This window comes from Pantoea sp. SGAir0180 (assembly GCF_043546245.1).
In genome coordinates, this window is the sequence record NZ_CP028071.1 from 1,551,363 (window position 1) to 1,609,033 (window position 57,671).

Below are 57,671 nucleotides of genomic sequence, written 5' to 3' on the forward strand. Positions count from 1 at the left end.
CGGTAAAATGTTATCCCGAAGCCTGGCCGTTGCATACGCCGTTTGTCATCGCGCGCGGCAGCCGCACTGAAGCCAAAGTCGTGGTGGTGGAAATTGAAGAAAACGGAGTAAAAGGCACGGGAGAAGCCACGCCCTATACGCGCTATGGCGAAAGCGAAGCGCTGGTGCTGGAGCACATCGCGACGGTGATGCCCCAGCTTCAGCAGGGCCTGACCCGCGAGGCACTGCAAACGCTGTTGCCCGCAGGGGCCGCCCGAAATGCCATTGACTGCGCGCTGTGGGATCTGGCCGCCCGGCAGCAGCACCGCACGCTGGAACAGGTCGTCGGCATTGCACCGATCGCGTCAGTGGTCACCGCACAAACGGTCAGCATTGATACACCAGAGGCGATGGCCAGCAGTGCCCAGGCACTGTGGCAGCATGGCGCAACGCTGCTCAAAATTAAAATGGACAACAACTTTATCACCGAGCGCCTGATGGCGATCCGTGCGGCGGTGCCCGACGCCACGTTAATCGTGGATGCGAATGAGTCATGGCACGCCGAAGGGCTGGCGGCACGCTGCCAGCTGTTAGCCGATCTGGAAATCGCTATGCTGGAACAGCCGTTACCGGCTGGAGAAGACGAGGCGCTGGCAAATTTTATTCACCCTTTACCCATCTGTGCCGATGAGAGTTGCCACACGCGGGAAAGCCTGCCCGCGCTGCATGGGCGCTACGACATGGTGAATATCAAGCTTGATAAAGCCGGTGGACTGACGGAAGCGCTGGCGCTGGCACAGGCTGCGCGCGATCAGGGCTTTACGATGATGTTGGGCTGCATGATCTGTACGTCCCGGGCGATTCGCGCCGCCTTGCCGCTGGTACCTATGGTGCGCTTTGCCGATTTGGATGGTGCCACCTGGCTGGCTGTCGATGTCGAGCCCGCCCTGAAGGTACAGAACGGAGCATTAATCACGGCTGCCAGCGCAGCAGATTAACCATCACCTCCAGCCACGTTTCCGTCGCCTCATCTACCGCAATGACGGGCATCTCTGCGGTCACGCACGGCAGACTCAGGTCGTGACACCAACTGCCAAAGGAGCCGGGCGTGGCATAGCCCACGCTGCTGACGCGCGGCAAACCCGTCTGCGCGGCCAGCCAGGCACCGACCTCGGCGTGATGCGGATCGTCGATACAGGCCAGCGGCTCATGCCAGGAAACCACCCAGGCCGGTTTTAGCTGATGAATCAGGCTGCATAATGCCTGGGTTTCCGGCTCTGAGGCGGGATGTGCCCCTGTCGAAAGCGTCACATCCCGCGCGTCTGCCGCGCTGTTCCAGCGGTACACCGTTTCACCTGACTGCCAGTTAGCCGCCGGGAAGTTACGGTTCAGGTCAACGCCATTAGCATTCGCCCGCAGCCCCAGCTGGCAGCCGTCGGGATTGACCGCCAGAACAACGTGATGACGGCGCAGGCCGTCAGGCAGGGTGCGCAGCGCCGCAGAAAGGGCCGCAATCGCGGCGTTTTCATCACCGTGCGTGCCAGCCAGAATCAGTCCACTGTTGCTGTCAGTCTGATTGGCGGGAAACCAGAGCAGCGGGGCACCCAGAACGGAACGCCCGTATTGCTGCCAGGAAATAGCCAGTTTTCCGCGCTGTGAGCGGGGATGCATTGACGGCATAGTGACATTCTCCAGAGGGTTTCCTTAAAAGTAGCGGAAAAGCCGCCGGGGGAAAATAGCTATTTATCAATCAGCAATTTGCGATAAAGTGGCCGGTAACAGGCTGACTCAGTGAGACGCTGATGCAGCACTTCTTTATCGTAAAGGGGTGAACATGATTATTCGCTTTTCTCCAACGCTAACCGCCCTGAGTCTGCTTAGCGCCACCTTACCCGTTTTTGCCGCAGAGGTGCCCGCAGGCGCGCAGCTCGCCGCAAAACAAGAGATTGTCCGTCACATCAAAGATGAGCCTGCGTCACTTGACCCGGCTAAAGCCGTGGGACTGCCCGAAATCCAGGTGATGCGCGATCTCTACGAAGGGCTCACCAGCCAGGATGCTCACGGGAAAATTGTGCCGGGCGTGGCACAAAGCTGGAGCAGCAGTGATAACAAAGTCTGGATTTTCACCCTACGCAATAATGCACGCTGGTCTGATGGCGAGCCCGTCACTGCACAGGATTTTGTCTACAGCTGGCAGCGCGTAGTGGATCCTAAAACCAGTTCGTCTCAGGCCTCTTTTGTCGCGCTCAGTGGTTTAAGTGAGGCGGACGCTATCACTAAAGGGACGACAACACCGGACAAACTGGGCGTCACCGCGCTGGATAAACACCGCCTGAAAGTGACGCTCTCGCGCCCGGTGCCCTGGTTTCCGGCCATGGTGTCTAATGTGGCTTTCTATCCCGTCCCGCAACGTGTGATTGAGAAAGAGGGCGATCAGTGGACACAGCCCGGCAAGCTGGTCGGAAACGGCGCTTACCAACTTGACAGCCGAGTGGTTAACGAAAAAATCGTACTGGTGCGTAATCCCCGCTACTGGGATAACGCGCACGCCGTGTTAACTAAAGTGACCTTTTTGCCCATCAACGAAGAATCCAGCGCCACCAAGCGCTACCGCGCGGGCGATGTGGACATTACCGAATCGTTTCCTAAAAACATGTATGCCCTGCTGAAAAAGACGCTGCCGGGGCAGGTTTATACGCCGGATCAACTCGGAACCTACTATTACGCGTTTAATACGCAGCAGGGCCCTACGGCCGATGCGCGCGTACGCAAAGCGCTGTCATGGAGTATCGATCGCCAGGTTATCGCGGACAACGTCTTGGGCACGGGTGAAAAACCGGCCTGGCACTTTACACCAGATGTGACCGCCGGATTTAAACCGCTGCCTGCCTTGCAGCAACAGCATAATCAACAAGAGATGGACGCGCAGGCCAGAGCGTTGCTGGCGGCGGCAGGATACGGGCCGGCGAAACCCCTGAAGCTGACGCTGCTGTATAATACGTCTGAAAGCCACCAGAAGATTGCCATTGCGGTTGCATCCATGTGGAAGAAGAATCTTGGCGTGGACGTGAAGCTGGAAAATCAGGAGTGGAAAACCTATATCGACAGCCGTAACTCTGGACGCTTTGACGTCATCCGCGCCTCCTGGGTGGGGGACTACAATGAGCCGTCGACCTTTTTAACTCTGCTGACATCCGGCAACAGCAGTAATATCCCGCGCTTCAAAAATGCCGAATATGATGCCGTGATCGCCAAGGCGAGCATGGAAACCAGTGACCAGGCCCGCAATGCAGATTACAACCGGGCCGAACAAATCATTGCGGAACAGGCCCCCATCGCGCCCATTTACCAGTACACCAATGGCCGCCTGATCAAGCCGTGGGTGAAAGGCTATCCAATCACCAACCCGGAAGACGTCGCCTACAGCCGTGAACTGTGGATTGAGAAACACTGATCTAAGGCGGCCTGCCTTGGGCCGCCTTCTGACATCTTTGTACACAGGCTCAGGATTGCAACTCAACACCGCCACGCTAGACTGTATCGTATTGATTTTGATAGCGGGGTAACGGTGTGGACGGTGTGAAAGGAAAATCGCTTCAGGTAACAGATGCCATCATTTCCTGCCAGTTGGATGGAAAGGGCGGCATGATACCGATTGATGAAACCCAGGTGCTGCACGATGAGCATCCCTGCTGGCTGCATCTCAATTATACCCATCCCCGCAGCGCTGAATGGCTGCAATCCACGCCTCAGATCCCGGATGCCGTGCGTGATGCGCTGGCCGGTGAAAGCATGCGGCCTCGCGTGTCCCGGTTGGGGGACGGTTTTATGATTGTCCTGCGCAGCGTGAACCATAACAGCGATGCGCGCCCTGACCAGTTAGTGGCAATGCGGGTGTTTATTAATGATCAGCTCATTGTGTCCACCCGGCGACGTAAAGTGTTTGCCGTGGATGAAGTGCTGACCGATCTCGAAAACGGTAACGGCCCGGTCAACTGTGGCAGCTGGCTGGTCGAGGTCTGCGATGCGTTAACCGGTCACACCAGCGAATTTATCGAAGACCTGCATGACAAAATCATTGAACTCGAAGATGCCTTACTGGACCAACGCATTCCCCCGCGGGGTGAACTGGGCCTGCTGCGCAAACAGCTGATTGTGATGCGCCGTTACATGGCTCCACAGCGTGATGTTTTTGCCCGGCTCGCCAGTGAAAAACTGCCCTGGATGGACGACAGTGAGCGCCGCCGCATGCAGGAGATTGCCGACCGGCTGGGGCGCGGCCTAGACGATCTGGACGCGGGCGTAGCCAGAACGGCCGTGCTGGCCGATGAAGTCGCCTCGGTAATGGCCGAATCCATGAATCGCCGCACCTATACGATGTCGCTGATGGCGATGATTTTTCTGCCCGCTACCTTTTTAACCGGGCTGTTTGGTGTCAACCTGGGCGGCATTCCCGGCGGCGGATGGCGCTACGGCTTCAGCGTGTTCTGTATTTTACTGGTCATACTGGCGTTAGGCGTGGCGGGGTATTTACGTAAGCGGCGTTGGCTTTGACAGACAAAGCCTGTGAATTGCCTTAGTGACAGAGGGCTTAACAGAAGTAAAGCTGATCGACATCAATACCTGCCGGAGGCAACTGACGCAAACTCTCTCCCGCAGGTGAATGCAACGTCAAGCGATGGGCGTTGCGCTCCATATTGTCTTACTTCCTTTTTTTGAATAACTGCATAGTACAGTTGATTCGACCTACGCCGGCCTTGTTGCCGGCTTTTTTTTTACCTGCTGGCTGAAAGGCCTAATCTTTCCTAAGCTTAATGTTCATTCGCTACAGAGGAGCACGGTATGAAGGCGATACATAACAGCGAGCCGATTCCAACCGATCCGCCCCCCATTCCTCAGCCGCAACCCGATCCGCCACCGGATCCGGAGTTTCCGCCGATAATGGACCCGCCGCCTCACCGCAACGTATAAAAAAAGGGCATGCGTTTACGCGCATGCCCTTTACCTTTAATGTATTCAGCAGTGTTATTTAATCTCTAAAACATCAAGGCGTTCACTGACATCGGGTGCATCGTCTTCATCGCTGCGCCAGCCAACCGGATTCACCGGCAGGGTTTCGCGATCGAAAGCGAGATCGCCGCCATCCACCACCGCATCCCCGTGCTGAATGCCTTTGAAATCAAACAGATTCACGTCGGCCATGTGTGACGGCACGACGTTCTGCATCGCGCTGAACATGGTTTCAATCCGGCCCGGATAGCGTTTATCCCAGTCGCGCAGCATATCTGCCACCACCTGACGCTGCAGGTTAGGCTGCGAACCACACAGGTTACACGGGATAATCGGGAACTGACGCGCTTCGGAGAAACGAATGATATCTTTCTCGCGGCAGTAGGCCAGTGGACGAATGACAATGTGTTTCCCGTCATCGCTCATCAGCTTCGGTGGCATGCCTTTCATCTTGCCGCCGTAGAACATATTTAAAAACAGCGTTTGCAGGATGTCATCGCGATGGTGGCCCAGCGCAATTTTGGTACAGCCCAGCTCTGTGGCTGTGCGGTACAAGATGCCACGACGCAGACGCGAGCACAGCGAGCAGGTGGTTTTGCCCTCTGGAATCTTCTCTTTAACGATAGAGTAGGTGTCTTCCTCGACAATTTTGTACTCAACACCTTGCGCCTCAAGATATTCCGGCAGGATGTGCCCCGGAAAGCCGGGTTGCTTCTGATCAAGATTGACTACCACCAGACTGAAACTTACTGGCGCGCTCTTCTGCAGGCTACGCAGGATCTCCAGCATGGTATAGCTGTCTTTACCACCAGACAGGCAAACCATGATGCGGTCGCCTTCTTCGATCATATTAAAATCGGCAATGGCCTCGCCTACGTGACGACGCAAACGCTTCTGGAGCTTGTTGAGGTTGTATTGTTCTTTCTTGTTAATTTCTTGATTTTGCAGCATTACGTCGCTTCTCAATAATCAAAGGGGCACATTTGAGCCTGTTGCCGTGCCCCCTGATTTGCTTTATGACAGGTTATCACCCGCCGAAGATTGTCAGCAGGCAAAGTATGCCGCGTATGGTACGGATTACGCGTGCAATTTCCAATATCAATTATCGTTAAGCATAAACCTGATGGTGACTGACCACGATATTTTGCCTTCCGTCTTATTTTTGCCAACTGCACTGGCAAGAGAGATAAGATGAAAAGCAGAGAATAAACACGGTCAGATAAAGGCGTTATTCACGCCGACAATAAGCCGCAATGAAAGCAGAAATGAAGATCTCATGGTGAGGGTAAGGATATGTCTACTGTCGGGTGGGATTTATCCCGCCCGACAAGAGCATCTACGCTTTTATCGTGCGGAAGCGGCACAACGCAGCATCCATGTCCTACATCATCTCCAGCGACTGCACGCCCTTTACTTCCATGATTTTGTCATACAGATGCGCATCGCTGGATTTCCGGGAGAGGGTAACCTGAACGCTTAATTCACATAAACCGCTTTCCTCGTCCCGGTTAATGACAGAAATATTGCCATAGCGGATGCCTTCGCGTTGCATGACCAACAGCACCAGCGGCACGCTTTTCGCCTTGAGATAAACAATTAACGTATGGTGTTTACCAATCAGTAAATGACTCAAACGGCGGAAAACCTCGAGCACCACCAGAGCCAGCACGGTGCCGTAAATGCCGATTTCATACATGCCGCTCCCGATGACCAGGCCGATTGCGGCGGTAACCCAAAGCCCGGCTGCCGTCGTCAGGCCTTTAACCACCTGTTTCTGGATCAGAATCGTTCCGGCACCCAGAAAACCCATGCCGCTGACAACCTGTGCCGCGACGCGGCTGGGATCGAGTGCAACGTGATCCTTCATCAACATGTCGGCAAAGCCATATTTAGACACCAGCATAAACATCGCACTGCCAATCCCCACCAGAATATGAGTGCGTAATCCGGCTTCTTTGGCACGCATCTGACGTTCCAGGCCAATCAGACCGCCCAGAATGCCCGCCAGCGCGATACGAATCAGCATATCCATTAACATTCTTTTTCTCCGTTCGACATCATGGTTAAACTATATTCCGCCACGTGACTATGTGATAACAGGATAATTCTGCTTGTAATAGGTCAGGATATTTTTTGTAAAAAGCTATTTCTTCTCTCGACCCCGTGTCAGGGCTGACATATTCTTGCTTAGCCTTTAACTCACCTTCCCGGAGTCTGATTGATGAAAGCCGCGACTTTTCTGCTGGCTGGTGCCGCGTTGTTATTGTCTGCCTGCAGCAGTAACAGCGATGACAACGAGCCGCCACAACAAGCTACCGCCGCCCACGTTCAGCCACGTGTGGTTATGTCTGCAATGGCGGAGGCCAGTTGTGCCAATGCAGGGGGAACGCTGGCGTTTTCAAATCAACTGGACGGCTCGCGCATCGGCATGTGTCAGTTAGTCAACGGACGCCGCTGCAGCGAGCAGGCATTGCTCGGCGGTAACTGCGCCCGCTAAACGCGGAGGCCGGCTGTGACCGGCCTGCGTTATCAGGCCGTCACCCGGTTCGGACAGTCTTCGCCACGATGAAGCTGGCTGAGGTTTTCCAGCGTGGTTTCTGAAATCGCCGTCAGAGCTTCAGCGGTCAAAAAAGCCTGATGGCCTGTGAACAGCACGTTGTGGCAGGCTGACAGGCGGCGGAAAATATCATCCTGAATGACATCATTCGATTTATCTTCAAAGAACAAATCCCGCTCATTCTCATAAACGTCCATGCCTAACGCGCCAATTTTTTGCTGCTTAAGTGCATCAATGGCGGCCTGAGAATCAATTAACCCACCCCGACTGGTATTAATAATCATGACGCCATCGCGCATCTGCGCAAACGCGTTAGCATTAAGCAGATGATGGTTTTCCGGCGTTAACGGGCAATGCAGTGTAATCACATGCGACTCGGCAAACAGGGTTTTCAGATCGACATATTCCGCGCCCAGCGATAACGCCTGTTCCGAAGGATAGGGATCGAAGGCCAGTAAACGCATGCCAAATCCTTTTAAGATGCGCAGGGTGGCTATGCCTATTTTGCCGGTGCCAATAATGCCGGCGGTTTTGTTATGCATATTAAAACCGGTCAGGCCGTCCAGCGAAAAATTCGCATCGCGGGTGCGTTGATAGGCGCGATGAATACGGCGATTCAATGTCATCATCAGGCCGACGGCATGTTCAGCGACGGCTTCCGGGGAATAGGCGGGCACGCGAACCACTTCCAGACCCAGTTCAGCCGCGGCTTTCAGATCGACATTATTAAATCCGGCGCAGCGCAGGGCGATAAATTTCACCCCCAATGCCGCCAGTTCCTCCAGCACCGGGCGGCTACCGTCGTCATTCACAAAAAGACAAACCGCATCACAGTCTACGGCAGTCTTGGCCGTGCTTTCGCTCAGCAAAAAATCATAAAAGACCAGATCGAAACCATACTGTTTATTGACCTGTTCAAAATATTTCTGGTCGTAGTGTTTAGTACTGTATACGGCGATTTTCATCGTGGTGCTCCTGGAAAAGGGATGCAACAAGGATAACGTTTTCTCTTACTTTTTGCTGACACCTCTTTAACCTTACCGGTCAAACCTTCACCTTCGGCGTGTTACGTGCCATCATTACGCCCAGGATATTGAAAAAAAAGGAGTCTTGTTTTCATGCCACGGAGTTTCCGTCGACGCCTGGCCGCGATTCTGGCGCTGATTTTATTGCTGCTGGGATTACTGCTAACCCTTACACAGTGGCTGCCGCGTCTGGTGGGCCTCTGGCTACCTGCAGGCACGCGCGTCGAACTGGAAAACAGCCCACGCTGGCATGACGGGCAACTCATTTTTCCGTCTCTTCATTATTTAGCCGGTGACTGTCGCCTGGCGAGCGTCAAAAACGCGGCGCTGGGCCGGCAACAGTCGCGCTGGACGCTCAACGCACAACAGGTCACGTTGCAAAGCGAATGCCTGCAACAGCTGCCCGAATCACAAACCGCCTCAACCGCACCGAAAACGCTGGCAGAGTGGCAGGCCATGCTGCCGGGCGCAGATATTCACATTGATAAGCTGACGATCTCGCCCTGGCAGGACTATGCCGGTGGCCTGGATTTGACCCTCAATAAAGCCAGCCAGCAACTGCATTACCGGGGCGATAATTTACAGCTTGAGGCCACGCTGGAAGGTCAGCAGCTGATGGTCAGACAATTGACGATCACCCATCCGGCGCTTCCCGAGCCGCTCAGCCTCAAAGGTCATTTTGAACTGCCGCAATACGCTAACGGCCTGCCGGTTAACGGCGAGATCGCGGGCGCGCTGGCCCTGGACGGGTTTCCGCAACCGCTAAAAGCGGCACTGAGCTGGCAGCATGAAAGCGGCCTGCTGAACATCACCACAGCGGATGCTGCCCGTCCCTTGCTGCGTCTTCCGTGGCAGGCCAGCCGTGACCGCATCACTATTGAGAAGGGTGAATATTACTGGCCACTCACGGCGCAGCCCTTGTCGGGCTTTGTGACGCTGACGCTGGATAACTGGCAGGCCGGGCTGGATGCCACAACGGTCACTGGTCGCCTTAACCTGCTGACGCAGGGGCGGGGCGGCAAAGGCAATGTCGTTCTGGGCATAGGTCCCGGTCATCTCAGCCTGACGCAAAGCCAGCTGCCGTTACAACTGACCGGCGACAGTAAATTTGCTGCCATGCAGCTGTTCGGCAGTATTCCTGGGCAACTGACCGGATCATTACTGAATCCCGAACTGATTGTTAAACCCAACGCACTGTTGCGTCTGCGCGGGCGTTTACTTTCAACGCTGAACGTGGATGAAGCGCGCTGGCCGCTGGCGGGGGTGCGCTTATCGTCCCGGGGCATTTCTGGACGCCTGCAGGCCATTCTGCGCGCGCACGATCCCAGCTTTGGCCGCTTCACCCTGCATCTGGACGGCGGGGCCCGTGACTTCTGGCCGGATACGGGTGAATGGCGCTGGCGCTACTGGGGAGAAGGCGAGATGCATCCGTTACAGGCGAAATGGGATGTCAGGGGAACCGGTGGCTGGCGCGGCACGCTTATCCATCTTGATACCTTGTCGACCGGTTTTAACCAGATGCAATACGGCAGCGTGCGGGTGGAAAAGCCGCGTTTAATCCTGACTGCCCCGGTGAACTGGCAGCGAGAGGCGGACAATCCTTCCTTTGACGGAAAATTTCAGATGCAGGCCGGTCAGACACACTTTAGCTACGGGGGCTGGCTGGCTCACTCAACGCTGGATTTTGCCGCCCGCGGGCGCGATCCCGGTCATTTTGTCTGGGGCGGCGAACTGAAAGCCGGCAAGGTCGGCCCGGTACGGGTTAACGGGCGCTGGGATGGCGAGCGCCTGCGCGGTCAGGCCTGGTGGCCCACGCAGTCGCTGACGGTTTTTCAGCCGTTGCTCAGCCCCGATCTGAAAATGAAAATTCGCGCGGGCGAACTGCGCGCTCAGGTGGCGTTTTCTGCCGCCGCTCAGCAGGGTTTTCACGCGGGCGGACACTGGACGGTGAAAAACGGCAGCGTCTGGACGCCAGACAGCCAGATTAACGGCATCGATTTCTCGCTGCCATTCCGTCTGCAAAACCAACAGTGGCATTTTGGCTTGCATGGGCCGGTTTCATTGCGCATCGCAGAAATCAAGAATCAGTTTGCCATGCAGAATATTCAGGCTGACTTACAAGGCGCCTGGCCATGGCGGGAAAACGATCCGCTCTGGTTGCAGGATGTCAGCATGGATCTGCTGGGCGGGAAAATTACGATGCCGTCTCTGCGGATGCCACAGCACAGCCCGGCGCGCGTGTCGCTTCGGGATATCAGCCTGAGTAAACTCGTCAGCGCGATTAAACCCAGGCAGTTCGCGATGTCGGGCAGGGTGAATGGCGAATTACCGCTGTGGATCACGAATGCGCGCTGGATCATCGAAAATGGCTGGATTGCCAACAGCGGGCCGCTGACCTTCCGGATGGATAAAGACATGGCCGATGCCATCACCGCAAATAATATTGCGGCAGGCGCCGCGATGGACTGGCTGCGCTATATGGAGATTTCGCGTTCCTGGGCCACGCTGAATCTGGATAATCTGGGCGAACTGACCATGGTCGCGCAGGTGCAGGGCACCAGCCGTTTCAGCAACCGCAACCAGACCGTAAATTTAAACTATCGTCATCAGGAAAACCTGTTCCAGTTGTGGCGCAGCCTGCGCTTTGGCGATAATTTGCAATCCTGGGTGGAGGAAAATGCCACTCTGCCGTCGAAAAAGGAACCCTCACCATGAGCCTCAGGGCCTTACTGCTGCTGATAGCCGGACTCCCGCTGACGGGCTGTGTACCGCGCATCGAAGTTGCCGCGCCAAAAGATCCGATTACCATCAACATGAATGTGAAAATCGAGCATGAGATCCACATTAAAGTGGACAAGGATGTGGAAGCGTTACTGAAAAATCAGAGCGACCTGTTTTGAGGAGAGTCCGCATGAAACGCATCGGCATCACATGCTTACTGGCCCTTACGATGAGCCTGCCCGCCTGGGCATTGACGCTGGATGAAGCCCGTCAGTCAGGCCGGGTGGGAGAAACACTGTCAGGATATATTGCGCCGCGCGCAGATGACAGCGACACGCTGGCACTGGTTAAACGCATTAATGACGGTCGTGCTGCACAGTATCAACGTCTGGCAGAGCAGAACAACCTGACAACGGATGAGGTGGCCAGAATCGCCGGACAGAAGCTGGTAAACCGTGCCGCAGCGGGGGAATATGTACGCGGCATCAACGGACAGTGGCTCAGGAAATAGCCGGGCGACAACGTTGTACGGCAGGCATAAAAAAACCGGGCTCAGCCCGGTTTTCCAGATAAGATCGGCGAATCAGGCCGCAACGATGTGTTTGATCGCGTCTTTTGCTTCGGCGGTGGCTTTTGTCGCGACTTCCGGGCCATAGGCAATGCCTTCGGCAAACACAAACTCAACATCAGTGATACCGATAAAGCCCAGGAACAGCTTGACGTAAGGAGTCAGCAGGTCAGAAGCGGTATCTTTATGAATGCCACCACGGCTGGACAGAATCACGGCGCGCTTGCCTTTGACAAGGCCTTCCGGGCCGGCTTCGGTATAACGGAAGGTCACGCCAGCACGGGCGATCAGGTCGAAATAGTTCTTCAACTGCGTAGGAATGTTGAAGTTGTACATTGGGGCAGCAATCACCACCACATCATGTGCCTGCAGCTCTGCAATCAGCGCATCAGACAGTGACAAGGCTTCCTGCTGACGCGGAGACAGCGGCGCATCGGAAGGACGCAGCGCGCCCACTAACTCACCATCCAGCACCGGTACCGGGTTTTCTGCCAGGTCACGCACGGTCACCTGATCGCCTTTGGCCTTTGCCTGCTCAGCATAGAAGTCAGCCAGCTGACCAGATTGTGAATAGCCTGCAAGAATGCTTGATTTCAGAACTAATACTTTGCTCATCGTAGTTTCCTGTCTGTTACGCGGAAGGCTTTCCGCTCAATGGCTTACACTTTACAAACATTGAACGGAGCGGGAAAGCGCAATATTTCGAGAGCTATATTCGAATTAATTGAACAACCCGTCATGCGCGAGGTCCGCGCGGCAAACGGGAATGTGCTATGATAGGCGCAATTATTATCGTTAATCAGCGGGTTATCTTAGCACTGTACGCTGAGTCCATACCGCCTGAGTAAGGTACGTCATTACTATGTCTTCTCCGGTTTCATCTCCCTTAACGCCGCTTTGGTCGCGGCTTGATGCCCTGATGCTGCGCGACCGGCAGCGGCTGCAACGCCGGTTGCACGGTGCCAGAAAAGTGAAAAATCCTGATGCCCAACACGGTATTGCCGCCGAACTGGAGCAGGATATTCTCGCGGCTGAGCAGCGCGTGGCCCAGCGTATTGCCGCCACACCGCGCATCACGTTCCCGGATAATCTTCCGGTCAGTCAGAAACAGCAGGATATCGCGGATGCGATTCGCGCTCATCAGGTCGTGATCGTGGCAGGTGAAACTGGCTCGGGAAAAACCACCCAGTTGCCCAAAATTTGCCTGGCGCTGGGACGCGGTATCACCGGTTTAATTGGCCATACGCAACCTCGTCGTCTTGCGGCGCGCACCGTCGCGAACCGCATTGCCGAAGAGCTGGAAACGTCGCTGGGCGGCTGCGTCGGCTACAAAGTGCGCTTTAATGATCAGGTCGGTGAAACCACGCAGATTAAGCTGATGACCGACGGGATTCTGCTGGCGGAGATCCAGCAGGATCGCCTGTTGATGCAGTATGACACCATCATCATTGATGAAGCGCACGAACGCAGTCTGAATATCGACTTCCTGCTGGGCTATTTGCGTGAGCTGCTGCCGCGCCGTCCCGATCTTAAAGTCATTATCACCTCGGCGACCATCGATCCGCAGCGCTTCTCCCGCCACTTTAACAACGCGCCGGTGATTGAAGTATCGGGCCGGACTTATCCGGTGGAAGTCCGTTATCGTCCGGTCGTCGAAGAGGCGGACGATGTGGAACGCGATCAGCTTCAGGCGATCTTTGATGCGGTTGATGAGCTGAGCCAGGAGGGCCGGGGCGATATTCTGATCTTCATGAGCGGCGAGCGGGAGATTCGCGATACCGCCGATGCGCTGATGAAGCGCGATTTGCCGCATACCGAAGTGCTGCCGCTGTATGCGCGTCTGTCGAACAGTGAGCAAAATCGGGTATTTCAGTCACACAGCGGGCGACGTATAGTGCTGGCGACGAACGTTGCCGAAACCTCGCTCACCGTGCCGGGCATCAAGTACGTCATCGATCCGGGCACGGCGCGCATCAGCCGCTACAGCTACCGCACCAAAGTTCAGCGTCTGCCGATAGAGCCCATTTCTCAGGCTTCCGCGAATCAGCGTAAAGGACGTTGCGGCCGCGTATCGGAAGGGATCTGTATCCGGTTATATTCTGAAGCGGATTTCCTGAGCCGTCCGGCCTTTACCGATCCCGAAATTCTGCGCACCAATCTGGCCTCAGTCATTCTGCAGATGACCGCGCTGGGACTGGGCGATATTGCGGCGTTCCCGTTTGTGGAAGCGCCGGATAAACGCCATATTCAGGACGGCGTAAGATTGCTGGAGGAGCTGGGCGCGCTGACCCTGAGCGAAGAAGGCCATTATAAGCTCACCGGCTCCGGCCGCCAGCTGGCGCAACTGCCGGTGGATCCGCGCCTGGCGCGCATGGTGCTGGCTGCACGGCAGTACGGCTGTGTGCGCGAAGTGATGATTATCGCGGCAGGTTTGTCGATACAGGATCCGCGCGAACGCCCGGCAGAGAAGAAGCAGGCATCCGATGAAAAACACCGGCGTTTTGCTGACAAAGAGTCTGATTTTATGGCCTTTGTTAACCTGTGGAACTACCTGGGCGAGCAGCAAAAAGCGCTGTCCGGCAATGTCTTCCGTCGCCAGTGTAAAGCCGATTTCCTTAACTACCTGCGCGTACGGGAATGGCAGGATATCTATACCCAACTGCGTCAGGTGGTCCGTGAGCTTGGTATTCCGGTGAACAGCGAACCGGCGGAGTATCGCGAGATCCACTGTGCGTTACTGACCGGTTTACTGTCGCATATCGGCCAGAAAGATGCGGAAAAGCAGGAGTTTACCGGTGCACGTAATGCGCGCTTTGCCATTTTTCCGGGCTCAGGTTTATTCAAAAAACCGCCCAAGTGGACAATGGTGGCGGAGCTGGTGGAAACCAGCCGACTCTGGGGCCGTATTGCCGCGCGTATCGATCCGGAATGGATAGAACCGCTGGCACAGCATCTGATCAAACGTAGCTACAGTGAACCGCACTGGGAGAAATCGCAGGGCGCCGTCATGGCCAGTGAGAAAGTCACCTTGTACGGCTTGCCGATTGTGGCCGCGCGCAAGGTCAACTATGGCGCGATCGATCCTACGCTGAGTCGCGAGTTGTTTATTCGCCACGCGCTGGTGGAAGGCGACTGGCAAACGCGCCACGCATTTTTCCGTGCTAATCAGAAGCTGCGCAGTGAAGTGGAAGACCTGGAACATAAATCGCGTCGCCGCGACATTCTGGTAGATGACGAAACCTTGTTTGCCTTTTACGACCAACGTGTAGGGAAAGAGGTGGTTTCCGCACGCCACTTTGACAGCTGGTGGAAACAGGTCAGCAAAACCACCCCGGAACTGCTCAATTTTGATAAGCAGATGCTGATCAAAGCGGGCGCCGATACGGTCAGCCAGCTCGACTATCCCAATGTCTGGCATCAGGGAAATCTCAAACTCAGGTTGAGTTATCAGTTTGAACCCGGTGCGGATGCCGATGGCGTGACGGTCCATATTCCGCTTCCGCTGCTGAACCAGGTCGATGAAGCCGGCTTTGAGTGGCAGATTCCCGGTGTACGGCGTGAACTGATTATTGCGCTGATTAAATCGTTACCGAAGCCGCTGCGTCGTCATCTGGTGCCCGCGCCAAACTATGCCGAGGCGTTTTTAGGCCGCGTGACCGCAATGGAAATGCCGCTGCTTGATGCCCTGTCGCGCGAGTTCCGCCGGATGACGGGCGTGACGCTGGAGCGGGACGACTGGCAATGGGAACAGGTGCCCGATCATCTGAAAATGACCTTCCGGGGGGTAGACGAACACAACCGTAAGCTGCAGGAAGGTAAAGATCTCGCGGCGCTGAAAGTGCTGCTTAAAGGCAAGGTGCAGGAAACGCTGTCCAACGTGGCGGATGATGGTCTGGAACAGCGCGGTTTACACCTCTGGAGCTTTGGCGATTTGCCTCGCAGCTACGAGCAAAAACGCGGCAACTACCAGGTAAAAGCCTGGCCCGCGCTGGTCGATGAGAAAGACAGTGTGGCCATCCGGTTATTCGATAGTGAGCATGAGCAGCAGAAAATGATGTGGCGCGGTCAGCGTCGGTTGCTGTTGCTGAATATTCCGTCGCCGGTGAAATATCTGCACGAAAAATTGCCGAATAAAGCCAAGCTGGGCCTCTATTTTAATCCCTATGGCAAAGTGATGGAGCTGATCGATGACTGTATTGCCTGCGGTATCGATAAGCTGATTGCCGAGGCGGGTGGACCGGCCTGGGAACAGGCGGCCTTCGATGCGCTGCGCGAGAAGGTCCGCGCCGAGCTGAATGATACCGTGGTGGAGATAGCAAAGCAGGTTGAGCAGATTCTGACGGCGGTCTTCAATATCAATAAGCGCCTTAAAGGTCGGGTTGATATGACACTGGCACTGGCGCTGGCCGATATTAAGGCGCAGATGAATGGGCTGGTGTACCGGGGATTTGTGACCCAAAATGGCTGGCGGCATCTGGCCGATACCTTACGTTACCTGCACGGTATTGAGCGTCGGCTGGAAAAATTGCCGGTTGATCCCCACAGCGACCGCGCCCGTATGCTCCGGGTTCAGGCCGTTGAACAGGCCTGGCAGGCCTGGCGCAACAAACTGCCGCCGCAGCGTCAGGATGATGAGGATGTGCTGCATATTCGCTGGATGCTGGAAGAACTCCGCATCAGTCTGTTCGCGCAGCAGCTTGGCACGCCTTATCCCATTTCAGATAAGCGCATCATGCAGGCGATGGAGCAGATCACCGCCTGACGGCGGCAAACAGGGTCTTGTAAGAATAAAAAAGCCCGCATTCTTAAATGCGGGCTTTTTTGTGTAACGGTGAGAGCTACTGCGCCAGCGCTTCCAGCCGGTCTTTAAATGACGTCACGGCAATCGCGCGGTTGTCAGCCAGATAACGGTCTTTCGCCGCCGGGGCAGAACTCTGCACCGCTATCAGTTGCCAGCCCTTATCGCCTTTCAGCAGAAGCGGAGAACCGCTGTCGCCAGGCAAGGTATCGCACTGATGCGATAAAACCGCCCGTTGCGCCCAGCCGGTAATCAGGCAGTCGCTGTGTGAATACAGGCTGTCGAGATGATCGGCGGGATAACCTGCCTGGGTCACCTTGCGGCCCGCCGCTTTCAGCGCCTCGGTTAAGTCACTACGCGAACCTTCAAACAGCGGAATTGGCGTAATGGCAGAAGGGGGATTGCGCAAAATAATCAAACCATAATCGAACGGCGCTGCATTGCTGGGGACGATCCAGCCTTCGCCATCCGCTTTCAGCTTATGCACCAGCGATGGTTCAACGCGCGCATCGATGTCATGAATTTCGTAGCGCCAGCCTTTTTTGGTAGACATAAAACGTAGCGCTACGGGTTTATCAAATTTACCTGGAGGTGTCAGTAAACAGTGGCCCGCCGTCAGGGCAAGATGGGGAGAAATTAACGTGGCGGTGCACAGATTACCGCTCTCGGTTTCCAGTTGTCCTATCGCATCCCAGGGGTCCGCGCTGACATCGGTAATAGCCTGGCGATGATCTTTGCCAAAAAACAACATTTTAATTTCGGCGGGTGTCGGTGAATCATCATTATCATCAGCATGAACAAACGCGGTGAAACTGAAAAGTCCAACGATTAACAGGGTAGCCAGGCGCATAGAACTCTCAATAGCGAGAAAAAGAAAACGTTTTTGTTATTACTAAAGTGACATAACTATAGTCAGTGAGGCGTGAAAAAGGGAGTTTTTTCAGTGAATCAGTACGCTACAGCGACTAAATAAAAAAACTGGCCGCGATAACGCCACATAAGATCATCACAATCAGAATAATTTCGAAGCGATAGCGACGGACCATATTAGCCACTCCAGTAAAGAAACACCCGGCAGAACCGGGTGTTTTTAATTATTAACGCTTACTCGGACCCTAAAGGGCGACCTTATTTTTTAGCGGCTTTTTTGTGGTGCTTTTTAGCTGCCTGGGCTTTCTGAGCTGGCTTTTTGGTGTGTTTTTTAGCGGCCTGAGCTTTCTGGGCTGCTTTTTTGTGGTGCTTTTTAGCAGCCTGAGCTTTCTGGGCAGCTTTTTTGTGGTGTTTTTTAGCAGCCTGGGCTTTCTGAGCTGGTTTTTTGGTGTGTTTCTTAGCAGCCTGCGCTTTCTGTGCAGTGTCTTTCTTCGCTACTTTCTTCTTAGCGGCCTGCGCTTTCTGGGCAGCTTTTTTGTGGTGTTTCTTAGCAGCCTGCGCTTTCTGTGCAGCTTTATGATGCTTCTTATGGACAGCAGCTTTGTGCTCAGCTTTAGCAGGTGCAGCGGTGGTGGTCGCAGCCGCTGGAGCAGCAGTTGCAGGAGCGGCAGTTGTCTCAGCAGCGAAAGCAACTGAAGACAGACCCATAGCAGCGGCGATTACCAGTGCAAATAATTTTTTCATTGCAAAATCCTCGGACTATTTTTTCATGTGTAGCCCACTGCGGGGCCGGTGAGAAGACTATATGAAAATAAAACTGGCGCGTCCGTGGGTGATTGGTATCGCTGTGTAACCGATTGTACAAAGGGGATGTACGGGAGGAAAAGGCGGCCCTCAGGCCGCCTGCTACCTTAACTGTTCAGGTAACGTTGCTCAAGATGTTTGCGGAAATAGTCTGGGTTGAGCGCTTCGCCAGTAGCATTGACAATCAACTGTTCGGTGGTGAAACGGCTGCCATGTTGCCAGATATTCTGCTGCAGCCAGTCAAATACCGGCTGCAGGTCGCCATGCTGTATCAGCTCGGCGGATTGCGGAATTGCGTTTTGTAACGCCTGGAACAACTGCGCAGCGTACATCGCCCCGAGTGTGTATGTCGGGAAATAGCCGAAGGCGCCATCGGTCCAGTGAATATCCTGCATGCAGCCATCGCGGTAGTTGCCGCGCGTATCCAGACCCAGGGATTGTTGCATCTTTTCATCCCACAGCGCCGGAATGTCTTCAACCTCAATCTCGCCTTCAATCAGCGCGCGTTCGATCTCGTAGCGCAGAATGACGTGCGCCGGATAGCTCAGTTCGTCCGCATCCACTCGAATCAGGCCCGGTTTAACCTGCTGCGTCAGCCGGACAAAGTTATCTGCCTGAAGGGCGGGCTGGTCACCGAGCTGACTGATGATTTGCGGCAGGATACGCTGCAGGAAAGGTGCGCTGCGTCCCAGTTGCATTTCCATAAACAGACTTTGTGACTCATGGATGGCCGTGGATCGCGCCAGCGCAACCGGCTGACCGCGCCATTGCTCAAGCAAATTCTGTTCGTAGCGCGCGTGGCCAGTCTCATGAATGACGCCCATCATGGCGCTCAGAAACTCATCCTGATTGTAGCGGGTGGTAATACGCACATCTTCGGGCACGCCGCCGCAGAAAGGGTGCGCGCTAATGTCCAGGCGGCCATGGTTAAAATCAAACCCCAGCTCGGCCATCACGCGTAAACCCAGTTCGCGCTGTGAGGCTATCGGGAACGGTCCCTGGGGCGTGATCACCGGCTGCTGAGCCTGTTTTTCGACGACCTGCTGCAACAAGTGTGGAAGCCAGGTTTTTAACTGCCCGAAGGTATGATCCAGCGTGGCGCTGGTCATGCCCGGTTCAAACACGTCAAGCAGCGCGTCATAGCGGGAGCAGCCGTTCGCTTGCGCACGCAGTTCAGCTTCCTGACGGCTTAAGCGTACGACCTCTTTCAAATTGGTCGCAAAACCCTGCCAGTCGTTTGTCGGACGCTGTGTACGCCAGGCATGCTCACAGCGCGATCCCGCAATGGATTTGGCTTCGACCAGTTCAGCAGGCAGTAATGTTGCCTGAACATAAGCGCGGCGCATTTCGCCCAGATTGGCGCGTTCAACATCATTCAGCGATTGCTGTTCTGCCTGATCCAGCCAGTCACCAATGCGTTTATCCGTCAGAATCTGATGTTGCAGCACACTCATTTCCGCCAGCGCTTCGCCCCGTGCGGCGCTGCCACCGGCGGGCATCATGGTTTGCATGTCCCATCCGGCGATGGCGCTGAGATGACTGAAACGCGACAGGCGCTGGAAGGTCTTACAAAGGTGTTGATAGGCTGAAGTCACACAAAGCTCCTGAATGCGTTAACGTCGTGGAAGTTCCCGAAAGGGGAGATCGAGCGGCCAGCTAAAACGCAGGCTGGCACCGCCAGGCGGGCTGGTTTCAACGGAAACCCGGCCGCTGAGCGCATGGGCGATGGAGTGAACGATGGCCAGGAAGTCCACAGCCGCCCGTTGCGCGGTCGCGACTCGGATCGAGCCGGACAAAGGGTTCAAATACACGTTCACGTTTTTCATGGGGGATCCCCGGACCGTCATCGTCGACCTGCAAATTACCGACTGCGCCGTCAAACCCTAAGCTGACCCGCAGGCGCTGGTTTGCATAGCGCAGCGCATTATTGACAAGGTTGTCCAGCACGCGCTCCATAAGCCGGGAATCTGAAATGCCCGCCAGCTACCTTAACCCCCAGCAAATTATCTGACAACAGCGGCGTATGCAGTAGGCGGGCGAAATAGTAGATGACGGTCAACAAAGCCACATCACGTAATGACTGTTTCATTTAATATTGGGGGAGATTCATAGAGGTTCGCAAGTAACGTTCACGATTTCTTGATTATTATCACCGCTGGTCCTTTTTCATTTAACCGCCTCCAATATATCCTGTGATACCTAAGGATAGTTCAGCATTATGACTGATGAGCCGTAAAAGGAACCCGTTTTACCCGGATTTGTTATTTTTGCTGTTAATTTTACTGAACGACGACTTTCTGAAGGTATATTATGCATCGATGATATTCCATCCAGAGCTTTTAAATCATCAGTAATGGTTACTGAGCCACCGTTGGAAAGCGCTATAATACCTCTGTTAGCTTCACTCAAGCTGACTTTTGTTGCATCAGTACAGTATATATAGATATCTTCAGTAATAGCGGTATTAGTCGATGCGGATTTAGTTACAATGCCAAAATCAAAATTTATCTCAGCCGTTTCGATATGACAACTCGCTGCAGCGGGTGGTATTTGAGAACAAACTGGTTGCACATTAAGGATTGCTCCGGCTGTTGCTGCTGACCAGGCATCCTGAACTGATGAACCCGTGGCAGTGTGTGTTGAAGCTCCGTTGGATAAGACAAACCCCTGACATTTGTCTACACCGGCGGAACTATGCCATGAGAGAACAAAACTTCCAGACATCAGCCCCGCATTATAAACACGCTCAACATAGTCTTTGAGCTTTTCCCCATCGTTCGCTAAGGGTAAAATAGAATATTGTTCTTTGTTGTTCGACGGCATAACTCCACGATAAGGCTTTTTCACTATATCAACATACCCTATTCGCAGGCCATCTTGCTTTGTCAATGGCTGATTAGCAAGACTGTCATCTACAGTCATCAGTTGAGGCGAATAAGTCGTTTTAGTACTGAGCGAAGTTGGCCATGTGAGCGATGTAATCACTGGTAGATGAATTACTTCTGCCATGCATTCAAATGGGCAGAATGAAAACAACAAGCTAATAAAATGACTAATTCGATTTTTTATTCTCATTTGATATACCTGGATATTGTTTAGCTCGACCTATTGAGCAATGCAGGTTCAATGGTATGCAAAAAAAATAACATGTCTAGACTCAAATCAATTAAATGCAGAGATATAATTAAAATATTATGCACACGATATTATTCACTGTGAGATTTTTTTTCGCGATAAAAATGCGGGTGATAAATACCTGAGCCTCAGCCTGAAGAAAGCGTAGATTTTTTTAGCTTATAGCTCTATCAGCCCAAAGGTATAGCCACTGGAAGCTAACTGGGCTGATGCTTTACTCTGTCTAAAAAAACAATCTGGTCAGTGGAACTGATAACTGAACGTACCCGTTCCTTTTACATATCCATCCCTTGAGGGTTCTGAAACCATTCCTGACGGGGCAGGCTGAAGTCACACAAAGCTCCTGAATGCGTTAACGTCGTGGAAGTTCCCGAAAGGGGAGATCGAGCGGCCAGCTAAAACGCAGGCTGGCACCGCCAAGCGGGCTGGTTTCAACGGAAACCCGGCCGCTGAGCGCATGGGCGATGGAGTGAACGATGGCCAGGCCAAGTCCACAGCCGCCCGTTGCGCGGTCGCGACTCGGATCGAGCCGGACAAAGGGTTCAAATACACGTTCACGTTCTTCATGGGGGATCCCCGGACCGTCATCGTCGACCTGCAAATTACCGACTGCGCCGTCAAACCATAAGCTGACCCGCAGGCGCTGGTTTGCATAGCGCAGCGCATTATTGACAAGGTTGTCCAGCACGCGCTCCATAAGCCGGGTGTCTGAAACGCCGTAATTTTCCCGCTGGGGTAAGTCCAGCTCAATCTGCGTATCCGGGTTGATGGCCTGGAAGTCTTCCATGCGTTCACGCAACCAGCTGGCCAGATCCAGCGACTGCAAATTAAGGTCGACGCGTGGACGATCCAGACGGGCATAGGTCAGCAGCTCTTCAATCAGGCTTTCCAGCTGACTCACATCACGATTCAGCGCCGCAGATTCGGCTTCGCTCAGGTTATCGCTCATCTCCAGACGATAGCGCAGCCGCACAAGCGGTGTACGCAACTCGTGAGCGATACCATCAATAAGCTGTTTCTTGCTGGCGACGAGCGTATTGATATTCTCAGCCATTTGGTTAAATGCGACGCCAACGCGAAACAGGCTGGAGGTGCTGTCGAAATGAGTACGCACGTCCAGTTGCCCCTGACCAAAACGCTGAGCGGCATGTTCCAGTCGCAGCATCTCTTTCCAGTGCGGACGCAGCCAGATAAATACCGGCAGCCCAAGCGACATGCCAATAAATACGACCAGTGCCATATCCAGCAGGCGCATTTGATGCAGATAAAAAAGGTAAGGTATAGGTCCGACGGTCAGGACATAATGACTACGCGGAATGTGTTGCAGGAAGGTGTATTTGTCGTCCAGCGCAACGATTTCGCCCGCACGCAGACGGCGTAACTCATTTTCATCCAGTTCGAACCGGCTCATGGGCTCAATATGCAGCTCAAATGACAAACCGAGATCCAGACTTTTGATCGTTTTATTCCAGTCGCGCGGCGGGATTTCACGCAGTTCACTGCGAATCAGGTAGAGCGAGCTGGCCATCAAGTCGTTCATGGACTGGCGGCCTGCGCGTTCGGCGGTAAATTTATAGACCAGCCCGACCATCAGCGACATCACCAGAAAACAGACAAACAGCAGCAGGTAGAACTGAATAAAAAGTTTTTTCATACCGAACGCGTGTCCCAGGCCTGCGGCGCAAACAAATAGCCTTTGTTGCGGATGGTTTTGATACGGAATGGCTCTGTTGCGCTGTCGTGCAGTTTTTTACGCAAACGCGAGATGGCGACATCAATACTGCGATCCATGCCATCGTAACTGACGCCGCGTAAGGTTTTCAGCAAGGCATCACGGTTAAGAATTTGCCCGGCATGGCTGGCCAGCACCCAAAGCAGATCAAAATCCGCCGTGGACAGGGCGATATTTTCTTCAAACAGCACGACCTGGCGATTCAGGGCATCGATGGTCAGTGAGCCAAAGCGCAACATGCGTGTATTTTTCGTCGGCGCAGGGGCTTCTTCACTTTGCACCTGTTGTGACTGACGCAGGTGCAGACGCAATCGCGCCAGCAGAACGGCTGGGGGGGCCGTTTTCAGAATATAGTCCTGCGCGCCCATCTCCAGCGCGAGGATATGGTTCATATCGCTGTCAAGGGAGGTCAGCAGCACGATCGGCCCCTGCCAGTTTGCCCGTAAGTCACGGCAGATTGACATGCCATCTTTGCCGGGCAGCATGATGTCGAGCATGACCAGGTCAGGTTGCTGTTCGGCAATGGTGGCTTCAGCCCGATCGCCGCGCGTCTCAACAATCACTTCAATATCATGGCGTCCCAGGTAGGCGGCAATGAGCGAACCGACCTCCGGTTCATCTTCTACGTAAACGATTTTATGCATAATTCACACTAACGTAAAAAGGAGGGATAAAGCATAACTTTTCCTGGCGCAGAGCTCTATCCAATCACACGAAATATCCTTGAGTAACTGGTATATAATCCGCAAAATATGCAATCATTAACCCTGCGTTTAATATGAGTTCCGGATTCATTGTGATCACCTTGAGGAGCCAAAGTGTTTGATAAAGAGCTGGCATCAGCGGTATACCGTGATCGCATCCGCTTTAACTACAGTGATTTCCTGTCGGCATCCTGCAAAAAACGTTGGAGCTTTGTGGATGCCATCTATGGCGTACTGCCCATATTCGGCATGGTGACACGCAAATCTGCGCACAGTTTACAGGCAAGTGAAGATCACCTGAAAGAATTAGCCTTGCAAATCATATCAACCCAGGTCAGCGACGAAATCAACATCGCCCGCCTGATTACGTTAGCCGAGCAGCAGCACATTGCCCGCGTGGATATCCAGCTTCCGTATCCGCTGTCAGAGAAACAGCTGGAGGCGATTCATGAAGAGTACCGTAAGCCCGTGACGCTGACACAGCAGGATGACCTGCTGTGCGTGGTTCTCGGTCAGTCTCACTAAGTCAGTAGGGCCCACATCGCAGGCAGGGTTGCCACCATAATACAGACCATGGCAACCCGCTCAACGGGCCGCAGCGCCACCGCATGTCCGCCCCGACGTGCGAACATAAACAGCAAAATGCCCGGCGCATAGAGCACGACAGACATAAACAGATGCAGTGGACCGGAGGCATACAGCAACCAGATGCCGTACACGCTGGCACCGATGCCTGTCACGAGCGCCCAGGGTTTATGTTGTCCTTTGACCACCTTGATCAAATACAATCCCACCAGCAAATAGGGCACCAGAATCATTTCTGAGGCAATGGTCAACAGCATGTTGTAATCCGCACCGGTCAGGGCGATCAGGATCAGGCAAACCTGCACACTACCGTTTGTCAGCCACAGTGAGGCGGCTGGCGCATTACGGACGTTCTGGCGGGCAATACTGCGGGGGAAGGCACCTTGCTGCGCGGCAATAAACGGCACTTCTGCCGCCATAATGGTCCAGCTCAGATAGGCACCGCAGACAGAAATAATCAAGCCCACGACAATGATTGCGTTACCCCAGCTTCCCGTCAGTTGCGTCATCAGGCCCGCCATTGAAGGGTTACGCATTTCGGCCAGCGCCGCGCGCGGCACGATCCCTAACGACAGCAGGGTGACCAGCAGATAAACCAGCAGGGCGGCCAGCACGGCCAGCAGCGTTGCCCGTCCGACATCCTTTTTATGGCGAGCTCGCGACGAGACCACTACAGCACCTTCCACGCCGATAAACACCCACAGCGTGATTAACATGGTCTGTTTGACCTGTTGCCATAACGGAACGCCGAGGCTCAGCCCGGAAAAATCAAAATGGAAGCGGTCATAATTGAAGGCCATGACGGCCAGCACCACAAACAGCAGCAGCGGCACCAGTTTGCCCAGTGTCGCCAGCAGGTTAATGCTGGCGGCGGTCTGAACGCCCCGCAATACCAGCCAGTGAACCAGCCACAGCACTACGGATGCGCCCAGCATCGCCTGCCAGGTATTCCCGTTACCAAAAATAACCCTGTCTGGCGTATCGGTGAAGAAACTCAGGGCAGAGAAAACAATAACCAGATAGGACACGTTGGCGATAACCGCACACAGCCAGTAACCCCAGGCGGAACAAAATCCCGTCAACTCACCGAATCCAGCGCGGGCGTAGGTAAAGATACCGCCATCCAGATCGGGTTTGAGTCGCGTCAGCAGCAGCATCGCCAGCGACAGGAAAATAATCCCTGCGCCGGTGATCAGCCAGCCAGTCAGCAACGCGGCCGGACCTGCGACCGCCGCCATATTTTGTGGCAAGCTGAAAACACCCGCACCCAGCATGGAGCTGAGTACCAGCGCGGTCAGGGCACTGAGGCCTAATTTTTTCTCCAAAACATTCTTCCTGCGAGCATAAGTGGCTGGGTGACCAGCATAAACACCCTATTATATCGGTGTTGTGTTGCGTAAATCGCGTGTAATACGCTGAAAAACAGGCGGAGGATTTTACGGAGTGCGGTGAAGGATGGCAATGCGTGACTATGCAAAATTGCGCAGGGATTATGCAAACAGTTGGGCGGCTTGCGCCGCCCTTAATTGCTTATTTGAACAGATCGGCGGTCACGGTGAGGTTACCCCCGCTCTGGTTCTGCCACTGGCGTGTGATGTGGTAGAACTTCGCACCTTTGCCAGCCGCACGTTTGGCGGCTTCCTGCGAAACTTCGGTTGGTGTGCCGAAATGGCCGCTGAAGGTGACCGTATCAAACGGCTGCATCTGTGCCGCGGTGACTGCGTTCAGCTCCTGGATTTCCCGACCGTCTGGCAGCGTCACAGAATAGCGTTTACCGGTTGAACTCTGCGTTTCAAAGAAGCGGCCCACGGCATTGCTTGGGGTTTCAGAGGAGGCTACGCCCGGAATCTCGACTTTTTTCGCCTCAGCACCGCCCGCGGCCAGCGCGGCTTTACCTGCCTGAGAATCAGCCGGAATGCTATCCGGGCTCTGCACGGCGCGCTGTTTTGCATCCGCCTTATAGATGTAAGCGGTAATGAACTGGTTGCCACCGGTATTAGCATCAACCTGACGCACAATAAAGAAGGACGCAGCGCCTTTTTCTTTCGCGGCTTTAGAAATTGCCTCGTTCACATCGGGCTGGCTGGGGAAAAAGCCGGTCACCGTCACGGTATCAAAGGGTTCAAGGCGATAGGCTTCCGCTTTCGGCAGCTCTTTCAGGCCGTTAAACATCCGGTAGTCGGTTTCCTGACTCGCTTTAGGCGCATTCGCCTTATACAAATCCGCGGTTACGCGCCAGTTACCACTGTTACCGTTGCTGTCGTTAATACCTTGAATGTAATACGAATCTGCATTCAGTTCATCAGCACGTTTGGAGACGGCATCCGCCGCATCGCCAATTGCATTAAAACGACCGGTGATATTAATACGTTCGAATGGCTTCAACGCGGCCGCTTGTTCTGGCGTCAGCTCTTTAGCGGCAAACGCATTTCCCGCCAGCAGAGATAACAATGTAGATGCCAGAATAGTGTTCTTCAGCTTCATAAAAATGATCCTTCGCCTTACGCAAAATGAGTACGAAAACGTGCTGGACTCTTGATGTATAACAGAATAGCTGCTGATTATTACATGTTATAAACACGCTGTCGCAGCCAATTTTTGCGATTTCTCTCTCGTGGTGATCCGGTTTTTTTTATCCCGGCGTCACGAATCAGTATTTTACCTTACGCTTAAGACAGGCAGATGAAATAAACGTTCGTAGCTTTATCAAAACCGTTAATGCGTTGTTAAATTTAGGTTTTTCCGAAAGGAATATTCGTATCGAAGGGTGCTTAGTTAGTTAATTATCTTCCAGTGATGCGATCAGACAGTGACGTTATGCGGCATAACGAGGCCAAAACTGGATATTACCGCGAATGTGACATTGGTGCGTCTGTGCAGTAGATCACCTGTAACATTTTCAGTAGGTTTAGACACGATTATGCCCTTGCATTTATTCACACCGCCTGAACGCGGATGACGTCAGAGCAGTCTGTACCACAAGGGTCATCATCCTTTAATCGATGAAAGGGAACACTATGTTAATTGGAATACCCAAAGAGCGGTCAGCCAATGAGTCGCGCGTGGCTGCCACGCCGAAAACCGTTGAACAACTCATCAGGCTGGGTTTTAGCGTCACGATTGAACAGGGTGCGGGTAAGCCTGCCAGTTTTGATGATGACAGCTATGTCAACGCCGGCGCCACGCTGACCGATCGCCAGCAGGTCTGGCAAGCCGATATTGTGCTGAAAGTGAATGCACCCGGTGAAGACGACATTGCACTGATGCGCGAGGGCAGCACGCTGGTCAGTTTTATCTGGCCTGCTCAGCACCCTGAACTGCTGGATAAACTGGCTGCGCGTAAGGTCACCGTTATGGCGATGGACGCCGTGCCCCGTATTTCCCGTGCGCAGTCGCTGGATGCGCTGAGCTCAATGGCCAATATTGCAGGTTATCGGGCCATCGTGGAGGCGGCACACGAATTTGGTCGCTTTTTCACCGGTCAGATCACCGCTGCCGGGAAAGTCCCGCCTGCCAAAGTGATGGTGATTGGTGCGGGCGTGGCGGGTCTGGCGGCAATCGGTGCCGCAGGCAGCCTGGGCGCGGTTGTTCGCGCCTTTGACACGCGTCCGGAAGTGAAGGAACAAGTGCAAAGTATGGGCGCAGAGTTCCTTGAACTGGATTTCAAAGAAGAGGCGGGGAGTGGTGATGGTTACGCCAGAGTCATGTCGGATGCTTTTATTAAAGCAGAAATGGCGCTTTTCGCTCAGCAGGCCCAGGAGGTGGATATTATTGTCACCACGGCGCTGATTCCGGGTAAACCTGCGCCGACGTTGATCACCAGGGAAATGGTGGCCAGCATGAAGCCTGGTAGCGTCATTGTTGACCTGGCGGCACAAACCGGCGGCAACTGTGCGCTTACCGTCGCCGATCGGGTCACTGTAACGGACAACGGCGTAAAAATTATCGGGTATACGGATCTTCCCAGCCGGTTACCGACGCAATCATCTCAGCTCTACGGCAGCAATCTCGTCAACCTGATGAAATTGCTTTGTAAAGAGAAGAATGGCGAGATCGTCATTGACTTTGATGATGTCGTCATCCGCAGCGTCACGGTGATTCGAGACGGCGAGATCACCTGGCCTGCGCCGCCAGTTCAGGTCTCCGCCGCGCCGAAAACCGCGGCTGCCGCTGCACCGGCGCAAACGAAAAGCCCGGCGGCACCCGTTTCCCCCCGGCGTAAATATGGGCTGCTGGCAGGCGCTGTCGTACTCTTCGCCTGCCTCGCGAATGTTGCCCCCAGTGAATTCCTGTCACATTTCACCGTCTTTGCGCTGGCCTGTGTGGTGGGCTACTACGTGGTCTGGAATGTGAGTCATGCGCTGCATACGCCGCTCATGTCAGTCACCAATGCGATTTCGGGCATTATTGTGGTAGGGGCAATATTGCAAATGGGGCACGGCGGCTGGGTGAGTTTTCTTTCTTTTATTGCCGTATTGATCGCCAGCATCAATATCTTCGGTGGCTTCACCGTCACGCAGCGTATGCTGAAAATGTTTCGTAAGGGGTAAGCTATGTCTGGCGGATTAGTGACGGCAGCCTATATCGTTGCTGCAATTCTGTTCATTATGAGTCTGGCGGGTCTTTCAAAACATGAGACCTCAAGACAGGGCAATATATTTGGTATCAGCGGCATGGCGATTGCGCTGATCGCGTCTGTATTTGGTCCCGACAGCAGTCATGTTGTCTGGATTTTGCTGGCGATGGTTATTGGCGGTGCCATCGGTATTCGGCTGGCGAAACGGGTAGAAATGACCGAAATGCCCGAGCTGGTGGCGATACTGCACAGCTTCGTCGGCCTGGCCGCCGTACTGGTAGGCATTAACAGCTATATCGATCATGCTCCTGGCTTGCCGGCGGTTATTGAAAACATCCATCTCAGCGAAGTCTTTATCGGCATCTTTATCGGTGCAGTCACCTTTACGGGCTCGCTGGTCGCCTTTGGCAAATTGTGTGGCAAACTCTCGTCGCGGCCCTTAATGCTGCCTCAGCGGCATAAGCTGAATCTGCTGGCGCTGGTCGTCTCGTTTTTACTGCTACTGTGGTTTGTTAACACGCAAAGTCGCGGTGCGCAGGTGTTTGCGCTGGTGATCATGCTTATCATTGCGTTGGCGTTTGGCTGGCACCTGGTGGCCTCCATCGGTGGTGCAGACATGCCGGTCGTTGTTTCGATGCTCAACTCTTATTCCGGTTGGGCGGCCGCAGCGGCAGGGTTTATGCTCAGTAACGATCTGCTTATCGTGACCGGTGCGCTGGTTGGTTCCTCGGGGGCAATTCTCTCTTACATAATGTGTAAGGCCATGAACCGCTCGTTTATCAGCGTTATTGCCGGTGGATTTGGCAGCGATGGCACAGCTTCAACGACAAGTGATGAGACCGGCGAACATCGTGAAATCAGCGCAGAAGAAACGGCAGAGATGCTCCGATCTTCCCGTTCCGTGATCATTACGCCCGGCTACGGCATGGCCGTTGCACAGGCACAGTATCCGGTAGCGGAAATCACGGAAAAACTCCGCGCCCGCGGCATCAACGTGCGTTTTGGTATTCATCCGGTCGCCGGCCGTTTGCCTGGCCATATGAACGTTCTGCTGGCAGAGGCGAAAGTGCCTTATGACGTGGTGCTGGAAATGGACGAAATCAACGACGATTTTAGCGATACCGATACGGTACTGGTTATCGGGGCCAACGACACGGTTAATCCTGCGGCGCAGGATGATCCGGGCAGCCCGATTGCCGGTATGCCGGTGCTGGAAGTGTGGAAAGCGCAAAACGTTATTGTGTTCAAACGCTCAATGAATACGGGCTATGCCGGTGTGCAAAATCCGCTGTTCTTTAAAGAAAATACTCACATGCTGTTCGGGGATGCCAAAGCCAGCGTAGAAAGTATTCTGAAAGCGCTGTAAAAGAAAAGGGCGACGATAACCGTCGCCCTTTTTACTGAAGGCCGCGTTAATCGTGCTCGTCTTCGTCGTCAAGCGTAATGGGCGAGACAAAATCATCCGGCTTAATCGCCAGCAGGTCACAGCGCAGGTGGTCGATCACCTGTTCAGCCGTATTCCCCAGGAAAGCTGCCGACAGTCCGGTCCGTCCAATCGTCCCTAACACCACAATGCCCGCGCCAAGATGGGCGGACAATTCCGGGATCACTTCTTCCGGCAGGCCTTTTTCAACGTGGGTAAACTCTTCACTGATGGAGAATTTTTGTCGCAGGGCCTTCATGGCTACCAGATGCTGGCCGCGAATGGCATCGTTGTAGACGCTGGGATCAAAGTCGGGCAGTTCGATAGCAATGTTGATTGGCGTAATCGGATAGGCGCCCACCAGATGCACTTCGGTATGATTGACGCTTTCGGCCAGTTTAACGGTTTCGCGAATGAGTTTCTGATTAAGCGCATCGTGGTGCGGTTCTTCGCTGGCCAGATTGACCGCCACCAGCGCTTTGCCGCCTTCGGGCCAGGGTTGATCCTTAACCATCCACACCGGGCAAGGGCACTTACGTAACAGATGCCAGTCTGTCGGTGTAAAAATAACGGCTTCCAGCCGGTCGTGCTGGTGCGCCATTTTCAGCACTAAATCATGTTGATGCGCCAGCACTTCCTGGATGATTGCTTCATAGGGCCGGTTGTGCCAGATGACTTTAATGTCTATATCCACACCAGCATCCAGATAAGCCTGCGCCTGTTCACGAATCCATTCCGAGCGCTGGCTGATCACACCCTGACGCATCGCGGTGCGTTCATCTGGTGACAGCAGGGTGGTCATTTCGTATGAAAAGTCGTAGATGGGCAGAAATGCTTTGATTTTGCCGCCGATAAGCTGGTTGAGATAGACCGCACGTCGCAGCGCGGGCTGGTCATCCTGCTGAGGATCAATGGCGACCAGAATGTTTTGATACTGGGACATAGGCTACTCTCCTTAGACCGACGCGACTGGTTTAAAGATAGCCTATGTTAAGTGCACTAAGAAAGTGAAAAGATGTAGCCGGATCAACAAAATAAGATTTGTTAACCCGGCCTGAGGATTACGCCGCCTGGTGACTCTGACCGGCCAGCGCTTCCAGCATCGCGTGGTTCTCAATGGTGATATATTTGCCTTTTACGGCCAGCATACCCGATTTCTGGAAACGCCCCAGCAGTCGGCTAATGGTTTCAACGGTTAAACCCAGATAGTTCCCGATATCGCCGCGCGTCATCGTCAAACGGAACTCACGCTGTGAGAAGCCGCGCTGGCCATAGCGGCGGGATAAGTTCCAGACGAAGGCGGCCAGGCGCTCTTCCGCATTTTTCTTGGACAGCAGCAAAATCATGTCCTGGTCGCCTTTAATTTCACCACTCATCAGGCGCATCATCTGCTGACGCAGGGCAGGCATTTTGCCGGACAGGTCATCCAGCGTATCGAAAGGAATTTCGCAGACCATCGCCGTTTCCAGCGCCTGGGCGAAGCTGGGATGACTGGCGTTCATAATGGCGTCAAATCCCACCAGATCGCCGGCCAGGTGAAAACCGGTGATTTGTTCATCTCCCTGCTCGGTGATGGTATAGCTTTTAATGGTGCCGGAACGGATTGCGTAGAGCGACTTCAGCTCATCACCCGCTTTGAACAGCGTATGGCCTTTTTGAATGGGTTTTTTTCGCTCAATAATATTATCAAGCTGATCCAGCTCATGTTCATTAAGGGTGAAAGGGATGCATAGCTGACTGATGCTGCAATCCTGGCAGTGAATCGCACAACCGCCTGACTGAATACGTTTTTCAGGGAACATAGTAGTTTGCTCGACGATAATTGACTGGGGTCAATTTTACCATTTTCTCGGTGTAAGGGAACTCATCCGAGCAGTTTTTAGGCATACAAAAAGTGTGGTTTCCGCAATACTGCTAAAGGCTGTTATGACAGGGTTTTTTGATGTCATCTTATTAAGATCGTAAACAAATCTTTACGGATTTTTGATCTCATACAGAATTTATCTTTATCTGACAGGCCAGAAGGGACGATAAAAACGGGATTAGCGCAGGCTTTACCGATTTTGCTACTATTTGGTTTCAAGTCAATTTTGCGTCATATCATTTACCAGGGGCGAGCCATGAACCTTGACGATGACAATCTGTTTCGTGACGCGATGAATGACGTTACGCCACTCAAAGATGCAGAAAATACGCGCTGGAATCACAGCGCTGCCAGCAAAAAAGTGCCGCCTCGGTCACCAGAACCTGAAGACGAAAACTTTTTAACCCGCGGTTACCTGGACATCATTCCTCTTGAGCAGCAACTTGAGTTTAAAGCTGAAGGCATCCAGCAGGGCGTGCTGGATAAATTACGCAAGGGGCAATATGCGCTGGATGCCAGCCTGAATCTGCTACGCCAGCCTGTTGAAACCTGCCGTCAAAATTTGTTTACCTTCATGCAGGATGTCCGTAAAGCCGGCTACAGAAACCTGCTGATTATTCACGGCAAAGGCCGGGACAATGAATCTCATGCCAACATTGTGCGCAGCTATCTTGACCGCTGGTTGCGTGAATTTGACGACGTCCAGACCTTTTGTGTCGCACAGAAGCAGCATGGCGGCTCCGGTGCGCTCTATGTCGGTCTACGCAAAACGGAAAAAGCGCGTCAGGAAAACTGGGAGCGCCATGCTAAACGCAGTCGTTAGCTGTGAAACTTACGAATGGTACTCATCAACACTTCGGCGCTCAGGCTTAAGGTGTTACCGGTGCGCGTGATTATCCCTACGGGTTCACCCGGGCCGGGAGAGGTGATGGGCAACGATATCAGGGCATTGTGGCTGAGATCTTCTTTGACGGCCCCGGAAGGCACAAACCAGATGTAGTCATAGCGCAGCGCCAGCTGACGGGCCAGCGACGTTGAAGACGTTTCGACGCAATGGGGCGGCAGACAGCACCCTTGCTCATCCAGCATCTGCTGTGCCAGGCGGCGCGGCGCGGTGCCTTCCGGGGAAATCACAACAGGCCACTGCATGGCACGTGAAAGCGTGACGTTGTCACTTAAAAGCGGATGCTCCGGTCTGACGACCAGCTTTAATGACTCCAGAAACAGCAGTTCATAGGTCAGGCCGGTCATCATCTCTTTATCCGCCATTCGGCCGATGCCCAGATCAAACTCGCCCGCTCTCAGCCCCGCCAGCAACACATTATTATGTAAGGTGGCAACCTGAATGGTCGTGTTTGGACGCAGTTGGTGAAAACGGTCAAGAATCTGTGGCAACATGCCCATCGCCGCCGTGGTTAAGGCACCAAGACGAATGACTACCGGACGCTCGTTGATCTGTTCATTAAAACTCTGGCCGGCATGATTCAGCGCTTCTAACACTTTTACCGCATGGATAAGAAACTGTTCTCCCATGGTGGTCAGTTGTGCGCCCAGCCGACCGCGTTCGAACAGGCGGACGCCGGTGAGTTCTTCAAGTTCGTTGAGGGTTTTAGAAAGCGCAGGTTGACTGAGACTTAAGGTCTCGGCTGCACGCCCCAGGGTTCCCTGCTGCGCGACGGCAACAAAGGCATGTAAATGGCGCAAGCGAATGCGCTGATTGAAAAGGATATTTTTTTCCATTTACCCAACTTAATGACATTGCCAGGTGACAGGCAACTATTTAAGCTGGATTTTGTTAACTTTGCTGCAAATTTTTATTAACAATGTGTACTTTTTGCAGCGGAGCGTTTTAAGTGGTTGATTATTAATGATGGCGTTGTTTTTTTGCCTGACACAACGTTTTTCACGGTTGCTGAAAAAACATCAACTTACCGCATTGCTTCTGCTTCGGCCGGAAATTTCATGCGTTTTATCGTTAACGATCAGCTATCATAAGTGCCGTTTTTTTTACCAAATCTGATAGTTGTTTAAGTCAGCCGTTGAGGAGTTTACCCGTGAGCAGTGTCGAGGCGGTAGATGTTCGCCAGTTAATTAATCAGGGTACTCTGAGTGGTGGCCAAATTCGGTTAATTGTACTCTGTTTTATCGTGGTTGCGCTCGATGGTATGGATATTGCCCTGATGGGTTTTATCGCGCCGACGCTGAAAACCGCCTGGCACGTCAGTACTCATCAGTTGGGTGTCGTGATCAGTGCAGCGCTGATTGGTCTGGCGCTGGGGGCGATGGTCGCCGGGCCGCTGGCCGACCGCTTTGGCCGCCGGTTAATGATCATTTTCAGCGTCCTGTTTTTTGGTCTGTGGACGCTGGTGACCGCATTTTCCCATAGTATCGAACAGATGATCCTGTTCCGTTTTTTGACCGGGCTGGGGCTGGGAGCGGCCATGCCCAACGTCAGTACGCTGGTGGCTGAATATGCGCCGGAGCGCCGCCGTTCATTCATTATCACCGTGGTGTTTTGTGGCTTTACCTTTGGGGCCGCCAGCGGCGGCTTTGCTGCGTCATGGTTGTTACCGCGTTACGACTGGCATTCCGTTCTGTTGCTGGGCGGCATTCTTCCTTTGCTGGTCCTGCCGGTCCTGATCCGTCAGCTTCCTGAATCGGTACGTTTCCTGATTAGTCGCGGTGCGCCCGCGCAGCACATTCGCGCCATTCTTGAACGTATTCTTCCCGGCAGTACGAGCCCGGATACGCATTTCCATGCGACCGAAGCGGAAAAATCACCTGCTGAACACAGCGCCATCGCAACGGTCATTTCTCCTCGCTACCGCATCGGCAGCCTGATGCTCTGGGGCGGCTATTTTATGGGGCTGTTCCTGGTGTATCTGATCGGCAGCTGGCTGCCATCCCTGGTCAATACACAGGGAATGTCCGTGACGGAAGCGGCGATAATCACCGCGATGTACCAGGCAGGCGGCACGCTGGGATCGCTGTTTGCCGGCTGGCTGATGGATCGCTTCAATGCCAGTCTGTCGCTGGCTGTGATCTACTTCTGCGGCGGTATCGCTATTGTCGCGCTGGGTTTTTCACCGCCGCAGGTCGTTATCATGAGCGCCATTGCCTTCTGCAGCGGTTTTTGTTTTAACGGAGCGAATACCGGCATGAATGCGCTTTCCGCCAGCTACTATCCTACCCATGCCCGCGCAACCGGTTCCAGCTGGATGCACGGGGTGGGCCGAATCGGCGCCATCCTCAGTGCCTTTGTCGGGGCTGAAATGTTGTCACTCGGCTGGTCGTTCAGCGTTATTTTCTTGCTGCTCGCCATACCGGCACTGCTGACCACCGTGATGCTGGTGGTGAAAAATCGCTACGGTTTTAAGCCGATCACAAATTCATGATATTTTCCGCTGACCGCAGCGCGTTGGATTACAGTAGCTGCAACGCTCATGCTGTCAGGTGGTAAATATGGATAACTTTATCAGTGCGGATACGATTCGCACGGGCTTCTCCCAGGCCATGTCGGACATGTATCAGCAGGAAGTGCCGCTCTACGGGACGCTGATGCAGTTGGTGAAAGCGGTTAATGAGGCGACGCTTGCGGCTGATAGCGTGCTAGAGCAACGGCTGACCGAGGCCGATGAACTCAGCCGCCTCAGTCTGGAGCGCCACGGGGCCATTCGCGTCGGTAGCGCGGACGAGCTTGCCATGCTGCGCCAGATGTTTGCCGTCATGGGCATGTTTCCGGTGGGCTATTATGATCTGTCGCAGGCGGGCGTACCGGTGCACTCCACCGCGTTTCGCCCCATTGATGATGAAGCGCTGCAGCGCAATCCTTTTCGTATTTTTACCTCGCTGTTACGGCTGGAGCTGATTGCCGACCCGGCGCTTCGGGATGAAGCCGCACGGATATTAGCCTCGCGCGATATTTTCACGCCGGAATGCCGAAACCTCATCGCGCTGCATCAACAGCAGGGCGGACTGACGGCGCCCCAGGCGCAGGCGTTTATCAACGAAGCGCTGGAAACCTTCCGCTGGCATTCACACAGCCTTGTGGAGAGCCGCACCTATCAGGCGCTGAACCAACAACATCGGTTGATCGCGGATGTGGTATGTTTTCCGGCCTGCCATATCAATCATCTTACGCCACGCACGCTGGATATTGATCGTGTTCAGGCGCTGATGCCGACGTATGGCATTGATCCCAAAACGGTGATCGAAGGTCCGCCCCGGCGCAAGGTGCCTGTTTTGTTACGCCAGACCAGCTTCAAAGCACTGGAAGAACCCGTCATTTTCACGGATGGTTTTCAGGGCACGCACACGGCGCGCTTCGGTGAGATCGAACAGCGCGGCGCGGCCTTAACGCCGCAGGGCCGCGCGCTTTACGATCGTCTGCTCAGCGAAGCCGGGAGCGGTGCGGATAATCAGCAGCACCAGCAGCAGCTCACGGCGACCTTTGCGGCTTTCCCGGATGATGAAAACGCATTACGTGAAGCCGGCTTAGCCTGGTTTACTTATCGGCTCAGCGAAAAAGGGCGAGCGGAACCGCCGCAGCGTGGGGAATCACTGGCAAGTCTGATTGAGCAGGGGCGGATTCTGGCGGACCCTGTTATTTATGAAGATTTTCTGCCTGTCAGTGCGGCAGGGATTTTTCAGTCTAATCTCGGGGACAAAACGCCGACACGTTCGGCGGGACAGGCAAGCCGGAGCAGCTTTGAAACCGCACTGGGCTGCCCCGTGCAGGATGAAATGGTGCTGTATGCGGAGCGGCAGCGGGCGTCCTTACAGCGCTGCGGCATTACCTTATAATATGAACGGGGCGGAACCGCCCCGTTTTTCCTTTACTGCAGGCGCGTATCACGGACCAGCGTAAATCTTCCCGCCCCCAGAAACATCACCACCAGAGCGCCGAACAGGTAAAGTGCTTCCGTTTCCAGTGCCCAGGCACCGACATCGGTGAGATGCCATACTGCGCCGGTTTTGACCAGCAGCGTGGCGACAACCATATTCACGGCAATGATAAACGCCGCTGGCCGCGTCATGAAGCCTGCGATCAGCATCAGCGGCGCAATTATTTCCCCTATCCAGGCACCCCAGGCGATAAAGCCCGGCAGACCGTGTTGTCGCAGCAAATGGGCAATCCAGCCCACGCCATGCACGAGCTTAAACTCACCATGTAACAGCAATAATCCCCCCAGAGTCAGACGTAGCAACAATTTGCCAAGATCGGGATGATCGGTCATGCGCACAAAAACCTGATTGATACCGCTAAACATTGTCAGTTCCTCAAAGGCGTTTTCGTTACGCTCTCCACTAAAAACATTTTCATGACAGGGGTCAATCACGGCGACGCCTTCGGGCGATTTTTCAGCGCATTTACCGTTTTGCTTAACAACGCGTCAGAACTGGACAACATCAGATTGCCTGAAATAATGAAAAGGCACGCTAACAAGGAACACTGCATGAAAAATGACGGCCTGAAAATCGCGCTGACTGACGGAGAACTGCAGGGCACCCTTGATGACGGGATCTTTGTATTCAAGGGCATTCCGTATGCGGCACCGCCTGTCGGCGCGTATCGCTGGCGCGCGCCACAACCGGTTAAGCCCTGGCACGGTGTACGCAATGCACAGCACTTTTCTGCAGCGAGTTGGCAGAATCGTGACTACTGCCTGGCGATTGGCGTAGGCGATCCTGGTGTATTCAGTGAAGACTGCCTGTACCTCAACGTCTGGACGCCAGAGCTGCAGCCAGAGGTTCCACTCCCGGTCATGGTCTGGCTTCACGGCGGTGGCTTTACGATCGGTTCAGGTGGGCTGGCACCCTATAGTGGAAAACCCTTAGCCTCGCGGGGTGCGGTGGTGGTGACCCTTAATTACCGTTTGGGACATCTGGGTTTTTTTGCTCATCCCGCACTGGAAAAAGAGCAGGCTGACACGGGCCATATCAACAATTTCGCGCTGCTTGATCAGATCGCGGCATTACGATGGGTACAGCAGCATATCGCCGCGTTTGGCGGGAATGCCAGCAACGTGACGCTGTTTGGCGAATCGTCGGGCGCCCGCAGTGTGCTTTCGCTTTGCTGCTCACCGCTGTCCCGGGGGTTGTTCCACAAAGGGATCGTGCAAAGTGCCTATAGCCTGCCAGACGTCACCCGCGACGCGGCACGTGAAAAAGGCGTTATGGTGGCGACCGCGCTGGGTTTACCGGCGGATGCCAGCATGGCGCAGCTGCGTGAGCTGCCTGCGGACGCCTTCTGGCCGCTGGACAGCTCGCTGGGCCTCGGTCCGGTGGCCATTGCCGGTGATACGGTGCTGCCCGAGCCGGTCCTGAAAACATTGATGGCGGGAAAACAGCACCGCCTGCCGCTGATGGCGGGCAGTAACAGCGATGAAGCGAGCGTACTGGTCTGGTTTGGCGTGGAGGCTGCCGCCGTGGTGGGACAGCTACGGCGTAATAACCATTTTCATTATCGGTTACTGCGCTGGATTTACCGTACCGGGGATGATGCGCTGCTGGGGCGGGCTGTCGCGCGGGATATGACGTTTAGCATTGTTCCCTGGCTGATCATGCGTGCGCAGGAGAAAGCGAGCATGCCGGGCTGGCGCTACTGGTTCGACTACGTTTCAGAACGATCGCGCGATCTCTACCCGCAAGGCACCTGGCATGGTAATGAAATCCCTTACGTGATGAATACGCTGGCGATGATGCCGCCTGCCGACGACGATCGCACCTTTACCGCCGCAGACCATGCTTTTTCTCAACAGGTTTGCGATTACTGGTTTCGTTTCGCATGTGATGTAACCCCACACACGACGATGATTGAAGGCAAACAACGCTGGCCCGCCTGGCGCAAAAAGCATGACGTGACAATGTCACTAGGATGGCAGGGTCAAGCGGCTCTCAAACTGTTACCGGGTTTTATGCGCCGCCGCCTCGCTTTGTTCCGTTTGATGATGTCCCGCCTGGTGCGACTGTAAAGGGTGAACCAGCGCGGTGCATGCCAGACGTACGCCGGCCTGCACATTTCCACCCGCACATTATCTGTGCGGGTGGATGAAAAAAAATAACAATACCGTTACATTTTCCCGCGAGCTGCCGATAAATCTCCTGTGTCCGGTTTTACGGATTAACGTTCAAGGGATTTCTGTATGGGTATGCTTAAAAATTTCACTATTCGCACGGTTATGTTGACCATTCTGGGACTGTTTAGTCTGTTGTGGAGCGGCATTGGGCTGTTCAGCATTCATTCGCTTAACTCCCTCAGTGATGGCAATGATGTGGATCGCCATATCGTTGAGCAGATGACCGCGTTAAGTCAGGGTAACGACCAGTATTTTCGTATGATTACGCGTTTGTCGCGTGTGATGGAGAAAAAGGCCGCCGGTGTCGCCCAGGATGACACCGCCTTTGCTCCGGTACAGCAGGCGTTAGATAACATGCGTCATCAACTGGCGCTGTTTAAACAGCTGTCACCCGGACCTATGGACGCGGCCGTGACGAATGAGGTCATTGATAAATGGCAGCAACTGCTGGATCAGGGCGTCACCGTGCAGTTGCAGCGTGCCCGTCAGGATTCGCTGGATGCCTATCGTCAACAGGCGAATGACGTCACACCTGCGCTCAGCCGCGCCTTCGGTGCCAGCACCGAAGCGTTTAACAACGTGGCCAACAAGAAACTGGGACAAACCCGTGTCGAAGTGGATCGCCTGACCGCCGTGACTAAAACGATGATTTCAGCCACCGTGGTGATTGGTCTGCTGATTCTGCTGTTTACCGATCGTTATCTGGTCACAATGCTGGTCAAACCGCTGGAGAAGATTCGCGAGCATTTTGCCGTAATCGCCAAAGGGGATCTCAGTAAACCCGTTCAGGATATGGGCCGTAACTGCGTCGGTAAACTGGTTCCGCTGCTCAGTGCGATGCAGGACAGCCTGCGTGATGCAGTCAGTGCCATTCGCAGCGGCACAGAGAATATCTCGCGCGGTGCCGCCGAAATCTCTATTGGTAATAACGATCTGTCCTCCCGTACGGAAGAGCAGGCTGCCGCGCTGGAGCAAACCGCCGCCAGTATGGAACAGCTGACCGCGACCGTGAAATTTAACGCGGAAAATGCCCGTCAGGCCAGTGCACTGACCGAAGCGGCAACGCTGACGGCGAAGCAGGGCGGCAACCTGGTGGATGAAGTTGTGACCACCATGAACGGTATTTCCGACAGCTCGAAGAAAATCGCTGAGATCACCAACGTCATTAACGGTATTGCGTTTCAGACCAACATTCTGGCACTGAATGCGGCCGTAGAAGCCGCGCGTGCCGGTGAACAAGGGCGAGGCTTTGCCGTCGTCGCCAGTGAAGTGCGCAATCTGGCACAGCGCAGCGCCGGTGCGGCGAAAGAAATCGCCGGGCTGATTGCCGATTCTGTGCAGCGCGTGGAAAAGGGCGCGGAACTGGTGGGTACCACCGGCGGCACGATGAGCGGCATTTTAAAATCCGTCCAGGATGTGGATGCAATTATGAAGCAGATCGCCGCCGCCTCGGAAGAGCAGAGCAAGGGCATTTCTCAGGTTGGTACGGCCGTGACGGAAATGGACAGTGTGACGCAGCAAAACGCGGCTCTGGTTGAAGAGGTTTCTGCCGCCGCCAGCGCGCTGGCGCTGCAGACGGAAGCGCTTCAGGCTTCTGTTGCACAGTTCCGGTTATCGAGCGATGCGCCGGTAGCGCTGACACAGGACAGAAGGCCGCCAGCGGCGTCTGCAGGCCCTGCAACAGCACCGTCTCCTGTACTGCGTCCAAAAGCCGCCACGGCGGACAACGGCGACTGGGTCACCTTCTAATCAATATGACTACCGCCTTCATCATGAAGGCGGTGATGTTTCAACTGCCTGTCGTTGCCGTACTCCCCGATTGCGCCGCCAGATAACACAGTTTCTCCGCGACCTGATACGACTTAACGAACGACTTCACCGGCAGGAATTCGAAACGTGAATGGAAATTGTGCGCGCCTGTGAAAAAGTTAGGGGTGAAAATACCGCGGGCAGATAAGGCCGCGCCATCGGTACCGCCGCGCATGGGAATCACTTTGGGTGTAATGTCCAGATCGCGCATGGCAGCAAAAATCAGATCCAGCGCCCGGCGGTCGTCGCCCATGGCATTGCTGATATTGCTGTAAATATCGTGAATCGTTATCTCGACCTGTCCGGTGGGATAGCGTTCAGCAATCAGGCTGGCAACATGCTGCAATTGTTCTTTGCGCGCGGCAAAGCTCGCCAGATCGAAATCGCGAATTGATGCTTTCAGCGTCGCAACACTGGCATTGGCCTGCATTTCATTGAACCAGATATAGCCTTCACGGCCTTCCGTGTGTTCGGGCGTCGCCTGCCTGTCGAAGTGACTGATAAAGTCATGGGCCATCAGCAGCGGGTTGACCAGCACACCTTTACCGGACATCGGATGGGCGGGAACCCCGGTGAAACGCAGCTCTGCCGCCGCGCCATTGAAGTTTTCATAGACCACTTCACCCAGTTCACAACAGTCGATGGTCCAGGCAAAGTCCACATTAAAGCGGGTGTTAAGATCCAGCGCTTTGGCACCGCGCAGGCCAATCTCTTCATCGGGGACAAACGCGACGACTACATCACCGTGCTGACCCTGCAGGTTTTCCATTAACGTCATAACAACGCTAACCGCCGCTTTGTTATCGGCGCCCAGCACGCTGGTCCCGTCGCTGAAAATAATGTCCTGGCCCATATAAGGGGCAATTTCAGGATGCGCATCCCGGCGCAGCCAGATGTTCTGTTCGGGATTAAGGCACAGATCTTCGCCCTGCCAGGTCAGGATCTGCGGGTGAATATCAGGTGACAGACCGACGTCAACCGTATCAATGTGCGTAATAAACCCAATGCGTGGCGCGTCAGGGCAGTTGCCCGGTTTAACTGCCGTTACCGTCGCCTGTTCATCAACGACGACCTGTTCAAGCCCCAGTTCGCGCAATTCATCCGCCAGCAGCGCCGCCATCGCATGTTGATTCGGGGTGCTCGGTAAGGTGCTGGACTTTGCATCACTCTGACTGCTCACCGCCAGATAACGGAAAAAACGCGTGATCAACTGCGTCTGAAGTTTGTCGGTCATCACTAATCCTTATTAGTTGACTACATGCGGGGTTCGCTATGGTGAAGATTCATGCTATCAATCCACTGTTTGCACCGTTTATTTAGAGAGTCTGATATATAGAAGTCAACATAAAGCGAGGATAATAATGAGAAACAGGTTTACAACCCTGGGATTGCTGACGGCCGGTATCGCATTGGCAGGAAGTGTTAACGCGACGACGCTGGTCTACTGCTCAGAAGGCTCACCGGAGAACTTTAATCCGCAACTTTACACCTCGGGAACCAGCGTGGATGCCAGTGCCGTGCCGGTGTTTAACCGCCTGGTTGATTTTAAAACCGGCACCACAGAATTAATCCCAGGCCTTGCAGAACGCTGGGAGATCAGTCCCGACGGCAAAGTCTATACGTTCCATCTGCGGCATAACGTTAAATTTCAGAGCAATAAGCTGTTTACGCCCAGTCGTGATTTTAATGCGGATGACGTCATCTTCTCTTTTATGCGCCAGATGGACAGCAACCATCCCTATCACAACGTCTCGGGCGGGCACTATTCCAACTTCGACAGTCTTGAACTGGCCACGTTAATCACCCACATTGACCGCGTTGACGATCACACCGTGCGCTTTACGCTGGCGCACCCGGAAGCGCCATTTCTGGCCGATCTGGCCTGGTATTTCGCCTCCATTCACTCGGCTGAATATGCAGACAAGATGCTGAAAGCCGGCACACCGGAAAAAGTGGATAGCGATCCCATCGGAACCGGGCCTTTCCAGTTGGTTCAGTATCAAAAAGACTCACGCATTCTGTATAAGGCGTTTCCGGACTACTGGCAGGGCAAGGCCAGACTGGATAGGCTGATTTTCAGCATCACGCCAGACGCGGCCGTGCGCTACGCCAAACTGGAAAAAAATGAGTGTCAGGTCATGCCGTTCCCGAATCCTGCCGATCTCGAAAAAATGAAACAAAATCCGGACATCACGCTGAAACAGGCCGCGGGACTGAATACCGGTTTCCTGGCCTTTAACACCACCAAAGCCCCGACCGATAATGTGCAGGTTCGCCAGGCGCTGGCCATGGCGATCAACAAGCCTGCTATTATCGAGGCGATTTTTAAAGGCACTGGCGTGGTGGCGAAAAACATTCTGCCCCCCGGCGTCTGGAGTGCCGACAAAGACCTGAAGGATTACGATTACGACCCGGAAAAAGCGAAAGCGTTATTGCAACAGGCAGGCGTGAAACCAGGAACGGAAATTGCGCTCTGGGCGATGCCGGTACAGCGTCCCTATAATCCCAACGCACGCAGAATGGCGGAGATGATCCAGGCAGACTGGGCAAAAGTGGGCATCAAAGCCAATATTGTCAGTTACGAATGGGGCGAATACCTGAAACGTGTGCGCAGCGGTGAACATCAGGCGGCCCTGATGGGCTGGACGACGGCAACCGGGGATCCGGATAACTTCTTTGGTCCGCTTTACAGTTGCACGTCGGCGAAAGGGGGATCGAACTCATCAAAATGGTGCTATCAGCCCTTTGAAAAGCTGATTACCGCCGCCCGTGCCGAACCCGATCAAGCCAAACGCACGGTCATGTATCTGCAGGCGCAGCAAATCATGCACGACCAGATGCCGGCCGTAATGATTGCCCATTCCACCATTTTCGAACCGATCCGCAAATCGGTGACCGGTTACGAAGTGGATCCCTTCGGCAAACATATCTTTTATCAGGTCGATATTAAGCCGTAATGTCCGTCACCGGCTTCACAGGGAGGTGAGTCGGTTTGCCTGCAAAATCCCTGATATGTTGTACAGTTAACCTGTACAGGTAATGAAGTGGAGCACAAAAATGGCAAACGGCTGGGCAGCAGAAGGGGCAGTACAGGAGCAAATCGACAGCACCGTTAATGACGGTATCGAACGTGTGCGTCAGTCACTGGGACAGGGGGAAAGTGCCACAGAATGCGAACTGTGCGGCGAGCCGATTCCCGAAGCCCGCCGTCAGGCACTCAAGGGCGTGCGTTATTGCGTTTCCTGTCAGGAAAAGATCGATAAGCAGAAAAAAGAGAGCAGTCTCTACAACCGGCGTGGGAGTAAAGACAGCCAGCTACGCTGATCTCAGGAGCCAGGCATCGCCAGGCCGCTGCCGATGAACCAGGCGAGAAAGCCAATACCTGCCACGATGATAGCGATGGGGAACAGCAGACCAATTCTCATAATTATCCTGTGAGGTTACGCCACGTCAGGCCAGCCGCAAGGCGGCACGGTTGTTCTTCAGCAAAGTAAATAATTCAAACTGCGTGGCGTCCGTGATCTGACGCTGCACTTCACCTTGCGTATACAGCAGCAGATGAATATGCCCCAGTTGACGCCAGACGATGATCGCCGAGGCAATCAAGGCGCAGGTCGTTTCTGCCTGCACGCATTCTACTGTAGCGTAGCGAACGTCGTCTAAATCATTCGTGAAAATTTTCACCGCCTCAGCAGGTAAGATGGCCTGAAGATCCTGCAACATCACCCGGCTGACGCTACGCGACAGGTACAGCGTTAACCACTTTCTCGTCATGAACGTTGATCCTTTTTCGAGGTTAACGGATGTAATGGATGAGTCAGGTAGAAGGGCATCCTCTGACAATATAAGCGGTTATCCGGTGTGTTTAGCACCTCTGACGCGCTGCACCTTCGGACGCCGGAACAGGTCGTCTGGCCGTTCAGTGCCGCAGTGCATGATAGCAGACGAAGACGCATCGGCAGACTTCTGCGAGGCGCAGAAGCCTGCTTCAGTTAACCATTAGAGCGTAACTGTGGGTAGCGCCGGAAAATATACACGCACCATAGCAGCGCGACCAGGCCGATCATCGCTCCCACGTTACCGACGTCAGACAGGCTCATATATACGCTCACCTGACTGCCCAGTAACGCGCCCGCACCGATGCCGATGTTGTAAATGCCGGACATCAGCGACATCGCCACGTCGGTGGCATCGGGTGCCAGTGACAGGACACGGATTTGCATCGCCAGGCCAATCATCATCATCGCCATTCCCCAGATGACGCAGAGGGTGATAATCGCGCCAGGACGCACGGCGGCAAAAATTAACAGCCCCATGCATAAGGTGACCAGGGCGATGGCGCTGATCAGCAACGCTGAGGGAAAGCGTTTACCCAGCGAACTGAACAGCAGACTGCCAATAATGCCGGCAGAACCAAACAGTAACAGCAGCAGGGTGGTAAAACTTTCGCTGGCATTCGCCACCAGTTGCATAAAGGGTTCAATATAGCTGTAAGCCGTATAGTGCGCGGTCACAATGAGTGTAACCAGCAGGTACATGCCTGCCAGGGCCGGGCGGCGGAACAACAGCGGTACGCTGCTTAATGAACCGGTGTGTTCACTGGGCAGACGCGGCAAGACGCGCGCCAGCATAATCATCAGGATCAACGCTGACAGCCCGATCATGCCAAAGGTGGTGCGCCAACCCAGCGCCTGCCCCACAACGCGACCAATGGGCACCCCCAGCACCATGGCCAGTGCCGTACCGGTTGCCAGCATACTGAGCGCCTGCGTTTTTTTACCGGCAGGCGCCACACGAATGGCCAGTGAGGCGGTAATGGACCAGAACACCGCATGTGACAGCGCAATGCCAATGCGGGAAACGATTAACGAACTGAAGCTCCAGGCGAATGTCGAAAGAACATGGCTGGCTACAAAGAGGCTAAACAGTACCGTAAGCAGTAACCGCCGTTCAACATTACGCGTCAGCAGCATTAACGGCAGGGACAGCAGCGCCACCACCCAGGCATAAATTGTCAGCATAATGCCCACTTCAGCGGTTTTCATCGAAAACCCGGCAGCAATATCCGACAGTAAACCCACCGGTACGAACTCAGTGGTATTGAAAACAAAAGCGGCGATGGCCAGCAGCACCACGCGTAGCCAGGCCGTTTTACGGGAAACAGTTGTTAAAGGCATGAGAAGTTAAATCTGTCTGTGCGTCAAAAGAGGATGACAACGATCATCCCACGAAAGTGACCTGCGTCACAATTTAGTGGCTATTGTGTAGGAATCAAGCGCCGGGTGGAACCACCTGGCGCAGATTATGGTGATTTTTTAGCCCGATGTGCAGCGTCAGGGAATCAGGGCTGGCGCGTCCCGCGTCCCGGCATCATACGCAGCAGCGTATTGTCCTTCAGCGCATAGTGATGGAACAGGGCTGCAGCGACATGTAAGCCGATGAGCCAGTAGCCCAGTGGCGCCAGGGTTTCATGCCAGTCGACGAGCGTATCAGAGAGATCGAAATCAGGTTCCGCAGCGACCGGCATGGGAATGCCGAATAATAACCACTCGCGGCCCTTCAGGTAACGTGAGGCGATACCCAGCACCGGCAGGCTGATAAATAAGGCATAAATCAACGTGTGCGTCAGGTGCGCCAGGCCCGTTTGCCAGCGTGGCACGGGGGGCGTAATCGCAGGGCTGCGATGGCGAATTTTCAGCAGTAACCGTGACAGCATCACCACCAGAATGGTTGCGCCCGCGCTAAAGTGTGTCACGGTCATCACAAAGCGCTGCCAGGAGCCCCGTTCCACATAACCGCGCAGCTCCATCGTGGCATAGACAATAATCAGCAGCAGCACGGTCAGCCAGTGAAGGGCAATTTGAGACGCCGCATATTTATCACGCATGTTAAATCCCTGTATGAAGAGTAAGGCCTCTAAGATAACGGAAAAAAGGCAAAATGCTTAACGAATTGGCGACTTTAAGCGGGACGGCTACAGGGGCAGGTCGGCAGCAACTGAACGGCGGGCTGGCAGGGCAGATGGCGGCGATATTCCGCCATCCTCGTGAAAAACGCGGCTGAATGGGATCGCAAAGGCATGCGCTGTGATCAGAAATCGATACCGTGCTTCAGTCCAACGCTGTCATGCAGGGGTGGGGTTTGAGCAGACATAACCGGGCAACAGTCGTCGCAGCCTAATGCGCTGGCATAATATTTTCGGGCCTGCTGTATAGCCGCTGTTGCAGAGTAAAACGTGCCCAGAAACAGTCGGTCTTCCAGACCCGGAAGGTAGCGACAGCCTTTGGCGTGTACCACGTGGTTATCGTTATAACCGGATTGTTTATTGACGTAATAGTAATGCGCCATGAGGTCTCCCCTAACAGTGAATTCAAAGATGGCATTAATCTTTGGGATTAAACCGATTATAGCGGGGAAACACCGGTAGTTAGCAATGATACTGATAATACGGACAATTCTTGTACAGCGGACTTTCCGGGCCGCATTGTGCCCGGAAAATTTGTTAAGTTTTGCTAGAGTTTGCGTTGATGCAGCCGCCACGCGACCGCCAGAGCCAGCAGCAGCAGGGTAGAGATAAACACGGTTATGCCCGGCCAGCCAAACTGATGCCAGAAAAAGCCCCCTGCCGTACCCGCCACGCTGGACCCCACATAATAACTGAACAGATACAGTGAAGACGCCTGGCCTTTTGCGCGACGCGCGCGTGGCCCAATCCAGCCGCTGGCCACGGAGTGTGCGGCGAAAAAGCCAGCACTGAACAGCATCATCCCAATAAAGATCAGAACCAGCGCATGAAAGGCGGTCAGGAGCAGGCCCGTCAGCATGATAAGCGTTGCGCCCAGCATCACCGGCCCCCGGCCATATCGACTGGTTAACGCGCCGGCTTTGGGCGAACTCCACGAACCGGTCAGGTAAACCACGGACAGCAGTCCCACCACGGCCTGGCTTAAATGCCACGGCGCACCCAGCAGCCGATAGCCGATATAGTTAAACAGGGTGACGAACGCCCCCATCAGCAGTAAGCCTTCCGCGAACAGCAAGGGCAGGCCCGCATCGCGCCAGTGCAGGCGAAAGTTAATGGCCAGATGGCGGGGGCGCAGGGATGTCGGGTGAAAATGCCGCGAGGCGGGCAAAATTTTCCAGAACATCAGGGCGGCCGCCAGGGCAAAACAGCCAATGGCGGCAATGGCGACGCGCCAGGAGAAAAAGTCGGTTAATACGCCGCTGATCAGGCGACCGCTCATCCCGCCAATCGAATTTCCGCTGATATACAGCCCCATCGAAAAGGCGACTACGCTGGGATGGATTTCTTCACTGAGATAAGTCATCCCGACGGCCGCTACACCGCTGAGCGACAGGCCAATAAGCGCCCGCATCAGCAGAATGCCGTGCCAGCTTGTCATGGTGGCCGAAATCAGCGTGCAGACGGAAGCCAGCATCAGCGCGGTGACCATGACAGATTTGCGACCGACAGCATCGGACAAGGGGCCGGTAATCAGTAAGCCCAGCGCCAGTGTCGCAGTGGAGACCGACAGGGAAATACTGCTGGCGGCCGGTGACACGCCAAACTGTGCAGAGAGGACCGGCAGCAGCGGCTGCACACAATACAGCAGCGCAAAGGTGGCCAGCCCGGCCGAAAACAGCGCCAGTGTCACGCGCATAAAGGGCGGAGTGCCGCGCACGATCCACGCCTGAGAAGGTGATGCAGGCTGCTGCGCCACATTTCTGTCCAGGACGACAGCCGATGAAGAGCGATTCACAGTAATCCTTATGAGTAAAAACAACGAATAACGTAAGGCTAGGAAAAGCGGATTAGGTTGTCTAATATATTAATAATCTCAAATAATATTTTTAACCTATGAATCTTGAGCTGCGTCACCTGCGTTATTTTATTGCCGTTGCAGAAGAGCTGCATTTTGGCCGCGCGGCGCAACGGCTGCATATTTCTCAGCCGCCGCTCAGTCAGCAAATCATGCACCTTGAGGCAGAAACCGGGGCGCAGCTGTTTAACCGCACCAACCGCAGCGTGCAGCTCACGCCGGCCGGGCAACAATTTTTGCAGGATGCGCGCGCCATTCTGTTGCAGGTTGAGCAGGCGACCCAGCGTGCGGCACGACTACATCGGGGAGAAGAAGGGGAACTGCGCATTGGCTTTACCTCGTCTGCCGCTTTTATTGGTGTCGTCTCGGATGCGCTCTACCTGTTTCGCCAGCGCTGGCCTGATGTTCATGTTCAGATGCAGGAAATCAATACCCGGCAGCAGCTGACGCCGCTCCATGAAGGGAAACTCGATTTGGGTGTGATGCGCAACACGCCGCTGCCTGCGGATCTGCATCATCAACTGCTGTTACAGGAGCCGCTATGCGCGGTGGTGCACAAAGCCCATCCGCTGGCATCCGCCGGGAAGATTTCTTTACAGGCGCTGGCCAGTGAGCCTTTTGTCTTTTTCGATCCGCAGGTGGGAACGGCGCTTTACAGCGAAATACTCGATTTACTGCAACGCTATCAGATCAAACCCTATATCACTCAGGAAGTGGGCGAGGCGATGACAATTCTCGGTCTGGTCGCGACCGGTTTAGGCGTGTCTATTTTACCGGCATCGTTCAGCCATGCCCGCCTGACAAATGTCGTCTGGCTGCCGCTTGAGGAACCGGATGCACTTTCGGAAATGTGGCTGGTCTGGTCTGCGCAACGGGAAATGAGCGCGCAGATGGCCCATATGATGGCGCTGTTGCGGCGGGAAAACGAACGCTCTCGCTAAAGGCGGAAAAATTATGTGTGATAAATCACATATCTAAGCAAATATTTGCCGCAAAAGGTGAATCTGCCGCACCATAGCGGATATTTATTTAGAAGCGCGAAAATAACCGGAGCAGGGTGTGAGTTCGGACAGCCAACCTGGCCATATTGACCAAATTAAACAAATCAATGCTGGCGTCGTTTACCGATTAATTGATCAGCATGGCCCCGTCTCGCGCATTGAATTGTCCAGGCGCGCCCAGTTAGCCCCAGCCAGTATTACCAAAATTGTCCGGGAAATGCTGGATGCCCATCTGGTTCAGGAAACCGAATTTCAGGATCCGGGCGCGCGTGGTCGTCCCGCTATCGGGTTAATTCTGGACACGGAGGCCTGGCACTACCTGGCCCTTCGCCTGCACCGTGGCACATTAACCCTGACGCTTCGCGATTTGAGCAGCAGGGCGCTGGTTGAAGACCATTTGCCCCTCCCGGATGATCCCACCCAATCCTTACTGACCACACTGACCGACCATGTTGATGCGTTTTTTATCCGCCATCAAAAGCGGCTGGAAAGGCTGACCGCCATTGCTATCACGTTGCCGGGGCTGATCAACGTCGCATCAGGCGTGGTGCACCGGTTACCCGGTTATAACTGCCATGATATGCCACTGGGCAGCACCCTGGCGGCCCGAACCGGCCTGCCGGTGTTTATCCAGCATGATATCTCGGCCTGGACATTGGCAGAATCCCTGTTTGGCGCATCGCGCGGTGCGCAGGATGTCATTCAGATTGTCATTGATGAAACCGTGGGGGCGGGCGTGATCACGGACGGACAGTTACTTCACAAAAGCGGACGTGCGCTGGTCGAAGTGGGCCATACGCAGGTCGATCCCTATGGTCAGCAATGTTACTGCGGGAATCATGGCTGCCTGGAAACGGTGGCCAGTACCGGCAGTCTGCTGGCCCTTGTTGCTCAGCGTCTGCCGGGACAGCCCGACAGCCTGTTACATCATCAAACCTTAACGCTGGAGGCGGTCTGTGAGGCGGCCCAGGCGGGTGACAGGCTGGCCCGCGATGCCATCGCCACGGTAGGGCATCATGTGGGCAGGCTGCTTGGCATGATGGTAAATATCTTCAATCCTCAACATATTCTTATAGGTTCACCGCTAAATCAGGCGGCGGACATCCTGTTTCCGGCGGTACAAAACACCATTCATCAGCAGTCGTTACCGGCTTACAGCGCAGGCATTCAGCTTGCACCTACTGAGTTTACTGAGCCTGGCACACTCGGTGCGGCGGCGCTCATTAAAGATTCGCTCTATAGCGGTTACCTGTTAGTGAAGTTACTACAAGGTTAAGCAACACTAACCTTGCGCTAACGCAATCTGCCTGTGCTTTTCCTTCCTTAGAATGTCTGTTCGCACGAAAGACTCATCGCCGATGAGTCGAAACCGCTGGTGAAGGAGACGTCGAGTGAAAACGCTATTTATTGCGGGAACAGATACCGAAGTGGGAAAAACCGTTGTGTCGCGCGCCCTGTTACAGAGTTTTATTCAGGCCGGTTTCAGTGCCGCAGGCTACAAGCCTGTTGCCCGTTGTGGTGTCAAAACGGAAGAGGGCCTGAGAAATAAAGATGCGTTGTTTTTACAAAGCGCCTCGTCCATGACGTTGCCTTATCAGGCTGTGAATCCCGTTATTTTCGAAAAAGAAGAAATCGGGGGTTATCCGCCTTGTGAGGTTAACTATGCGCGAATCAGTCAGGGGTTAAAGAACCTGCATCAACTGGCCGATCGCGTCGTGGTTGAGGGCACAGGAGGCTGGCGCAGCCTGATGAATGATGCCCAGCCGTTATCGGCCTGGGTGGTGGAACAACAGTTGCCGGTGATCCTGGTCGTGGGGATTAAAACGGGCTGCATCAGCCATGCGTTGCTGACGGCTGAGGCTATTCTGGGTGATGGCTTACCGCTGGCAGGCTGGGTGGCAAACCGGATCAATCCGGGGCTGGCGCATTATGCGGAGATCATTTCAGTCCTGCGTGACAAGCTTCCTGCGCCGCTGTTGGGTGAGTTGCCCTATTTGCCGCGTGTTGAGCAGCGTGATGTGTCCCGCTACCTGGATATCTCCCTGCTCGATGCCGACAAGCTGCCGGTTGCAAAGGCGAAAATAGCCTGACGCCCTTCATCTGAAAACACACGCTAATAAGAAAGACAGTGACACAGGATGCGAAACACGAAACCCGCTCGATGGAAAAGGGCCGCAACCGGGGTGCGGCCCTGATTTTTCAGGGATTCAGACGGCGACGCGTACGGCCGGAACTGAGGTAGTCCGCGATATAATCCTGCGAAATTTCCCCGCTGTAACGGCCTTCTTCATCCACAATCGGCATCCACACCGTGTTGTGTTCATACAGCTTTGACAGCACCACGCGCAGGTTCTCCTCGGCTTTGCCGGTTACCCGGAAGGTGTGCAGGATATCCTCACAGCGACCGCTGGCGCTACGCGCCTCGCGACGTTTAACAAACCCGAGCGGTTTACCATCGTCGTCCACGACGGTAATGGAACGCATATCGTTATCGTCCATAGTGCTGAACGCATCCATCAGTGGCGTCGAACGTTTCACCGTGATGGTCGGTTGCTGATCGGTCACATCACCCGCCTGCACCAGCAGCAGACGTTTCAGAGTGCGGTCCTGACCGACAAACGACCCGACAAAATCATTCGCTGGCGTCGCCAGTAATTCGTCCGGGCTGGCGCACTGCACGATTTTGCCCTGGCCAAATACGGCGATGCGATCGCCAAGTTTCAGCGCCTCGTCAATATCGTGGCTGACCAGCATGACGGTTTTCTTTAACTGACGCTGCATATCCAGGAACTCATTCTGGATGACTTCACGGTTAATCGGGTCCACCGCACCAAAAGGTTCATCCATTAGCAAAACCGGCGGATCCGCTGCCAGCGCGCGAATAACGCCAATACGCTGCTGTTGCCCGCCCGACATTTCACGCGGATAGCGATGCAGAAATTTCGTGGGATCCAGTGCCACCATGCTCATTAATTCGGTGGCCCGCTCGCGGCACTGTTTTTTGTCCCAGCCCAGCATGCGCGGCACGACGGTAATGTTTTCCTCAATCGTCATGTTAGGAAACAAACCAATTTGCTGAATAACGTAGCCAATATTGCGGCGCAGCGTGGTCGTGTCCTGGGTGCTGGTGTCCTCACCGTTGATGAGAATACGTCCGCTGGTGGCCGGAATCAGGCGGTTAATCATTTTCAGAGTGGTCGTTTTCCCACAGCCGGAAGGGCCCAGCAGTACGCACATTTCGCCCGCCGGCACCTCAAGACTTACATTGTCCACCGCTTTCATCAGCGTGCCATTTTTCTGGCTGAAGGTTTTCGTCAGATTTTCAAGTTTTATCATTATCGAATTCCCTTAGGAGTCAGCGCCAGCTGCAAACGGTGCAGCAGCCAGTCAAGAACAATCGCCAGCAGGCAAATCATCAGTGCGCCGGCAATCAGCATGCGCACGTCACTTCCGCTGATGCCATCCAGCAGGAGCAGGCCAAGTCCGCCCGCACCGATCACCGCCGCGATGGCCATAACGCCAACATTCATCACGACGGCGGTGCGGATACCGCCAAAAATGACGGGCAGGGCCATGGGGATCTCTACCCAGCGCAGACGCTGCCAGAACGTCATCCCAATGCCCCGACCGGCCTCACGTAAGCCATCCGGCAGGTTTTCCAGCGCGGTATGGGTATTACGTACAATCGGCAGCAGGGAATACAGGAACACCGCCGTGATGGCAGGCACTGCACCGATTCCCTGACCGATCAGCGAAAACAGCGGGATCATCAGACCAAACAGGGCGATGGTCGGAATGGTCAACACGATGGTGGCGATGCCCAGTACCGGCGTGGCCAGCCATTTAATGCGGACAATTAAAATGCCCAACGGCACGCCGGCCAGAATGGCGCAGCCCACAGCGACCAGCACCAGCCAGGTATGCTGCCAGGTCAGCGTGAGCAGGTTATTCCAGTTATCAATGATGTAATGAAGGGTATCCACGATGCCTCCTTACAGCATGTTTTTGGATTGAAGGAAATCGCGCGCCACCTGTTCCGGTGACTGATGATCGATATCCACGCGCTTGTTCATCTCGGTGATGGCCTCATCCGTAATCAGCGGTGAAAGCTGATTCAGCGCCGCCTCAAGGCCGGGATGGCTCTCCAGCACATCTTTGCGTACGACCGGCGTCACGTTGTAGCTGGGGAAGAAGTGCTTATCATCTTGCAGCACCTTGAGATCGAATCCTTTTACGCGCCCATCCGTGGTGTAAATCAAGCCCGCATCAACAAAACCGTCGCGGATCGCGTTGTACACCAGACCCGGGTCCATCTGACGAATTTGCGGTCTGTCCAGCGTGAGGTTGTAGGTCTTCTGCAGCGGCTTCATCCCATCCGAACGGCCATAGAACTCCAGATCCAGCCCCAGTCGCCAGTTATGTTTCGGGTCGGTTTTGCGCACCTGATCAATTTTGGCCACCAGTTGCGACAGGGTAGAAATACCTTCTTTATCCGCCCGCGCCCGCTGCATGGCAAAAGCATAGGTGTTGTTCATCGGGGCTGGATTAAGCCAGATCAGCCCCAGCCTGCCATCCAGATTTTTAACGGTCTGGTAAGCTTCCTGTGAGGACATGGGCTTGTTGATATGGTTGAAAATAATCAGTGAGGTACCGGTATATTCCCACGTCATGTCGATTTGCTTGTTAATCATGGCATTTCGACTGATTGTCGTGGCAATGTTGCGTTTTGGGATAACCTGAAACCCTTTCTTTTGCAGCCACATCACGGTCATGGCAGAAAGAATGTGTTGTTCCGTAAAACTTTTCGTCGCCAGCACCAGCTGGGCGGCAGCCTGAACGCTCTGGCTGAGCGCCAGCGTCGCCGTCAGGGCCAGCGTACAGTGCTTAATCCAACGCGTAAGCATCATCAACTCCTGTTTTATGCCGCAGCGTGCGGACTCAGATAACGGCCTAACGTCGCCAGCAACATATCCAGTATCAGGGCCACTAACGCCGTTGCCACCGCGCCCAGAATCAGGACCGGGAAGTCATTGAGGTAAATCCCCGGAAAAATCAGCTCGCCAAAGCTGCTGGCACCAATCAGGAAGGCAAGCGGGGCGGTGCCAACGTTAATGGCTGTCGCAATGCGCACCCCTGCCAGAATGACCGGCAGCGCATTCGGCAGCTCAACCTGACGCAGGCGTTGCCATTTTGTCATGCCGATACCGTTAGCGGCTTCAATCAGTGAGGGCGGAACGGCGCTCAGTCCGGCATAGGTGTTGCGGACAATGGGGAGCAGCGAGGCCAGGAACAGGGCAAACAGCGCCGGCTTATCGCCAATGCCGATCACCACCATGGCCAGCGCCAGTACGGCCAGCGGCGGCAACGTGTTGCCCACGTTAAAGATTTGCATGACATATTCTGCCCAGCGACGGGCAAAGGGACGGCTTAGCAGGATCCCACTGGGAATACCGACCAGCAGGGCAAACAGCATTGACCAGAACACTAAAAACAGGTGCTGTTGGCCAAGATAGATGAGATCAACGCGGCGGGCGACCAGTGTATCCCAGCCCAGCCCCCAAACCAGTGCGCCCAACACTGCTATCACAGCAAGCAGCGCCAGACCGGCACGTTTGGCCAGCGAAGCGTTATGCATACGGATTCTCCCTGTAGACCAATCTGTTGTTATCAAACCCTGAACCGACATGACAGACGCCACAAAAAGGGCCGCCGCGTCCAAAACCATGCCGATTGTTAAACGTGTAAAACGTTTGCGAATTTCTGCGTAATTTCATTAATCACAGTCAACGCAGTTTTAAACCTATAGCAACGTCAAGCGAAGCGCGCCAGCTTTTATCGGTAAAATCATGGAGATAGCATGGGGTCAAAATCGCCGCAGCCCTTACTACAACTGGTTTAACAGCGAAACTACCTGATTTACCCCGATTTACGTGACAACGTCACAAAAGCGCTGAATTGACTCCTGGACGCGCAGATTTGCGCTAGCCTTAGGGAACGCAAAAAGGGAGCATCATGATCAACAGCACTTCCGCGCCGCTGCGCCGCAACTGGATTCTTTTCGCCTGCATGCTCGCCATGTTTATGGCCGCCATCGAAGTCACTATTGTGGCCACCGCGATGCCAACAATTGTCGCCGAGCTGGGGGGCTTTGCGCAGTTTGGCTGGGTATTTTCGGTTTACCTACTGACGCAGGCCATAAGCGTACCGCTTTATGGGCGCCTGGCGGATCTGTGGGGCAGAAAGAGGATGCTGTTTCTGGGCATCACGTTTTTTTTGGCAGGGTCGGTGTTATGCGGCTTTGCGCACAGCATGTTTTGGCTCATCGTGTTCCGCGCCTTTCAGGGCCTGGGCGCGGGGGCCATCATGCCGCTGACGTCCACGATTGTGGCCGATATCTATTCCCCCCGTGAGCGGGCCAGCGTGCAGGGCTGGCTGTCCAGCGTCTGGGGCGTGGCGGCGATTGTCGGGCCGCTCTCGGGCGCGTGGCTGGTCCAGCACTTCAACTGGTCGGTGATTTTCTGGGTCAATGTCCCGATTGGCATCATCAGTATGCTGTTGCTGGCCATCCTGCTGCCAACACATCCACAGAAACAGCCGGCCCCGTCACTGAATCTGATTGGCAGTGGCTGGCTGACGCTGTGCATCAGCGCCATACTGATTGCCCTGTTACAGGCAGAACAACTGGGCTACTGGCTCCTGTTGTTTTTACTTGTGGGCGGGCTGGCCGGCTGGCAGTTAACCCGCCATGAACAGCAGGCACAGGCGCCCCTGTTTCCGATGCGTCTCTGGCAGAGTAAGCTGATTATTGCCGGCAATATAGGCAACCTGGTGATTGGGGCGACCATGATGGGCGTCAGCGCGTTTTTACCGACATGGATACAGGGCGTCACGGGCGGTTCGCCACTTCAGGCCGGCACCGCGCTGGCGATGATGTCCATCGGCTGGCCGCTGGCCAGTACGGTCAGTGGCCGCCTGATGCTGTTCACTTCCTATCGTTTTACCGCCCAGCTGGGCGCAATATTGTTAATTGCAGGCAGCGCCTTACTGCTGCTGTTACACAGAGAAAGTTCGCTACTGCAGGCGGGCTTCACCTCATTCCTCATCGGCACCGGCATGGGGATGACCAGCACGACGTTTCTGGTGTCTGTGCAGAATCATGCCGAATATGGCATTCGCGGTATTTGCACGGCGTCGGTAATGTTCAGCCGTATGATTGGCTCCGCGCTGGGAACGGCGGTGATGGGCGCCGTGCTAAACCTCAACCTGCAGTGGCGGTTGCCACATGCAGAGGATCCGGTGCAGCAAATTATGTCGCAGACAACCCGCGACCAGTTGGCCCCGGATGAGCTGCAGCACCTGTTACAGGCGATTGCTGCCTCACTGCACTGGGTGTTTATCGTGGCGTTGGTTATCGCGTTATCGGCGATGTGGGTCGCCGGAAAAATGCCGCGTCAGCAGCCGCAACAGGCCGACTGATACCGGGTCGTTTAGTCGTCAGGGTGCGATTCGGACGGCAACAGGAGAGAAAACGAAAAAGAGAAGGGCGACAATGTCGCCCTGAACGTTACTGCGTTGAGGTGTCCTGCGAGCTACCCGCGCTGTCAGGGACCG

The 57,671-nt window shown here is 54.5% G+C and carries 53 protein-coding genes and 1 pseudogene (2 of these 54 cut by a window edge); 24 read left to right on the forward strand and 30 right to left on the reverse strand.

The genetic code is table 11. The features are described 5' to 3' along the window. Positions 1-977 carry the 3' portion of an L-Ala-D/L-Glu epimerase gene (ycjG, locus tag C1N58_RS07270; RefSeq protein ID WP_033741785.1) on the forward strand. The gene continues 7 nt to the left of window position 1, outside the view, so only the last 977 of its 984 coding nucleotides appear in the window; its start codon lies beyond the left edge, outside the window; it ends in the stop codon at positions 975-977. Here ycjG and mpaA read toward each other — a convergent pair. Next, entirely contained in the window at positions 952-1,659 is a 708-nt protein-coding gene (gene mpaA, locus C1N58_RS07275; protein WP_039340227.1) for a murein tripeptide amidase MpaA, read from the reverse strand. The two genes, ycjG and mpaA, sit on opposite strands and share 26 nt — an antisense overlap. A 154-nt stretch (positions 1,660-1,813) precedes the next feature. On the opposite strand from mpaA, the gene C1N58_RS07280 reads away from it, so the two are divergent. From C1N58_RS07280 to C1N58_RS07290, 3 genes are all read left to right on the forward strand, one after another. After that, positions 1,814-3,433, forward strand: a complete 1,620-nt coding sequence (locus C1N58_RS07280) for a peptide ABC transporter substrate-binding protein (protein WP_226375491.1) — start codon at positions 1,814-1,816, stop codon at positions 3,431-3,433. Between the two features lie 116 nt (positions 3,434-3,549). Then, positions 3,550-4,533, forward strand: coding sequence for a zinc transporter ZntB (zntB, locus tag C1N58_RS07285; protein ID WP_006119281.1), 984 nt, complete (start codon positions 3,550-3,552; stop codon positions 4,531-4,533). Positions 4,534-4,821: 288 nt separating this feature from the next. Continuing rightward, on the forward strand, positions 4,822-4,950 hold the full coding sequence (locus C1N58_RS07290) for a hypothetical protein (RefSeq protein ID WP_255421282.1): 129 nt from the start codon (positions 4,822-4,824) through the stop codon (positions 4,948-4,950). Between the two features lie 54 nt (positions 4,951-5,004). Here the strand turns inward: C1N58_RS07290 and ttcA are convergent, their stop codons facing one another. Continuing rightward, positions 5,005-5,940: a tRNA 2-thiocytidine(32) synthetase TtcA gene (gene ttcA, locus C1N58_RS07295; RefSeq protein WP_394564732.1), complete on the reverse strand. Its 936-nt coding sequence runs from the start codon at positions 5,938-5,940 to the stop codon at positions 5,005-5,007. A gap of 430 nt (positions 5,941-6,370) precedes the next feature. Further along, positions 6,371-7,027 carry an MgtC/SapB family protein gene (locus tag C1N58_RS07300; protein WP_006119272.1) on the reverse strand — a complete coding sequence of 219 codons (657 nt, stop codon included), beginning with the start codon at positions 7,025-7,027 and terminating at the stop codon, positions 6,371-6,373. A 183-nt stretch (positions 7,028-7,210) separates the two neighbouring features. Here C1N58_RS07300 and C1N58_RS07305 point away from each other — a divergent pair, with 183 nt between their 5' ends. Beyond that, on the forward strand, positions 7,211-7,486 hold the full coding sequence (locus C1N58_RS07305; RefSeq protein WP_039340234.1) for a putative hemolysin: 276 nt from the start codon (positions 7,211-7,213) through the stop codon (positions 7,484-7,486). A gap of 32 nt (positions 7,487-7,518) precedes the next feature. Here the strand turns inward: C1N58_RS07305 and C1N58_RS07310 are convergent, their stop codons facing one another. Then, the gene (locus C1N58_RS07310; RefSeq protein WP_394564733.1) at positions 7,519-8,511 is read right to left on the reverse strand and encodes a 2-hydroxyacid dehydrogenase; all 993 of its coding nucleotides are present in this window, start codon (positions 8,509-8,511) and stop codon (positions 7,519-7,521) included. A gap of 153 nt (positions 8,512-8,664) precedes the next feature. Here C1N58_RS07310 and C1N58_RS07315 point away from each other — a divergent pair, with 153 nt between their 5' ends. Genes C1N58_RS07315 through C1N58_RS07325 form a run of 3 tightly spaced genes read left to right on the forward strand, consistent with a single transcriptional unit; the run spans position 8,665 to position 11,803 of the window. Next, positions 8,665-11,286 (forward strand): YdbH family protein, encoded by a 2,622-nt coding sequence (locus C1N58_RS07315; RefSeq protein ID WP_394564734.1) that lies wholly within the window; start codon positions 8,665-8,667, stop codon positions 11,284-11,286. Continuing rightward, positions 11,283-11,471 carry a YnbE family lipoprotein gene (locus C1N58_RS07320; protein ID WP_006119266.1) on the forward strand — a complete coding sequence of 63 codons (189 nt, stop codon included), beginning with the start codon at positions 11,283-11,285 and terminating at the stop codon, positions 11,469-11,471. The genes C1N58_RS07315 and C1N58_RS07320 overlap by 4 nt, the downstream gene beginning before the upstream one ends. A gap of 11 nt (positions 11,472-11,482) precedes the next feature. After that, entirely contained in the window at positions 11,483-11,803 is a 321-nt protein-coding gene (locus C1N58_RS07325; RefSeq protein WP_033741770.1) for a YdbL family protein, read from the forward strand. Positions 11,804-11,875: 72 nt separating this feature from the next. Here C1N58_RS07325 and azoR read toward each other — a convergent pair whose 3' ends face one another. After that, entirely contained in the window at positions 11,876-12,475 is a 600-nt protein-coding gene (azoR, locus tag C1N58_RS07330; protein ID WP_006119264.1) for an FMN-dependent NADH-azoreductase, read from the reverse strand. Positions 12,476-12,722: 247 nt separating this feature from the next. Here azoR and hrpA point away from each other — a divergent pair, with 247 nt between their 5' ends. Next, the gene (gene hrpA, locus C1N58_RS07335) at positions 12,723-16,622 is read left to right on the forward strand and encodes an ATP-dependent RNA helicase HrpA (protein WP_394564735.1); all 3,900 of its coding nucleotides are present in this window, start codon (positions 12,723-12,725) and stop codon (positions 16,620-16,622) included. A 76-nt stretch (positions 16,623-16,698) separates the two neighbouring features. Here the strand turns inward: hrpA and C1N58_RS07340 are convergent, their stop codons facing one another. From C1N58_RS07340 to rstA, 7 genes and pseudogenes are all read right to left on the reverse strand, one after another. Further along, positions 16,699-17,508 carry a trypsin-like serine peptidase gene (locus tag C1N58_RS07340; RefSeq protein ID WP_394564736.1) on the reverse strand — a complete coding sequence of 270 codons (810 nt, stop codon included), beginning with the start codon at positions 17,506-17,508 and terminating at the stop codon, positions 16,699-16,701. A gap of 278 nt (positions 17,509-17,786) precedes the next feature. Continuing rightward, positions 17,787-18,272, reverse strand: coding sequence for an acid resistance repetitive basic protein Asr (asr, locus tag C1N58_RS07345; protein WP_006119259.1), 486 nt, complete (start codon positions 18,270-18,272; stop codon positions 17,787-17,789). 167 nt (positions 18,273-18,439) lie between these two features. Next, a complete protein-coding gene (locus tag C1N58_RS07350) occupies positions 18,440-19,927 on the reverse strand; it encodes a carboxypeptidase M32 (RefSeq protein ID WP_394564737.1) in 1,488 nt (495 codons plus the stop codon). Positions 19,928-19,945: 18 nt separating this feature from the next. Next, positions 19,946-20,309, reverse strand: a pseudogene (locus C1N58_RS07355) (ATP-binding protein); the annotation flags it as partial. Positions 20,310-20,531: 222 nt separating this feature from the next. Continuing rightward, entirely contained in the window at positions 20,532-21,407 is an 876-nt protein-coding gene (locus tag C1N58_RS07360; RefSeq protein ID WP_394564738.1) for a hypothetical protein, read from the reverse strand. A 412-nt stretch (positions 21,408-21,819) separates the two neighbouring features. Next, a complete protein-coding gene (rstB, locus tag C1N58_RS07365) occupies positions 21,820-23,121 on the reverse strand; it encodes a two-component system sensor histidine kinase RstB (protein ID WP_006119257.1) in 1,302 nt (433 codons plus the stop codon). Beyond that, positions 23,118-23,843 carry a two-component system response regulator RstA gene (gene rstA / locus C1N58_RS07370; protein WP_006119256.1) on the reverse strand — a complete coding sequence of 242 codons (726 nt, stop codon included), beginning with the start codon at positions 23,841-23,843 and terminating at the stop codon, positions 23,118-23,120. Before rstA ends, rstB begins: the two co-directional genes overlap by 4 nt. Positions 23,844-24,017: 174 nt before the next feature. Here rstA and C1N58_RS07375 point away from each other — a divergent pair, with 174 nt between their 5' ends. Beyond that, on the forward strand, positions 24,018-24,428 hold the full coding sequence (locus tag C1N58_RS07375; protein WP_006119255.1) for a hypothetical protein: 411 nt from the start codon (positions 24,018-24,020) through the stop codon (positions 24,426-24,428). On the opposite strand, the gene C1N58_RS07380 is transcribed toward C1N58_RS07375, so the two are convergent. Next, positions 24,425-25,813, reverse strand: a complete 1,389-nt coding sequence (locus C1N58_RS07380) for a basic amino acid/polyamine antiporter (RefSeq protein ID WP_033741762.1) — start codon at positions 25,811-25,813, stop codon at positions 24,425-24,427. The two genes, C1N58_RS07375 and C1N58_RS07380, sit on opposite strands and share 4 nt — an antisense overlap. A 205-nt stretch (positions 25,814-26,018) precedes the next feature. Then, complete coding sequence (ydgH, locus tag C1N58_RS07385) at positions 26,019-26,972, reverse strand: DUF1471 family protein YdgH (protein ID WP_006119253.1); 954 nt, start codon at positions 26,970-26,972, stop codon at positions 26,019-26,021. A gap of 533 nt (positions 26,973-27,505) precedes the next feature. Between ydgH and pntA the strand changes: the two genes are divergently transcribed. Together pntA and pntB are read left to right on the forward strand one after the other, a co-directional pair. Next, the gene (gene pntA / locus C1N58_RS07390; protein ID WP_205950217.1) at positions 27,506-29,038 is read left to right on the forward strand and encodes a Re/Si-specific NAD(P)(+) transhydrogenase subunit alpha; all 1,533 of its coding nucleotides are present in this window, start codon (positions 27,506-27,508) and stop codon (positions 29,036-29,038) included. 3 nt (positions 29,039-29,041) lie between these two features. After that, positions 29,042-30,430, forward strand: coding sequence for a Re/Si-specific NAD(P)(+) transhydrogenase subunit beta (gene pntB / locus C1N58_RS07395; protein WP_033741760.1), 1,389 nt, complete (start codon positions 29,042-29,044; stop codon positions 30,428-30,430). Between the two features lie 46 nt (positions 30,431-30,476). Here pntB and uspE read toward each other — a convergent pair whose 3' ends face one another. Then, positions 30,477-31,430, reverse strand: coding sequence for a universal stress protein UspE (uspE, locus tag C1N58_RS07400; RefSeq protein ID WP_006119247.1), 954 nt, complete (start codon positions 31,428-31,430; stop codon positions 30,477-30,479). A gap of 118 nt (positions 31,431-31,548) precedes the next feature. Beyond that, on the reverse strand, positions 31,549-32,289 hold the full coding sequence (locus C1N58_RS07405; protein WP_006119246.1) for an FNR family transcription factor: 741 nt from the start codon (positions 32,287-32,289) through the stop codon (positions 31,549-31,551). 318 nt (positions 32,290-32,607) lie between these two features. On the opposite strand from C1N58_RS07405, the gene smrA reads away from it, so the two are divergent. Then, on the forward strand, positions 32,608-33,174 hold the full coding sequence (gene smrA, locus C1N58_RS07410) for a DNA endonuclease SmrA (protein ID WP_110267468.1): 567 nt from the start codon (positions 32,608-32,610) through the stop codon (positions 33,172-33,174). Here the strand turns inward: smrA and C1N58_RS07415 are convergent. Beyond that, positions 33,171-34,091 (reverse strand): LysR substrate-binding domain-containing protein, encoded by a 921-nt coding sequence (locus C1N58_RS07415; protein ID WP_033741756.1) that lies wholly within the window; start codon positions 34,089-34,091, stop codon positions 33,171-33,173. The two genes, smrA and C1N58_RS07415, sit on opposite strands and share 4 nt — an antisense overlap. Before the next feature lie 314 nt (positions 34,092-34,405). On the opposite strand from C1N58_RS07415, the gene C1N58_RS07420 reads away from it, so the two are divergent. Next, positions 34,406-35,746, forward strand: coding sequence for an MFS transporter (locus tag C1N58_RS07420; protein WP_033741755.1), 1,341 nt, complete (start codon positions 34,406-34,408; stop codon positions 35,744-35,746). 67 nt (positions 35,747-35,813) lie between these two features. Further along, the gene (locus C1N58_RS07425; protein WP_054633717.1) at positions 35,814-37,154 is read left to right on the forward strand and encodes a 2-oxoadipate dioxygenase/decarboxylase HglS; all 1,341 of its coding nucleotides are present in this window, start codon (positions 35,814-35,816) and stop codon (positions 37,152-37,154) included. A gap of 32 nt (positions 37,155-37,186) precedes the next feature. Here C1N58_RS07425 and C1N58_RS07430 read toward each other — a convergent pair whose 3' ends face one another. After that, positions 37,187-37,621, reverse strand: coding sequence for a DoxX family protein (locus C1N58_RS07430; protein WP_394564871.1), 435 nt, complete (start codon positions 37,619-37,621; stop codon positions 37,187-37,189). A 186-nt stretch (positions 37,622-37,807) separates the two neighbouring features. On the opposite strand from C1N58_RS07430, the gene C1N58_RS07435 reads away from it, so the two are divergent. Together C1N58_RS07435 and C1N58_RS07440 are read left to right on the forward strand one after the other, a co-directional pair. After that, on the forward strand, positions 37,808-39,325 hold the full coding sequence (locus tag C1N58_RS07435) for a carboxylesterase/lipase family protein (protein WP_394564739.1): 1,518 nt from the start codon (positions 37,808-37,810) through the stop codon (positions 39,323-39,325). A 171-nt stretch (positions 39,326-39,496) separates the two neighbouring features. Further along, positions 39,497-41,179: a methyl-accepting chemotaxis protein gene (locus C1N58_RS07440; RefSeq protein WP_033741748.1), complete on the forward strand. Its 1,683-nt coding sequence runs from the start codon at positions 39,497-39,499 to the stop codon at positions 41,177-41,179. Between the two features lie 40 nt (positions 41,180-41,219). Here the strand turns inward: C1N58_RS07440 and pepT are convergent, their stop codons facing one another. Continuing rightward, positions 41,220-42,473: a peptidase T gene (gene pepT / locus C1N58_RS07445; protein WP_394564740.1), complete on the reverse strand. Its 1,254-nt coding sequence runs from the start codon at positions 42,471-42,473 to the stop codon at positions 41,220-41,222. A gap of 127 nt (positions 42,474-42,600) precedes the next feature. Between pepT and C1N58_RS07450 the strand changes: the two genes are divergently transcribed. Together C1N58_RS07450 and C1N58_RS07455 are read left to right on the forward strand one after the other, a co-directional pair. After that, positions 42,601-44,196, forward strand: coding sequence for an ABC transporter substrate-binding protein (locus C1N58_RS07450; protein ID WP_039340267.1), 1,596 nt, complete (start codon positions 42,601-42,603; stop codon positions 44,194-44,196). A 100-nt stretch (positions 44,197-44,296) separates the two neighbouring features. Next, on the forward strand, positions 44,297-44,563 hold the full coding sequence (locus C1N58_RS07455) for a DksA/TraR family C4-type zinc finger protein (RefSeq protein ID WP_006119238.1): 267 nt from the start codon (positions 44,297-44,299) through the stop codon (positions 44,561-44,563). Between the two features lie 2 nt (positions 44,564-44,565). Here C1N58_RS07455 and C1N58_RS07460 read toward each other — a convergent pair whose 3' ends face one another. The 4 genes from C1N58_RS07460 to cybB form a co-directional block, all read right to left on the reverse strand. Further along, positions 44,566-44,664: a YoaK family small membrane protein gene (locus C1N58_RS07460; protein ID WP_015700245.1), complete on the reverse strand. Its 99-nt coding sequence runs from the start codon at positions 44,662-44,664 to the stop codon at positions 44,566-44,568. Between the two features lie 25 nt (positions 44,665-44,689). Then, positions 44,690-45,013 (reverse strand): hypothetical protein, encoded by a 324-nt coding sequence (locus C1N58_RS07465; protein WP_006119236.1) that lies wholly within the window; start codon positions 45,011-45,013, stop codon positions 44,690-44,692. Between the two features lie 218 nt (positions 45,014-45,231). Continuing rightward, positions 45,232-46,416, reverse strand: a complete 1,185-nt coding sequence (locus C1N58_RS07470) for a sugar transporter (protein WP_394564741.1) — start codon at positions 46,414-46,416, stop codon at positions 45,232-45,234. Between the two features lie 164 nt (positions 46,417-46,580). Continuing rightward, a complete protein-coding gene (gene cybB, locus C1N58_RS07475) occupies positions 46,581-47,126 on the reverse strand; it encodes a cytochrome b561 (RefSeq protein WP_006119234.1) in 546 nt (181 codons plus the stop codon). Positions 47,127-47,179: 53 nt separating this feature from the next. On the opposite strand from cybB, the gene C1N58_RS07480 reads away from it, so the two are divergent. Further along, positions 47,180-47,302 (forward strand): hypothetical protein, encoded by a 123-nt coding sequence (locus tag C1N58_RS07480; RefSeq protein ID WP_394564742.1) that lies wholly within the window; start codon positions 47,180-47,182, stop codon positions 47,300-47,302. A gap of 27 nt (positions 47,303-47,329) precedes the next feature. Here the strand turns inward: C1N58_RS07480 and C1N58_RS07485 are convergent, their stop codons facing one another. Then, complete coding sequence (locus C1N58_RS07485; protein WP_033741742.1) at positions 47,330-47,587, reverse strand: hypothetical protein; 258 nt, start codon at positions 47,585-47,587, stop codon at positions 47,330-47,332. A gap of 164 nt (positions 47,588-47,751) precedes the next feature. After that, positions 47,752-48,999 carry an MFS transporter gene (locus tag C1N58_RS07490; RefSeq protein ID WP_394564743.1) on the reverse strand — a complete coding sequence of 416 codons (1,248 nt, stop codon included), beginning with the start codon at positions 48,997-48,999 and terminating at the stop codon, positions 47,752-47,754. Positions 49,000-49,097: 98 nt separating this feature from the next. On the opposite strand from C1N58_RS07490, the gene C1N58_RS07495 reads away from it, so the two are divergent. The 3 genes from C1N58_RS07495 (at position 49,098) to bioD (ending at position 52,150) form a co-directional block, all read left to right on the forward strand. Continuing rightward, positions 49,098-50,000 carry a LysR family transcriptional regulator gene (locus C1N58_RS07495; protein ID WP_394564744.1) on the forward strand — a complete coding sequence of 301 codons (903 nt, stop codon included), beginning with the start codon at positions 49,098-49,100 and terminating at the stop codon, positions 49,998-50,000. Between the two features lie 118 nt (positions 50,001-50,118). After that, positions 50,119-51,336, forward strand: coding sequence for a sugar metabolism global transcriptional regulator Mlc (locus C1N58_RS07500; protein ID WP_394564745.1), 1,218 nt, complete (start codon positions 50,119-50,121; stop codon positions 51,334-51,336). Between the two features lie 115 nt (positions 51,337-51,451). Then, positions 51,452-52,150 carry a dethiobiotin synthase gene (gene bioD / locus C1N58_RS07505; protein ID WP_054633728.1) on the forward strand — a complete coding sequence of 233 codons (699 nt, stop codon included), beginning with the start codon at positions 51,452-51,454 and terminating at the stop codon, positions 52,148-52,150. A 109-nt stretch (positions 52,151-52,259) separates the two neighbouring features. Here the strand turns inward: bioD and osmV are convergent, their stop codons facing one another. From osmV to C1N58_RS07525, 4 genes are read right to left on the reverse strand one after another with little or no spacing between them, the layout of a single operon-like run. Next, entirely contained in the window at positions 52,260-53,396 is a 1,137-nt protein-coding gene (gene osmV, locus C1N58_RS07510; RefSeq protein WP_039340279.1) for an osmoprotectant ABC transporter ATP-binding protein OsmV, read from the reverse strand. Further along, positions 53,396-54,043: an osmoprotectant ABC transporter permease OsmW gene (gene osmW, locus C1N58_RS07515; protein ID WP_006119224.1), complete on the reverse strand. Its 648-nt coding sequence runs from the start codon at positions 54,041-54,043 to the stop codon at positions 53,396-53,398. Before osmW ends, osmV begins: the two co-directional genes overlap by 1 nt. A gap of 9 nt (positions 54,044-54,052) precedes the next feature. Further along, positions 54,053-54,964, reverse strand: a complete 912-nt coding sequence (locus C1N58_RS07520) for a glycine betaine ABC transporter substrate-binding protein (RefSeq protein WP_394564872.1) — start codon at positions 54,962-54,964, stop codon at positions 54,053-54,055. A 14-nt stretch (positions 54,965-54,978) separates the two neighbouring features. Next, complete coding sequence (locus tag C1N58_RS07525) at positions 54,979-55,695, reverse strand: ABC transporter permease (protein WP_006119222.1); 717 nt, start codon at positions 55,693-55,695, stop codon at positions 54,979-54,981. A gap of 377 nt (positions 55,696-56,072) precedes the next feature. Between C1N58_RS07525 and C1N58_RS07530 the strand changes: the two genes are divergently transcribed. Next, entirely contained in the window at positions 56,073-57,536 is a 1,464-nt protein-coding gene (locus C1N58_RS07530; protein WP_394564746.1) for an MDR family MFS transporter, read from the forward strand. 88 nt (positions 57,537-57,624) lie between these two features. Here C1N58_RS07530 and C1N58_RS07535 read toward each other — a convergent pair whose 3' ends face one another. Further along, on the reverse strand, positions 57,625-57,671 hold the 3' portion of the coding sequence (locus C1N58_RS07535) for a DUF1161 domain-containing protein (RefSeq protein WP_033741733.1). 250 nt of this gene lie beyond the right edge of the window; only the last 47 of its 297 coding nucleotides appear in the window; its start codon lies beyond the right edge, outside the window — the gene reads right to left on this strand; it ends in the stop codon at positions 57,625-57,627.

Bases quoted from the DNA above. Each gene is read 5' to 3' on its own strand.
- C1N58_RS07300 (WP_006119272.1), bottom strand. From the start codon at position 7,027: ATGTTAATGGATATGCTGATTCGTATCGCGCTGGCGGGCATTCTGGGC.
- C1N58_RS07280 (WP_226375491.1), top strand. From the start codon at position 1,814: ATGATTATTCGCTTTTCTCCAACGCTAACCGCCCTGAGTCTGCTTAGC.
- cybB (WP_006119234.1), bottom strand. From the start codon at position 47,126: ATGCGTGATAAATATGCGGCGTCTCAAATTGCCCTTCACTGGCTGACC.
- C1N58_RS07470 (WP_394564741.1), bottom strand. From the start codon at position 46,416: ATGCCTTTAACAACTGTTTCCCGTAAAACGGCCTGGCTACGCGTGGTG.
- C1N58_RS07325 (WP_033741770.1), top strand. From the start codon at position 11,483: ATGAAACGCATCGGCATCACATGCTTACTGGCCCTTACGATGAGCCTG.
- ttcA (WP_394564732.1), bottom strand. From the start codon at position 5,940: ATGCTGCAAAATCAAGAAATTAACAAGAAAGAACAATACAACCTCAAC.
- C1N58_RS07415 (WP_033741756.1), bottom strand. From the start codon at position 34,091: ATGGAAAAAAATATCCTTTTCAATCAGCGCATTCGCTTGCGCCATTTA.
- osmV (WP_039340279.1), bottom strand. From the start codon at position 53,396: ATGATAAAACTTGAAAATCTGACGAAAACCTTCAGCCAGAAAAATGGC.
- pntB (WP_033741760.1), top strand. From the start codon at position 29,042: ATGTCTGGCGGATTAGTGACGGCAGCCTATATCGTTGCTGCAATTCTG.
- mpaA (WP_039340227.1), bottom strand. From the start codon at position 1,659: ATGCCGTCAATGCATCCCCGCTCACAGCGCGGAAAACTGGCTATTTCC.
- C1N58_RS07440 (WP_033741748.1), top strand. From the start codon at position 39,497: ATGGGTATGCTTAAAAATTTCACTATTCGCACGGTTATGTTGACCATT.
- C1N58_RS07290 (WP_255421282.1), top strand. From the start codon at position 4,822: ATGAAGGCGATACATAACAGCGAGCCGATTCCAACCGATCCGCCCCCC.
- C1N58_RS07485 (WP_033741742.1), bottom strand. From the start codon at position 47,587: ATGGCGCATTACTATTACGTCAATAAACAATCCGGTTATAACGATAAC.
- asr (WP_006119259.1), bottom strand. From the start codon at position 18,272: ATGAAAAAATTATTTGCACTGGTAATCGCCGCTGCTATGGGTCTGTCT.
- C1N58_RS07310 (WP_394564733.1), bottom strand. From the start codon at position 8,511: ATGAAAATCGCCGTATACAGTACTAAACACTACGACCAGAAATATTTT.
- pepT (WP_394564740.1), bottom strand. From the start codon at position 42,473: ATGACCGACAAACTTCAGACGCAGTTGATCACGCGTTTTTTCCGTTAT.
- C1N58_RS07495 (WP_394564744.1), top strand. From the start codon at position 49,098: ATGAATCTTGAGCTGCGTCACCTGCGTTATTTTATTGCCGTTGCAGAA.
- C1N58_RS07460 (WP_015700245.1), bottom strand. From the start codon at position 44,664: ATGAGAATTGGTCTGCTGTTCCCCATCGCTATCATCGTGGCAGGTATT.
- C1N58_RS07455 (WP_006119238.1), top strand. From the start codon at position 44,297: ATGGCAAACGGCTGGGCAGCAGAAGGGGCAGTACAGGAGCAAATCGAC.
- rstA (WP_006119256.1), bottom strand. From the start codon at position 23,843: ATGCATAAAATCGTTTACGTAGAAGATGAACCGGAGGTCGGTTCGCTC.
- hrpA (WP_394564735.1), top strand. From the start codon at position 12,723: ATGTCTTCTCCGGTTTCATCTCCCTTAACGCCGCTTTGGTCGCGGCTT.
- C1N58_RS07435 (WP_394564739.1), top strand. From the start codon at position 37,808: ATGAAAAATGACGGCCTGAAAATCGCGCTGACTGACGGAGAACTGCAG.
- smrA (WP_110267468.1), top strand. From the start codon at position 32,608: ATGAACCTTGACGATGACAATCTGTTTCGTGACGCGATGAATGACGTT.
- ydgH (WP_006119253.1), bottom strand. From the start codon at position 26,972: ATGAAGCTGAAGAACACTATTCTGGCATCTACATTGTTATCTCTGCTG.
- C1N58_RS07525 (WP_006119222.1), bottom strand. From the start codon at position 55,695: ATGCATAACGCTTCGCTGGCCAAACGTGCCGGTCTGGCGCTGCTTGCT.
- C1N58_RS07405 (WP_006119246.1), bottom strand. From the start codon at position 32,289: ATGTTCCCTGAAAAACGTATTCAGTCAGGCGGTTGTGCGATTCACTGC.
- C1N58_RS07450 (WP_039340267.1), top strand. From the start codon at position 42,601: ATGAGAAACAGGTTTACAACCCTGGGATTGCTGACGGCCGGTATCGCA.
- C1N58_RS07530 (WP_394564746.1), top strand. From the start codon at position 56,073: ATGATCAACAGCACTTCCGCGCCGCTGCGCCGCAACTGGATTCTTTTC.
- rstB (WP_006119257.1), bottom strand. From the start codon at position 23,121: ATGAAAAAACTTTTTATTCAGTTCTACCTGCTGCTGTTTGTCTGTTTT.
- C1N58_RS07360 (WP_394564738.1), bottom strand. From the start codon at position 21,407: ATGAGAATAAAAAATCGAATTAGTCATTTTATTAGCTTGTTGTTTTCA.
- C1N58_RS07425 (WP_054633717.1), top strand. From the start codon at position 35,814: ATGGATAACTTTATCAGTGCGGATACGATTCGCACGGGCTTCTCCCAG.
- C1N58_RS07430 (WP_394564871.1), bottom strand. From the start codon at position 37,621: ATGTTTAGCGGTATCAATCAGGTTTTTGTGCGCATGACCGATCATCCC.
- C1N58_RS07340 (WP_394564736.1), bottom strand. From the start codon at position 17,508: ATGCGCCTGGCTACCCTGTTAATCGTTGGACTTTTCAGTTTCACCGCG.
- pntA (WP_205950217.1), top strand. From the start codon at position 27,506: ATGTTAATTGGAATACCCAAAGAGCGGTCAGCCAATGAGTCGCGCGTG.
- azoR (WP_006119264.1), bottom strand. From the start codon at position 12,475: ATGAGCAAAGTATTAGTTCTGAAATCAAGCATTCTTGCAGGCTATTCA.
- C1N58_RS07480 (WP_394564742.1), top strand. From the start codon at position 47,180: ATGCTTAACGAATTGGCGACTTTAAGCGGGACGGCTACAGGGGCAGGT.
- uspE (WP_006119247.1), bottom strand. From the start codon at position 31,430: ATGTCCCAGTATCAAAACATTCTGGTCGCCATTGATCCTCAGCAGGAT.
- C1N58_RS07305 (WP_039340234.1), top strand. From the start codon at position 7,211: ATGAAAGCCGCGACTTTTCTGCTGGCTGGTGCCGCGTTGTTATTGTCT.
- C1N58_RS07520 (WP_394564872.1), bottom strand. From the start codon at position 54,964: ATGCTTACGCGTTGGATTAAGCACTGTACGCTGGCCCTGACGGCGACG.
- C1N58_RS07320 (WP_006119266.1), top strand. From the start codon at position 11,283: ATGAGCCTCAGGGCCTTACTGCTGCTGATAGCCGGACTCCCGCTGACG.
- C1N58_RS07465 (WP_006119236.1), bottom strand. From the start codon at position 45,013: ATGACGAGAAAGTGGTTAACGCTGTACCTGTCGCGTAGCGTCAGCCGG.
- C1N58_RS07315 (WP_394564734.1), top strand. From the start codon at position 8,665: ATGCCACGGAGTTTCCGTCGACGCCTGGCCGCGATTCTGGCGCTGATT.